This is a genomic window from Streptomyces sp. NPDC006624 (assembly GCF_040611555.1).
Classification (GTDB): domain Bacteria; phylum Actinomycetota; class Actinomycetes; order Streptomycetales; family Streptomycetaceae; genus Streptomyces.
Genome location: NZ_JBEXOM010000008.1, coordinates 181,649 through 239,319, shown reverse-complemented (window position 1 = coordinate 239,319; position 57,671 = coordinate 181,649). Strand labels below are relative to the sequence as shown.

General features: G+C 71.6%; 48 protein-coding genes, 2 tRNA genes and 1 pseudogene (2 of these 51 running past the window's edge). 30 read left to right on the top strand and 21 right to left on the bottom strand.

Annotated elements, in window-relative coordinates; all coding sequences use genetic code 11:
* Both ABZY20_RS17970 and pepN read right to left on the bottom strand, forming a co-directional pair.
* Window positions 1-335, bottom strand: the start of a protein-coding gene (locus ABZY20_RS17970) for a hypothetical protein (protein ID WP_356442485.1). 706 nt of this gene lie to the left of the window's left edge; the window shows 335 of its 1,041 coding nt (coding positions 1-335); its start codon is at window positions 333-335; its stop codon lies beyond the left edge, outside the window.
* Between the two features lie 217 nt (window positions 336-552).
* Window positions 553-3,132, bottom strand: coding sequence for an aminopeptidase N (gene pepN / locus ABZY20_RS17965; RefSeq protein WP_356442484.1), 2,580 nt, complete (start codon window positions 3,130-3,132; stop codon window positions 553-555).
* 141 nt (window positions 3,133-3,273) lie between these two features.
* Between pepN and ABZY20_RS17960 the strand changes: the two genes are divergently transcribed.
* Window positions 3,274-3,912, top strand: a complete 639-nt coding sequence (locus tag ABZY20_RS17960; RefSeq protein ID WP_356442483.1) for a DsbA family protein — start codon at window positions 3,274-3,276, stop codon at window positions 3,910-3,912.
* 3 nt (window positions 3,913-3,915) lie between these two features.
* On the opposite strand, the gene ABZY20_RS17955 is transcribed toward ABZY20_RS17960, so the two are convergent.
* The 10 genes from ABZY20_RS17955 to ABZY20_RS17910 all read right to left on the bottom strand — a co-directional run bounded on the left by ABZY20_RS17955 (window position 3,916) and on the right by ABZY20_RS17910 (window position 13,915).
* On the bottom strand, window positions 3,916-4,149 hold the full coding sequence (locus tag ABZY20_RS17955; protein ID WP_356442482.1) for a hypothetical protein: 234 nt from the start codon (window positions 4,147-4,149) through the stop codon (window positions 3,916-3,918).
* The gene (locus ABZY20_RS17950) at window positions 4,149-5,195 is read right to left on the bottom strand and encodes a glycerophosphodiester phosphodiesterase family protein (RefSeq protein ID WP_356442481.1); all 1,047 of its coding nucleotides are present in this window, start codon (window positions 5,193-5,195) and stop codon (window positions 4,149-4,151) included. Before ABZY20_RS17950 ends, ABZY20_RS17955 begins: the two co-directional genes overlap by 1 nt.
* A 26-nt stretch (window positions 5,196-5,221) precedes the next feature.
* Window positions 5,222-6,655 (bottom strand): FGGY-family carbohydrate kinase, encoded by a 1,434-nt coding sequence (locus ABZY20_RS17945; protein ID WP_356442480.1) that lies wholly within the window; start codon window positions 6,653-6,655, stop codon window positions 5,222-5,224.
* A gap of 19 nt (window positions 6,656-6,674) precedes the next feature.
* A complete protein-coding gene (locus ABZY20_RS17940) occupies window positions 6,675-7,706 on the bottom strand; it encodes a 2-hydroxyacid dehydrogenase (protein WP_356442479.1) in 1,032 nt (343 codons plus the stop codon).
* Window positions 7,703-8,782 carry an ABC transporter ATP-binding protein gene (locus tag ABZY20_RS17935; protein WP_356442478.1) on the bottom strand — a complete coding sequence of 360 codons (1,080 nt, stop codon included), beginning with the start codon at window positions 8,780-8,782 and terminating at the stop codon, window positions 7,703-7,705. The genes ABZY20_RS17940 and ABZY20_RS17935 overlap by 4 nt, the downstream gene beginning before the upstream one ends.
* A 118-nt stretch (window positions 8,783-8,900) precedes the next feature.
* Window positions 8,901-9,710, bottom strand: coding sequence for a DeoR/GlpR family DNA-binding transcription regulator (locus tag ABZY20_RS17930; RefSeq protein WP_356442477.1), 810 nt, complete (start codon window positions 9,708-9,710; stop codon window positions 8,901-8,903).
* The gene (locus ABZY20_RS17925; protein WP_356442476.1) at window positions 9,707-10,795 is read right to left on the bottom strand and encodes an ABC transporter ATP-binding protein; all 1,089 of its coding nucleotides are present in this window, start codon (window positions 10,793-10,795) and stop codon (window positions 9,707-9,709) included. Before ABZY20_RS17925 ends, ABZY20_RS17930 begins: the two co-directional genes overlap by 4 nt.
* Entirely contained in the window at window positions 10,792-11,616 is an 825-nt protein-coding gene (locus ABZY20_RS17920) for a carbohydrate ABC transporter permease (protein WP_356442475.1), read from the bottom strand. The genes ABZY20_RS17925 and ABZY20_RS17920 overlap by 4 nt, the downstream gene beginning before the upstream one ends.
* On the bottom strand, window positions 11,613-12,491 hold the full coding sequence (locus ABZY20_RS17915) for a sugar ABC transporter permease (protein WP_356442474.1): 879 nt from the start codon (window positions 12,489-12,491) through the stop codon (window positions 11,613-11,615). The genes ABZY20_RS17920 and ABZY20_RS17915 overlap by 4 nt, the downstream gene beginning before the upstream one ends.
* 2 nt (window positions 12,492-12,493) lie before the next feature.
* Complete coding sequence (locus tag ABZY20_RS17910; protein ID WP_356442473.1) at window positions 12,494-13,915, bottom strand: extracellular solute-binding protein; 1,422 nt, start codon at window positions 13,913-13,915, stop codon at window positions 12,494-12,496.
* A gap of 156 nt (window positions 13,916-14,071) precedes the next feature.
* Between ABZY20_RS17910 and ABZY20_RS17905 the strand changes: the two genes are divergently transcribed.
* Entirely contained in the window at window positions 14,072-15,541 is a 1,470-nt protein-coding gene (locus tag ABZY20_RS17905; protein ID WP_356442472.1) for an FGGY-family carbohydrate kinase, read from the top strand.
* Window positions 15,538-16,161, top strand: a complete 624-nt coding sequence (locus ABZY20_RS17900; protein ID WP_356442471.1) for a histidine phosphatase family protein — start codon at window positions 15,538-15,540, stop codon at window positions 16,159-16,161. The genes ABZY20_RS17905 and ABZY20_RS17900 overlap by 4 nt, the downstream gene beginning before the upstream one ends.
* Before the next feature lie 204 nt (window positions 16,162-16,365).
* On the opposite strand, the gene ABZY20_RS17895 is transcribed toward ABZY20_RS17900, so the two are convergent.
* Entirely contained in the window at window positions 16,366-17,013 is a 648-nt protein-coding gene (locus ABZY20_RS17895; RefSeq protein ID WP_356442470.1) for a superoxide dismutase, read from the bottom strand.
* Between the two features lie 131 nt (window positions 17,014-17,144).
* Entirely contained in the window at window positions 17,145-18,527 is a 1,383-nt protein-coding gene (locus tag ABZY20_RS17890; protein ID WP_356442469.1) for an amino acid permease, read from the bottom strand.
* A 402-nt stretch (window positions 18,528-18,929) separates the two neighbouring features.
* Between ABZY20_RS17890 and ABZY20_RS17885 the strand changes: the two genes are divergently transcribed.
* Window positions 18,930-19,508 carry a biotin transporter BioY gene (locus ABZY20_RS17885; protein WP_356442468.1) on the top strand — a complete coding sequence of 193 codons (579 nt, stop codon included), beginning with the start codon at window positions 18,930-18,932 and terminating at the stop codon, window positions 19,506-19,508.
* Window positions 19,509-19,721: 213 nt separating this feature from the next.
* Here the strand turns inward: ABZY20_RS17885 and ABZY20_RS17880 are convergent, their stop codons facing one another.
* On the bottom strand, window positions 19,722-20,447 hold the full coding sequence (locus ABZY20_RS17880; RefSeq protein WP_356442467.1) for a hypothetical protein: 726 nt from the start codon (window positions 20,445-20,447) through the stop codon (window positions 19,722-19,724).
* Window positions 20,448-20,662: 215 nt separating this feature from the next.
* On the opposite strand from ABZY20_RS17880, the gene ABZY20_RS17875 reads away from it, so the two are divergent.
* Complete coding sequence (locus ABZY20_RS17875) at window positions 20,663-22,414, top strand: protein kinase (protein ID WP_356442466.1); 1,752 nt, start codon at window positions 20,663-20,665, stop codon at window positions 22,412-22,414.
* An 85-nt stretch (window positions 22,415-22,499) separates the two neighbouring features.
* Here ABZY20_RS17875 and ABZY20_RS17870 read toward each other — a convergent pair whose 3' ends face one another.
* Window positions 22,500-24,017, bottom strand: a complete 1,518-nt coding sequence (locus ABZY20_RS17870) for an amino acid permease (protein ID WP_356442465.1) — start codon at window positions 24,015-24,017, stop codon at window positions 22,500-22,502.
* A 286-nt stretch (window positions 24,018-24,303) separates the two neighbouring features.
* Between ABZY20_RS17870 and ABZY20_RS17865 the strand changes: the two genes are divergently transcribed.
* Window positions 24,304-24,789 (top strand): ribose-5-phosphate isomerase, encoded by a 486-nt coding sequence (locus tag ABZY20_RS17865; RefSeq protein ID WP_356442464.1) that lies wholly within the window; start codon window positions 24,304-24,306, stop codon window positions 24,787-24,789.
* A gap of 105 nt (window positions 24,790-24,894) precedes the next feature.
* A complete protein-coding gene (locus tag ABZY20_RS17860; RefSeq protein WP_356442463.1) occupies window positions 24,895-25,704 on the top strand; it encodes a DNA-formamidopyrimidine glycosylase family protein in 810 nt (269 codons plus the stop codon).
* A gap of 42 nt (window positions 25,705-25,746) precedes the next feature.
* On the opposite strand, the gene ABZY20_RS17855 is transcribed toward ABZY20_RS17860, so the two are convergent.
* Window positions 25,747-27,000, bottom strand: coding sequence for a GNAT family N-acetyltransferase (locus ABZY20_RS17855; protein WP_356442462.1), 1,254 nt, complete (start codon window positions 26,998-27,000; stop codon window positions 25,747-25,749).
* A 163-nt stretch (window positions 27,001-27,163) separates the two neighbouring features.
* Here ABZY20_RS17855 and ABZY20_RS17850 point away from each other — a divergent pair, with 163 nt between their 5' ends.
* On the top strand, window positions 27,164-28,342 hold the full coding sequence (locus ABZY20_RS17850; RefSeq protein ID WP_356442461.1) for a PP2C family protein-serine/threonine phosphatase: 1,179 nt from the start codon (window positions 27,164-27,166) through the stop codon (window positions 28,340-28,342).
* A 14-nt stretch (window positions 28,343-28,356) separates the two neighbouring features.
* Window positions 28,357-28,818 carry an HD domain-containing protein gene (locus tag ABZY20_RS17845; protein ID WP_356442460.1) on the top strand — a complete coding sequence of 154 codons (462 nt, stop codon included), beginning with the start codon at window positions 28,357-28,359 and terminating at the stop codon, window positions 28,816-28,818.
* Window positions 28,819-28,833: 15 nt separating this feature from the next.
* Here the strand turns inward: ABZY20_RS17845 and ABZY20_RS17840 are convergent, their stop codons facing one another.
* Window positions 28,834-30,012: an acyltransferase family protein gene (locus ABZY20_RS17840; RefSeq protein WP_356442459.1), complete on the bottom strand. Its 1,179-nt coding sequence runs from the start codon at window positions 30,010-30,012 to the stop codon at window positions 28,834-28,836.
* 623 nt (window positions 30,013-30,635) lie between these two features.
* Here ABZY20_RS17840 and ABZY20_RS17835 point away from each other — a divergent pair.
* On the top strand, window positions 30,636-30,830 hold the full coding sequence (locus tag ABZY20_RS17835) for a hypothetical protein (RefSeq protein WP_003990237.1): 195 nt from the start codon (window positions 30,636-30,638) through the stop codon (window positions 30,828-30,830).
* A 105-nt stretch (window positions 30,831-30,935) separates the two neighbouring features.
* Window positions 30,936-33,302: a serine/threonine-protein kinase gene (locus tag ABZY20_RS17830; protein ID WP_356442458.1), complete on the top strand. Its 2,367-nt coding sequence runs from the start codon at window positions 30,936-30,938 to the stop codon at window positions 33,300-33,302.
* Window positions 33,303-33,383: 81 nt separating this feature from the next.
* Here the strand turns inward: ABZY20_RS17830 and ABZY20_RS17825 are convergent.
* Window positions 33,384-33,454 (bottom strand) — tRNA-Gly (locus ABZY20_RS17825).
* A gap of 165 nt (window positions 33,455-33,619) precedes the next feature.
* Here ABZY20_RS17825 and ABZY20_RS17820 point away from each other — a divergent pair.
* The 5 genes from ABZY20_RS17820 to clpX all read left to right on the top strand — a co-directional run bounded on the left by ABZY20_RS17820 (window position 33,620) and on the right by clpX (window position 38,500).
* Window positions 33,620-33,696 (top strand) — tRNA-Pro (locus ABZY20_RS17820).
* A gap of 193 nt (window positions 33,697-33,889) precedes the next feature.
* On the top strand, window positions 33,890-35,275 hold the full coding sequence (tig, locus tag ABZY20_RS17815) for a trigger factor (RefSeq protein ID WP_356442457.1): 1,386 nt from the start codon (window positions 33,890-33,892) through the stop codon (window positions 35,273-35,275).
* 334 nt (window positions 35,276-35,609) lie between these two features.
* Window positions 35,610-36,215: an ATP-dependent Clp protease proteolytic subunit gene (locus tag ABZY20_RS17810; protein ID WP_161173871.1), complete on the top strand. Its 606-nt coding sequence runs from the start codon at window positions 35,610-35,612 to the stop codon at window positions 36,213-36,215.
* 109 nt (window positions 36,216-36,324) lie between these two features.
* Window positions 36,325-37,032, top strand: coding sequence for an ATP-dependent Clp protease proteolytic subunit (locus ABZY20_RS17805; protein ID WP_356442456.1), 708 nt, complete (start codon window positions 36,325-36,327; stop codon window positions 37,030-37,032).
* 181 nt (window positions 37,033-37,213) lie between these two features.
* Window positions 37,214-38,500 (top strand): ATP-dependent Clp protease ATP-binding subunit ClpX, encoded by a 1,287-nt coding sequence (gene clpX, locus ABZY20_RS17800; RefSeq protein ID WP_031114127.1) that lies wholly within the window; start codon window positions 37,214-37,216, stop codon window positions 38,498-38,500.
* Between the two features lie 64 nt (window positions 38,501-38,564).
* On the opposite strand, the gene ABZY20_RS17795 is transcribed toward clpX, so the two are convergent.
* Window positions 38,565-39,512 (bottom strand): hypothetical protein, encoded by a 948-nt coding sequence (locus ABZY20_RS17795; RefSeq protein ID WP_356442455.1) that lies wholly within the window; start codon window positions 39,510-39,512, stop codon window positions 38,565-38,567.
* A gap of 138 nt (window positions 39,513-39,650) precedes the next feature.
* Here ABZY20_RS17795 and ABZY20_RS17790 point away from each other — a divergent pair, with 138 nt between their 5' ends.
* The 11 genes from ABZY20_RS17790 to ABZY20_RS17740 all read left to right on the top strand — a co-directional run bounded on the left by ABZY20_RS17790 (window position 39,651) and on the right by ABZY20_RS17740 (window position 55,024).
* The gene (locus ABZY20_RS17790) at window positions 39,651-42,302 is read left to right on the top strand and encodes a valine--tRNA ligase (protein WP_356442454.1); all 2,652 of its coding nucleotides are present in this window, start codon (window positions 39,651-39,653) and stop codon (window positions 42,300-42,302) included.
* 118 nt (window positions 42,303-42,420) lie between these two features.
* The gene (locus ABZY20_RS17785; RefSeq protein WP_356442453.1) at window positions 42,421-43,944 is read left to right on the top strand and encodes a folylpolyglutamate synthase/dihydrofolate synthase family protein; all 1,524 of its coding nucleotides are present in this window, start codon (window positions 42,421-42,423) and stop codon (window positions 43,942-43,944) included.
* A gap of 5 nt (window positions 43,945-43,949) precedes the next feature.
* The gene (locus ABZY20_RS17780) at window positions 43,950-44,306 is read left to right on the top strand and encodes a DUF4233 domain-containing protein (protein ID WP_356442452.1); all 357 of its coding nucleotides are present in this window, start codon (window positions 43,950-43,952) and stop codon (window positions 44,304-44,306) included.
* Window positions 44,307-44,371: 65 nt separating this feature from the next.
* Complete coding sequence (ndk, locus tag ABZY20_RS17775; RefSeq protein WP_356442451.1) at window positions 44,372-44,785, top strand: nucleoside-diphosphate kinase; 414 nt, start codon at window positions 44,372-44,374, stop codon at window positions 44,783-44,785.
* 274 nt (window positions 44,786-45,059) lie between these two features.
* Entirely contained in the window at window positions 45,060-46,079 is a 1,020-nt protein-coding gene (locus tag ABZY20_RS17770; protein ID WP_004001297.1) for a rod shape-determining protein, read from the top strand.
* A 144-nt stretch (window positions 46,080-46,223) separates the two neighbouring features.
* Window positions 46,224-47,171, top strand: coding sequence for a rod shape-determining protein MreC (gene mreC, locus ABZY20_RS17765; protein ID WP_356442450.1), 948 nt, complete (start codon window positions 46,224-46,226; stop codon window positions 47,169-47,171).
* Window positions 47,172-47,183: 12 nt separating this feature from the next.
* Complete coding sequence (gene mreD, locus ABZY20_RS17760; protein WP_356442449.1) at window positions 47,184-47,858, top strand: rod shape-determining protein MreD; 675 nt, start codon at window positions 47,184-47,186, stop codon at window positions 47,856-47,858.
* A 115-nt stretch (window positions 47,859-47,973) separates the two neighbouring features.
* Entirely contained in the window at window positions 47,974-50,220 is a 2,247-nt protein-coding gene (mrdA, locus tag ABZY20_RS17755) for a penicillin-binding protein 2 (RefSeq protein WP_356442448.1), read from the top strand.
* Window positions 50,217-51,419: a rod shape-determining protein RodA gene (rodA, locus tag ABZY20_RS17750; RefSeq protein ID WP_356442447.1), complete on the top strand. Its 1,203-nt coding sequence runs from the start codon at window positions 50,217-50,219 to the stop codon at window positions 51,417-51,419. The genes mrdA and rodA overlap by 4 nt, the downstream gene beginning before the upstream one ends.
* A gap of 56 nt (window positions 51,420-51,475) precedes the next feature.
* The gene (locus ABZY20_RS17745; protein WP_356442446.1) at window positions 51,476-52,981 is read left to right on the top strand and encodes a CYTH and CHAD domain-containing protein; all 1,506 of its coding nucleotides are present in this window, start codon (window positions 51,476-51,478) and stop codon (window positions 52,979-52,981) included.
* Window positions 52,982-53,059: 78 nt separating this feature from the next.
* Window positions 53,060-55,024 (top strand): TIGR03960 family B12-binding radical SAM protein, encoded by a 1,965-nt coding sequence (locus ABZY20_RS17740; protein WP_356442445.1) that lies wholly within the window; start codon window positions 53,060-53,062, stop codon window positions 55,022-55,024.
* Window positions 55,025-55,241: 217 nt separating this feature from the next.
* On the opposite strand, the gene ABZY20_RS17735 is transcribed toward ABZY20_RS17740, so the two are convergent.
* A complete protein-coding gene (locus tag ABZY20_RS17735; protein WP_356442444.1) occupies window positions 55,242-55,931 on the bottom strand; it encodes a GAF and ANTAR domain-containing protein in 690 nt (229 codons plus the stop codon).
* Between the two features lie 126 nt (window positions 55,932-56,057).
* Here ABZY20_RS17735 and ABZY20_RS17730 point away from each other — a divergent pair.
* The 3 genes and pseudogenes from ABZY20_RS17730 to ABZY20_RS17720 form a co-directional block, all read left to right on the top strand.
* Window positions 56,058-56,189: pseudogene (locus tag ABZY20_RS17730) on the top strand (DUF2975 domain-containing protein); the annotation flags it as partial.
* A complete protein-coding gene (locus ABZY20_RS17725) occupies window positions 56,189-56,419 on the top strand; it encodes a helix-turn-helix transcriptional regulator (protein WP_356442443.1) in 231 nt (76 codons plus the stop codon). The pseudogene ABZY20_RS17730 and the gene ABZY20_RS17725, both read left to right, overlap by 1 nt.
* A gap of 198 nt (window positions 56,420-56,617) precedes the next feature.
* Window positions 56,618-57,671, top strand: partial view of a hypothetical protein gene (locus ABZY20_RS17720; protein ID WP_356442442.1) — the 5' portion only. The gene runs 131 nt beyond the window's last position; 1,054 of the gene's 1,185 nt are visible here — the first part of the coding sequence; it begins with the start codon at window positions 56,618-56,620; its stop codon lies beyond the right edge, outside the window.

Below are 57,671 nucleotides of genomic sequence, written 5' to 3'. Positions count from 1 at the left end.
AGCGTCAGCGCCGCCAGGCCCGTGATCATCGCCTCCGGGTAGGCGGCGACGTGCGGTCCCTCCGCGCCGGGCTGGGCCGGGACCGCGGTGGCGCGCTCGCGCGCCGCGTACATCAGCACCGCGTGCAGCCGTTCCTCGCTGGTCGGCGGGCCCGGGTGGAGCAGGACCACGCCCGGCAGGAGCTGCTGCCAGGGGCCGCCGGAGCGGCACTGGCCGTTCGCCTCGGCGGCGGAGACGCCGTGGGAGCGGAGCTGGGCCGTGGTCATCACGCGGGGCCGGCCCGCACCGGCCACCTCGTGCGGGGGACGGGGGGTGAGTGGGGGGTTGTAGGTCATGCCCCGCAATTTCCCGTGTCCGGGCCGTTCTTGAACCGCTGTTACAGGTCCGTCGACAAAGACGGACAACGCGGCACTAAAGGACGCGTGTTCGGATGCCGAAAGCCCCTGGTCCGTTCGGGTGCGGACCAGGGGTTACGGCTGGCAGGGCACTCATCTCGTAACGAAGACGGAACGCCTGAATCTCAGGCCAAAGCTGCCAAATCTCAGGCCAAAGCTAATGGTCAGCGGCCTCGTCGCACGCCTGTCCGCGCAGGGCCCGCGCCAGATCGTCCCGCGCCTCCAGCACCAGCCGGCGCAGGGCCGGGGCCGCCTCCCGGTGGGCGTCCAGCCAGGCGTCCGCGGCGTCCAGGGTCTCCCGGGACTGCTGCAGCGACGGGAACAGCCCGGACACCACGTGCATCCCGATCTGGATCGACCGCTCCGCCCACACCCGCTCGATCGCCGCGAAGTACTTCTGCGCGTACGGCGCGAGCAGGGCGCGCTGGGAGTCCTGGGAGAAGCCCGCGATGGTCGCCTCGACCATGGCGTTGGACAGCGCGTCCGACTCCACGACCTGCGCCCACGCCTGCGCCTTGACCGCCTCGGACGGGCGCGCGGCGAGGCAGCGCACCTGGTGCCGCTTGCCGGAGGCGGTGTCGTCCCGGGCCAGCTCCTCGGCGAGTGCCTTCTCGTCGACGGCCCCGTGCGCGGCCAGCGGCTCCAGGAACGCCCACCGCAGCTCCTGGTCGAGGTCGAGGCCCTCGACCGTCGCCGTGCCGTCCAGCAGCTCGCGCAGCAGCTGGAAGTCGCCCTCGGCGGTGGCCGTCCGGGCGAAGAAACGCGCCCAGGCCAGCTGGTGCTCGCTGCCCGGCCCGGCCGCGTACAGCTCGCGCCGCGCGCCCTCGGCGAGCAGCCGGGCGGCCGTCTCGCGCCGCCCGGGCGCGGTGTAGTGCGTGAGGGCCGACTCGGCCCACGCGTGCAGCATCTGCAGCACGCCGATGCCGGACTCGCGCCCCGCGAACCGCAGCACCAGGTCCACGAACTCCCGCGCCGGGAGCAGCGCGTCGCGCGTCATGTTCCACAGCGCCGACCAGCACAGGGCGCGTGCGAGCGGGTCGGTCATCGAGCCCAGGTGCTCGCGCAGGGCCGCCAGCGAGGTCGCGTCGAAGCGGATCTTGCAGTAGGTGAGGTCGTCGTCGTTGACCAGGACGAGGTCGGGGGCCTCCTGGCCGGCCAGGTCCGCCACCACCGTCCGGGCGCCCTCGACGTCGGTCTCCACGCGCGCGTAGCGCTCCAGCGCCCCGCCGTCCGTCAGCCGGTACAGGCCCACCGCGACCCGGTGCGGGCGCAGTTCGGGATGCGACTCGGCGGCCTCCTGCAGCACCGTCAGCTCCTCGACGCGGCCGTCCGCGCCCAGCAGCACCTGCGGCGTGAGCGCGTTCACCCCGGCGGTCTGCAGCCAGGACCGCGCCCAGGAGCTCATGTCCCGGCCGCTGGTCTCCTCCAGCACCGACAGCAGGTCGCCCAGGCGCGTGTTGCCGTACGCGTGCCGCTTGAAGTAGCGCCGGGCGCCCTCCAGGAACGCGTCCTCACCGACGTACGCCACGAGTTGCTTCAGCACCGACGCGCCCTTGGCGTACGTGATGCCGTCGAAGTTCAGCTTGGCGTCCTGCAGGTCGCGGATGTCCGCCGTGATCGGGTGCGTGGAGGGCAGCTGGTCGGCGCGGTACGCCCAGGCCTTGCGGCGGTTGGCGAAGGTGATCCAGCCGTCCTGGAAGCGGGTCGCGCCGACCAGCGAGAACGTGCCCATGAAGTCCGCGAAGGACTCCTTCAGCCACAGGTCGTCCCACCACTCCATGGTGACCAGGTCGCCGAACCACATGTGCGCCATCTCGTGCAGCACCACGTTGGCCCGGCCCTCGTAGGACGCCCGCGTCACCTTCCCGCGGAAGATGAACTCCTCCCGGAACGTCACCAGCCCCGGGTTCTCCATCGCGCCCAGGTTGTACTCCGGCACGAACGCCTGGTCGTACTTGCCGAACGGATACGGGTAGTCGAAGTGGTCGTGGAGGAAGTCCAGGCCCTGCTTGGTGACCAGGAAGACGTCGTCGGCGTCGAAGTGCGGCGCGAGGCCCTTGCGGCACAGGGCGCCGAGGGGGATCTCCAGCGTGGAGCCGTCCGCGAACGTACGGGAGTAGGAGTCCGTCACGTGGTGGTACGGGCCCGCCACCACGCACGTGATGTACGTCGAGATCGGCTTGGTCTCGGCGAACCGCCACACCCCGTCGGCCCGCTCGCCCGTCCCGTTGCTCCACACCGTCCAGCCCTCCGGGGCCCGCACCTCGAAGCGGAACGGGGCCTTGAGGTCGGGCTGCTCGAAGTTGGCGAAGACCCGGCGGGAGTCGGCCGGCTCGTACTGCGTGTACAGGTACACCTCGCCGTCCTCCGGGTCGACGAAGCGGTGCAGGCCCTCGCCGGTGCGGGAGTAGGCGCACCGGGCGTCGACCACCAGCTCGTTGTCGGCGGCCAGGTCCTCCAGCGTGATGCGGGAGCCGTCGAAGACCTCGCCCGGGTCCAGGTCGCGGCCGTTCAGCGAGACGGACGTCACGCTCGGTGCGACCAGGTCGGCGAAGCTGGCGGCGCCGGGCTCGTTGCAGCGGAAGCGGATCGTCGTCACGGAGCGGAACGTGCGGGGCCCGTCGCCCTGGTCCTCGCCGACCGCGGACCGCAGGTCGAGGGACACCTCGTACCCGTCGACGCTGAGCAGGGCGGCCCGCTCGCGGGCCTCGTCGCGGGACAGATTCTCACCGGGCACGGGCGGAACTCCTCGAGCGTCTCGTGGGATACGGCTGAACAGCACCGATCCTGCCATGTGCCCCTGACACCGGGCAGCCGGGAATGGGGGGCCGGACCGGTGGCGTTTGTCGGGGGAAACGGTTTCCTCGTGAGGAGAGACATGTCGGAGAAGACCCCCGTCGACTTCTGGTTCGACCCGCTGTGCCCCTGGGCGTGGATGACCTCCCGTTGGGTGCTGGAGGTGGAGAAGGTCAGGGACATCGAGGTCCGCTGGCACGTCATGAGCCTCGCCGTCCTGAACGAGGACAAGCTGGACGAGCTGCCCGAGGAGTACCGCGAGATGCTGCGGACCGAGGCGTGGGGTCCCGTCCGGGTCGCCATCGCCGCCCGGCAGGAGCACGGCCCCGAGGTGCTCGGTGACCTCTACACCGCGCTCGGCACCCGCATCCACAACCAGGGCGGGGGCTCCGGCAAGGAGACCGTCGCCGCCGCCCTGAGGGACGCCGGCCTGCCCGAGTCCCTCATGGAGCACTGGGACTCCACCCCCTACGAGCCCGAGCTGCGCGCCTCGCACAAGGAGGGCATCGACATGGTCGGCCAGGAGGTCGGCACGCCGGTCATCGCCGTGCCCGGTTCCGACGGCGAGCAGATCGCCTTCTTCGGCCCGGTCGTCACCCCGGCCCCGCAGGGCGAGGAGGCCGGCCGCCTCTGGGACGGCACCCTCGCCGTGGCCTCGATCCCCGGCTTCTACGAGATCAAGCGCACCCGCACCAAGGGGCCGGACTTCTCCAACCTGTAGGGCTCACTCGCCGGCCGCGGGCTCCTCGCCGAACCGCTCGGGGAGGAGCGCGTGGCCGCCCTTGTGGAACTGGGGGTAGTACGTCCGGCAGCCCGGGGCGGTGCAGCGCCAGAGGTTGTCCACATAGGAGCGCGGATCCTTCCTCTCCGCCCGGACCGCTTCCCGCTCGTCCCGGTTCAGCACCCGGAACACCTGCATCGTGCCGCAGTTCGGGCAGTCCAGCACGCGCGTCGCCATCAGCTTCTCCTCGCCATCACCGCCAGGTCCGGGAAGTCGGTCACGACCGCGTCGACCCCCAGTCGGTAGTACAACGCGTACTCGGCGAAGGCGTCACCGAAATCGTTCGGCCCGCTTCCCCGCCGGAACTCGGCCGGCAGGAACTGGTTCTCCGCGCGGAAGGTGTAGGGCCCGATCCGCAGCCCCGCCGCGTGCGCGTCCGCGACGAGCGACGTGCCGGCGACCGACGCCTTGTCCGGCCCGATCCAGTCCGCGTACCGGGCGATCTCCGCCAGCCCGGCCGGGGTCATCATCTCCTGGTAGGTCACCGCGGGCGTGTCGAACGGCCCGCCCCGCGTCCCCAGCGCCTGCCACAGCGGCACGCCCAGCCGTTCCGCGGCGATCCGCCGCAGGCTCGTCGGCTCGAAGGACTGCACCACGCACTCGCGCCGGCCGAGCCGGTTGCGGCGGATCACGGAGGCCAGCAGGGGCTCCAGCGGCAGGCCGAGGGACCGGAAGTACGTGGGGTGCTTGGTCTCCGGGAAGACGGCGACGGTCCGGCCGTGGATCCGCGACAGGCGCCGCGCCAGGTCCACGACCTCCTGGAAGGTCATGACCCGCTCGCGCCCGTCGAAGACGGTGTTGCGGTCGCGGACCTGCGGCAGCCGCTCCACGGCCCGCAGCGTCTTCAGCTCGGCCAGCGTGAAGTCCTCCGTGAACCAGCCGGTGACGGCCCGGCCGTCGACCGTCTTCGTGGTCCGGCGGCCGGCGAACTCCGGCCGGCCGGCCACGTCGGTCGTCTGGGAGATCTCGTTCTCGTGCCGGACCACCAGCACGTGGTCCTTCGTCGGCACCAGGTCCGGTTCGATCCAGTCCGCGCCCGTCTGCACGGCGAAGGTGTACGAGGCCGCCGTGTGCTCCGGGCGCCAGCCCGCCGCGCCGCGGTGGCCGATGACGACCGGGCCGCCGGCGCGGGGCCCGGCCGCGGCGGGTGCGGGTGAGGGTGTGGCGGCGGCGGTGGTTCCCGCGGCGGCCGCGAGCAGGAGTGATCTCCGTCCGAGCTGCATGCGACTCCCCTGTGGATCGGTCGGGTTCACGTACGGGACCGGGCGGCTCGTGCCCGCGCCCGGGTCAGCCGGTCCAGGTGCTCCTCGTAGCCCTCGGCGTAGAAGGCCGCCCGGCCCGCGTCCGGCTCGACGACGTCCGTCGGGCGCGTCCACCCCGCCGCGTCCAGCGGCACCCCGTACCGCTCGGCCGCCGCCAGCACCGCCCCCCGCGCGCCGACCTCGCCCTCGACGACCCGCAGGGGACGCCCGAGCACATCGGCCAGCAGCCGCATCCAGGCGGGGCTGCGCGTGCCGCCGCCGCACACGGCCAGGCTCCCGGTGAGGCCCGCGGCCTCCAGGCAGTGCCGGGCGGCGTACCCGATGCCCTCGCAGGTGGCGCGGACCAGATCACCCCGGGTCGACTCCAGGGACACGCCGGTGAGTTCGGCGCGCAGCCGCGGCTCCACGAAGGGGGCGCGCTCACCGGAGGGCGCGAAGTACGGGAGCACGCGCACGCCGTGGGCGCCCGGCGGGGTCCGCTCCAGCAGCCCGTCGACCTCCTCGTGCCGTACGCCCGTCGTGGACAGCACCCAGTCCAGGGCCGCCGTGCCGACCATCGCGGGCATCGCGCGCAGCCAGTGCCCGGGCCGGTCGGTCGAGATGTACAGGCCGGCCGGCTCACCGGTCAGGTCCAGCTCGGTCGTGGCGACCAGACTGGCCAGGCAGGTCCCGACGATCAGCAGACCGTCCCCCGGCGACGTCACCCCGGCGCCCAGCGCGCAGGCCGGCAGATCGTACGGGCCGTTCGCGATCCGGGTGCCGGACGGCAGGCCCTCGCCCCGCGCCGGCGCCGTGGCGACCGGGTCGCTGACCGGGGCGAGCAGCCCCCGGCGGTGGGTGAGCCCCAGCAGTTCGACGACCCGGTTGTCGTACGTGCGGGTCCGCGGGTCGAGGAACGGCATCGACGCGTCCGACACGTCCGTCGTCGGGCCCGCGCCGGTCAGCCGCTGGAACACCACGTCCTTGCAGTACAGGGCGGCTCTCGCGGCGTCCAGGGCCTTCGGCTCGTGGCTGTCCAGCCAGGCCAGCAGCGGCCCCGGGCAGCCGGGGAACATCGCGCTGCCGGTCCGCCGGAACACCGTCTCGAAGGTGCCGTCCGCCAGCCACCGGTCGACCAGTTCGTGGGCGCGCCCGTCCATCCAGGAGGCCGCCGCCCGCACGGGCCGCCCCTCCGCGTCGACCAGCCACACCCCGTCGCCCTGCCCGGTCAGCCCGGTGAGCTCCACCGGCTCCGCCACCGCCGAGGTCAGCGCCCGCAGCACCGCGACGACCGCCCCGTACACCTCTTCCATGTCCTGCTCGACGACACCGTCGCGCAGCTCCAGGCCCACCGGGCGGGACTCCACGGCCAGCTGGCGGCCCCCGGGGTCGAAGGCCGCCGCCTTGACCACGGACGTGCCCACATCGATACCGACGTACATGCGGCTCTCCTCCGGGTGTTCAGGTCAGACAGTGCGCGAGCGGCTCTCCCCGGACCCAGCGGCCCACCTCGGCGGCGGCGATCCGCGCCGCCTTCTCCGCGACCGCGCGGGAGGCGCCGCCCAGGTGCGGGGTGAGCACGACGCGTCCGGCCCGTGCGAGCAGCCGTGAGTCCGCCGGCAGCGGCTCGTGCTCATAGGTGTCCAGAGCGGCCGCCGACACCTGACCGCTGTCCAGCGCGTCGCACAGCGCGGCCTCGTCCAGCAGCGGGCCCCGGGCCGCGTTCACCACCACCGCGCCCCGTGGCAGCAGCGCGAGTTCCCGGGCCCCGATCAGTCCCCGCGTCTCGGGGGTGAGCCGGGCGTGCAGGGTGATCACCCGGGAGGAGCGCAGGAGGGCGTCCAGGGAGGTCACCCGCAGGCCGTGGATCTCGCCGTGCACGTACGGGTCGTACACCATGACCCGCGCCCCGAAGGCGCACAGCACCCGCGCGACCCGGCTGCCGACGGCCCCGTAGCCGACCAGCCCGACGGGCAGGTCCTCCAGCTCCAGGCCGCTGTGCTCGTAGGTGTAGTACGTCGCCCCCTCCCAGCTGCCGCGCCGGGCGAGCGGGTCGTGCGCCTGGGGGATGCGGCGCAGGGCGGACAGCATCAGGCCGAGGGTGAACTCGGCGGTGGCGGCGGCGTTGCGGCCGGGCGCGAAGCACACCCGCACGTCCCGCTGCCTCGCCGCGTCCAGGTTGACGTTGACCGGCCCGCCCCGGCAGACCACGACCAGCCTCAGGTCCGGGCACGCGGCCAGCACCCTCCCGGTGACCGGCCCCATCTGCGTGACCAGCACCTGCGCCCCGGCCAGCGCCCCGATCAGCTCGTCCTCGGCGTCACTGGCCTCCTGCACCTCGGCGACCGGCCCGAACGGCTCCAGCGGCCAGCCGAGCGTCAGTTCCCGCACCTCGGCCCGCTCCACCTCGTGCTCCACCGCCCGTGTGATCAGCGACGGCAGGACGAAGTGGTCACCGGCGGCCACCACGCGCACGCTGTTTCCGGCAGTCATCGCAGGGTCTCTCCCGTCTCGGCGTCGAAGACATGGGTGTGTCCGAGGTCGGCGGCGACCCGGACCCGGTCGTCGTGGGCGAGCCGCACCTCGGGATCGGTGAGGACGACCAGGTGCCGTTCGACGCCGTCGAGGGCGAGGGTCGCCAGGCCCGACTCCAGGAGCGGTTCGTGGGCGACGACCCGCGCGGGCAGGCCGTCTTCGGCGGTGAGCCGGACGTCCTCGGGGCGGATGCCGACCACCACCTCGCGGCCCCGCTCCACCGGCACGGGCAGCGCGATGCGCACCGCGTCGGAGAGGCGGGCGTGGCCGTCGCCGTCGGCGACGCCGGGCAGCAGCGTGATCGCGGGTTCGCCGACGAAGTCCGCGACGAAGACGTCGGCGGGGCTGTCGTAGATCTCGTAGGGGGTGCCGAGCTGCCGGATGACGCCGTCCTTCATCACGGCGATCCGGTCGGCGAGGGAGAGGGCCTCCTCCTGGTCGTGGGTGACCAGGATGGTGGTGTGTCCCAGGTCCTTCTGGATGCGCTTCAGCTCGCGGCGGGTGGTGTCGCGCTGGGCCGCGTCCAGGTGCGAGAGCGGCTCGTCGAGGAGCAGCACGTCCGGCTCGCGGATCAGCGCCCGGGCCAGCGACACGCGCTGCTTCTGGCCGCTGGACAGACCGGCCGGGCGGGCGTCCAGGAGGTCGGTCAGGCCGACCCGCTCGGCGATGTCCTGCACCTTGCGGTCGACGTCACCGCGGGCGGACCTGCGCCGGGCCCTCAGCCCGAAGGCCAGGTTCTCGGCGACCGACAGCGGCGGGTACAGCGCGTAGTTCTCGAACGCGACCCCGATGTTGCGCCGCTGCGCGGGCCGTTCGGCCACCGACGCCCCGCCGACCAGGATGTCCCCGCCGGTGACGGACTCCAGCCCGGCGATCATCCGCAACGTGGTCGACTTGCCGCAGCCGGACGGCCCGAGCAGCCCCAGCAGCTCCCCGGAGCGCAGGCTCAGGTCGATCCCGCGGACGGCGTCCACCGGGGGCCGCCCCCGGGACCGGTAGGTCTTCCGCAGTTCACGTAGCTCCAGCCCCGTCATGGCCGTCCCCTTTTCTTGGCTCGTTCGCCTCCAGGGCACTGTCAGCCGGTGTCGTGGCCGCGACCGTGCTCGACCCTTCGGGCCTCCGCGCGCTCGCGGCCACGACACCGGCGCGCCCTTACGGCTCACTCACGGGCGTCGCGCAAACCTCGTAACGGACCTTGTGCTCGTCCAGATCCCGCAGGGCCTCCGGTGCCGCCCCGTCGTCCACGAGGACCGTGTCGAAGCGGGACAGCGGGACGACCCGGTGCAGGGCGACCCGGCCGAGCTTGGTGTGGTCGATCAGCAGCACGTTCCGGGCGGCCGCGTCGAGCATCGCCCGCTTCACGGACACGATGTGCTGCTCCTGGTGGTAGGCGTAGCCCCCGTGCACGGCCGACGTCGACGCGAAGCACACGTCCACCCGCAGCTGCTCGACCGCCTCCACGCACGACACCCCGAGGAACGAGGAGTGCAGCGGGTCGTAGTCGCCGCCGAGGGCCATCAGGTGGATGCCCCGCTGGTCGGCCAGGAGGTTGATCGCCTCCAGGAAGTTGGTGACGACCGTCAGGGGTGTGACCTCGCCCGTGCGCAGCCGTCTGGCTATCTCCAGCGTGGACGTGGAGTCGTCGAGCAGGATCGCCATGCCGGGCTCCACCATCCGCAGCGCGTGCTCGGCGACGGCGGCCTTCTCGGCGCGCATGGTCTTCAGCCGGTACTGCACGTTCGACTCGAAGACCCCCGACGGCTGCGCGGTCACCCCGCCGCGGAACTTCCGTACGATGCCCTGCCGTTCGAGCTCGTCGAGGTCCCGGTGGATGGTCATGAGGCTCACCCCGAACCGCTCGGCGAGCTCCGCCGCCGTCGCCGAGCCGTCGGCCAGCACCTGCTCGGCCATGGCGGCCTGCCGCGCCGCGGGCCCCTGCTGTCCACCGCTGCTGTTGCTCATCGCTGTGTCTCTATCCGTCGTCCCGGTCGTTCCGGCCGGTCGGCCTCGAACAGCAGCAGGTTCTCAGGCCGGACCACGAGCCGTACCGGATCGTCCGGACGGAGGCGCGCCGCGTCCGCCCGGGACGCCACCAGCGACACCCGCCGCTCCCCGGTCCCGAGCCGGACGGTGACCTCGACGGACCGGCCGAGCACCTCGGTGACGTAGACCGTGCCGGTCAGCTCGTGCCCGTCGCCGTGCAGGGCGAGGTCCCGGGGCCGCAGGCCGACCAGGACGTCCGTGCCCGGTGCGGCCCGTGCGCGGACCGGCAGTTCCACCCCGCCGTCCGACCGCACCCCGCTCTCCGTCACCACGCCCGGCAGCAGATTGATCCGGGGCCGGCCGAACGCCCGCGCGACCTCCGTGTCGTGGGGCCGGTACCAGATCTCCTCCCGCGTGCCCGTCTGGACGATCCGCCCCTCGCGGATGACCCCGATGCGGTCGCCGAGCGCGAGCGCCTCGACCGAGTCGTGGGTGACGTACAGCGTGGTGGTGTGCCGTACGGCCCCGATCGCCTTCAGCTCGGCCCGCATCTGCTGGCGGAGCTTGGCGTCCAGGTGGGACAGCGGCTCGTCGAGCAGGAAGGCCCGGGCGGGGCGGACCAGGACCCGGCCGAGGGCGACGCGCTGGCGCTGCCCGTTGGACAGCTGCCCGACCTGCCGGTCCAGCAGGCCGGAGATGCCCAGCAGTTCGGCGATCGCGCCGATGCGCTGCCCGGCCTCGGCGGCGGGCAGCCGGTGCCGGGGCGAGCGCAGCGGCGAGGCCAGGTTGTCGTAGGCCGAGCGGTGCGGGTAGAGGGCGTAGCTCTCGAAGCACATGGCCACGCCCCGGTCGTAGGGCTCCACGCCGCGCATGTCCCTGCCGTCCAGCACGACCGTGCCGGCGTCGGGCTGTTCGAGTCCGGCGACGGTCTTGAGGGTCGTCGTCTTGCCCGCTCCCGAGGGGCCCAGCAGGCAGAAGAACTCGCCCTGGCGCACCTCCAGTTCCAGCCCGTCGAGCGCGACGGTCCTCCCGTACGCCTTGCGTATCCCACTCAGCCGGATCACGACTTCACCGCCCCGAAGGACAGGCCCCGCACCAGATAGCGCTGGATCGTCAGCGCCAGCAGCAGCGGCGGGACGACGGAGACCAGCGCGGCGGCGGCCGTGAGGTGGTACTTGGGCCGGTCGCCGCCGAGGAAGGACAGCGCGCCCACGGTCACCGTCTGGGCCTCGTTGGAGGTGAGGATCAGCGGGAAGACGAAGTTGTTCCAGGCGAAGATGAACGCCAGCAGCGACACGGCCGCGATGCCCGGCTTGACCAGGGGCAGAGCCACCCTGAAGAAGGCCTGCTTGCGGGTGTAGCCGTCCAGCAGGGCCGCCTGCTCCAGCTCGGGGGTGAGGTCGGCGAAGTACGACCGCATGATCCACACGATCAGCGGCAGCGTCACCAGTTGCAGCACCCACACCATGCCGACGTACGTGTCGAACAGGCCGAGCTTCTGGTACAGCACGAACAGCGGGATGATCACGGTCAGTTCGGGCGCGAAGCGGAACGACAGCAGCGTGAACATCAGGTTCTCGGAGCCCTTGAACCGCCACCGGGCCGAGGCGTACGCCGCCGGGAGCCCGACGGCCAGCGACAGGGCGACCGCGCCGACCGACACCACCAGGCTGTTGACGAAGAACCGCACGAACGGGATGCCCTCGCTGTCGCCGAGGACCGTCCGGTAGCCGTCGAGGGTGGGGGAGAAGGAGAAGTAGGTGGAGAACAACTGGTCCGCCGGTTTCAGCGACAGGATCACCATCCAGGCGATCGGGAACAGCGCGAAGACGAAGTAGAGGACCAGGGCGGCGTCCGCCAGCCACCCGAGCGCACGCTTCTTCACGTGGACACCTCCGCGGCCCGGCGCTGGATCTTCCCCAGGTGCTTCACCAGCACCATCGCGGCCAGGTACACCACGGCCCACAGCACGATCGTGTAGGAGATCCCGAAGGAGTAGCGCTGGAAGCGGATCGCCTCCAGGTACGCCCGGATCTGCAGGACGACCGTCGAGTCGCCCGGCCCGCCCTCGGTGAGGGCGTAGATGATGTCGAACACCTTCAGCGAGTCCATGAACCGGAAGATCACCGCGACCAGCACGTACGGCCACAGCATCGGCAGGGTCAGCCGGCGGAAGGTGTACCACCACCCCGCGCCGTCCACGGCCGCCGCCTCGAACGGGGAGGCGGGCAGCGACCGCAGACCGGCCAGGGCGAGGATCGCCACGAACGGGGTGTAGACCCACACGTCCACGGCGATCGACGACAGCAGCGCGCCCGTCGGGGTGTCGGTCCACTGCACCCCGCCCAGACCGAACGGCCTGAGCAGGTGGTTCACCACCCCCACCGAGGGCTGGAGCATCAGCTTCCAGATGATCGCCGCGATCACCGGGGCGATCATCAGCGGCAGGATCAGGATCTTCTCCAGGACCCGGCCGATCAGGGTGGAGCGGTGCAGCAGCAGGGCGACGGCCACGCCGAGCACGGTCTCGGTCAGCGCCGCGCCGACCGCGTACAGCACGGTCACCCACGCCGAGTTCCAGAACGCCTCCTGGGTGAAGACGGCTTCGTAGTTCTCGAACCGCACCATGTCCGGCTGCGGTTTGCCCGCCGAGAAGTCGAACAGCGTGTAGTACAGCCCGAGCCCGAAGGGGTACAGGATCCCGCAGGTCAGCAGCAGGGCCGGGACGATCAGGAGGTACGGGCGCAGCGCGAGCCGCATGGCTAGCCCACCTTGCCGGCGAGGTCGTCCGCCAGCCCGTCCAGCACCGGCTGCGCGCCCTCGCCGCCGTAGATCTCCTGGAGGGCCGCGGCCCAGCTGGTCGTCGCGTCGAAGAACTGCGCCTGCGGGGTGAACTGGATCTTCGTCTGGTCGACGACCGTCTCGAAGGTCTCCAGGAACCCGGGCAGGTGCCGCATCTTGTCCTTGTAGGCGGCGTCCTCGGCCACCGACCTGCGCACCGGGTCGATGTGGTGGTGCCTGACCGCGCTCCTGCGCAGGTGCTGCTTGCCGGTGGCCCACTGCAGGAACAGCCAACTCGCGCTTTTCTTCTTGCTCTTGGCGTTCATGCCGAGCGACCAGATCCACATGTTGGTGGCGAGGGAGCCGTCCGGACCCTTCGGGCCGGGGTGGAAGGCGATCTTCCCGGAGGCGGGGCTGGCGCCCTTCACCGCCTGGAAGTAGGCGGCCGTGTCGGCGTCGAAGAGCATCCCGGCCTTCTTCGCGCCCAGGTCGCTGGAGCACTGGTACCAGGTGTACGAGGTCCAGGACGGCGGCCCGCCCCGCTTGACCATCCGCGCCCAGTCCTCGGTGAAGGCGACGGCCTCGGGGCTGTTCATCGCGGGGGTGAGCCTGCCGCCGTCGACCGTGAAGTCCTTCAGGCCGTTGCGGGCGTACATCGTCATGAAGCCGGGGTGGATGGTGGCCCAGCTCCGCGAGCCGCGCACGGCGATCCCGTACATGCCGTCGAAGCCGGCGCCCGGTGCCTTCCGCTTGATGGTGGCGGCCAGTTCGGTCAGCTCGTCGAAGGACTCCGCCGGTTTCAGGCCGAGTCTGCCGAACACCTCGGTGTTGTAGGCGACGACGTTGGTCTCCCAGCCCCACGGCAGCGCGTACTGCCCGCCCTGTCCCAGCGGCGCCCCCGCCTTCAGCGACCACTGGTCGGCTTGCAGCAGGTTCGGGAAGAAGTCCGCCTGGTCCCATTCGGCGCCCGTGGCCGAGGAGTTGCGCATCCAGGGCCCGAGGTCCTCCAGCCAGCCCGGCGGCCCGTACTGCCACACCATGTACGCCCCGAGCATGAAGACGTCGTAGGAGGCACGCCCGCTGGACAGGTCGACGGTGAGCTTGTCGAAGTAGTTGTCCTCGGGGAAGACGTCGTACTCGACCTCGATGCCGGTCCTCGCGGTGAAGGACTTCAGGTCGGCGATGAGCGCGTCCGTGTACGGGTGCTTGTTGAGCAGGGCCTTGACGGTGGTGCCCTTCTCGCGCTTCCAGTCGAAGGAGCCGGTGACGTCGTCCGCCGCGGACCCGTCGCCCTTGTCGTCGTTCCCGCCGAACCCGGCGCCGCAGGCCGTGAGCAGCGGAGCGGCGGCGGCCCCGGCGGCGAGGGCGAGGAAGCGCCGGCGGTCGTGCACGTGCGTGTTCATCCGTACCTCCGCGTGGAGCCTGGCTAACACGTCGAGTCGACTCGTTAACAGAGGGTGGATCGGCTGAAGTTGGGCGTCAATCCCTCGCGCACGGGAAAGTATCGGGGCACAGTGAGAACTTCACAGTTCAGGCTGCGACGGCGTGGGAGGTTCCGGATGACGGACCAGGATGCGGGCTGGCTGGGGATCGACCTGGGCACCCAGAGCGTCCGCGCGTTGCTCGTCACCGCCGACGGCACGGTCCTCGGCAGCGGCTCGGCCCCGCTGACCGGGCGGCGCGAGGGGGTGCGGCACGAACAGGACCCGGTGCGGTGGTGGGCGGCGCTGTGCTCCGCCTCCCGGGCGGCGCTCGCCGCCGCGCCCGCCGGCGTCCCGGTCGGCGGGCTCGCGGTGTGCGGCACGTCGGGCACGGTCCTGCTGACCGACGACGCCGGCCGGCCGGTCGGTCCCGCCCTGATGTACGACGACGGGCGGGCCGCGGCCCAGGCGGCACGGGCCCGGGAGGCGGGGCTCGCGGTGCAGGACACCTGGGCGCTGCCGAAGGCGCTGTGGCTGCTGGCCGAGTACGGGCCGGGCCTGAGGCTCCGTCACCAGCCGGACCTGGTGGTCACCCGCCTCATCGGCGCGCCGCCCCCGGCCGACTCCAGCCATGCGCTGAAGACGGGCTACGACCTCCGGGGCGACCGCTGGCCCGAGGCCGCCCTGGCCCGTCTGGGCGTGCCCGGGGACCTGCTGCCCGGCGTCGTCCCCCCGGGCACCCGCCTCGGCGAGGTCGCCCCCGCCGCCGCCGAGGCCACCGGCATCCCCGCCGGGACGCCGGTGCTCGCCGGGATGACCGACGGCTGCGCGGCCCAGATCGCCTCGGGCGCGCTGCGGCCGGGCTCCTGGAACTCCGTGCTCGGCACGACCCTCGTCCTGAAGGGAGCCGCCCGCGACCCCGTCCGGGACCCCACCGGCGTGGTCTACAACCACCGCGCGCCGGACGGCACCTGGCTGCCCGGCGGGGCCTCCAGCGTCGGGGCCGGGGTGCTCGCGGCGCACTTCCCGTCCGCCGACGCGGCCGCCATGGACGAGCGGGCCGGAGCGTACGAGCCGTCGGGCGTCCTCGCCTATCCGCTGGTCTCACCGGGGGAGCGGTTCCCGTTCCGGGCGCCGCAGGCCACCTCCCTGCTGCTCGGCGACCCGGCGGACGACGCCGACCTGTGGGCCGCGCTGCTGCAGGGCGTCGGCTTCGCGGAGCGGCTCTGCCTGGACTACCTGCACCACCTCGGCGCGCCCCTCGACGGCCCGCTCGCCTTCACCGGCGGCGGCGCGCGCAGCCCTTACTGGAACCAGCTGCGCGCCGACATCCTCGGCCGCCCGGCCCGCGTCCCCGAGCAGACCGAACCGGCGCTGGGGATGGCGGCGCTGGCCGCGTACGGGGTGGCGCGCACCGGCACCCTGGCCAGGACGGCCGAGCGCATGGTCCGCGTCCGGACCGTGCTGCGGCCCCGCCCCGACCGCACGGCGGCCTTCGCGGAACCGTACGCGCGCCTCGTCGACGCCCTGCGGGACCGCGGCTGGCTGCCCGGCCCGGTCGCCGCCCACGCCCACAGCCGCCTGAACCGGGATACTTCCGCCTCATGAGTACGACCCTGCTGCTGGCCCGCCACGGGCAGACCGTCTGGCACGCCGAGAACCGCTACGCCGGCGTCAGCGACATCGGCCTCACCGGCACCGGGCGGGCCCAGGCCGAGGCGCTCGGGCGCTGGGCCGCCGCCCACCCCGTCGACGCGATCCGGACCTCCCCGCTGTCCCGGGCCGTCGCCACCGCCGACCCCGCCTGCCGCACCCTGGGACTGACCCCGCGGCTCGAACCGGACCTGCGCGAATGTGACTTCGGCGTGGTCGAGGGCCGTACGCTCGCCGAGTTCGAGACCGAGGACCCGGAATGGGCCGCGGCCTACCGCGCCGACCCGGTCGCCCACTCCTTCCCCGGCGCCGAGGACCCGCTCGCGGCAGCGGCCCGCGGAGTCCGCGCCCTGCGCGAGATCGCTGCCGCCCACCCCGGCGGGCGCGTCCTGGTCGTCGCCCACAACACCCTGCTGCGCCTGGTGCTGTGCACGCTGCTGTCGATCCCGGTCCGGGAGTACCGCAGAGTGCTCCCGAGGCTGCGGAACGCGGCGATCAGCGAACTGCGCATGCACCCCGACGGTTCCGCCGCCCTGCTCTCGCTCAACGTGCCGTGCGAACCGGACGTGCCGTAGCGGGCGATCGCTTGCCCTCCCCCGGTCAGGAGCCCGGGGCGAGGAGCACGCGCACGGGAAAGCCCTCGCGCACGGGGAAACCTCCGCGCACGGGAAAGCCCCCGCGAGTCACGTCCTCGCGAGGGCTTCCCTCATTCCGCCTGCCGTGCGTGAAGGGTGAGAAGACGATCACGAGGCAGGACGTCCCGGGAGGTCTCCGGCGGGTCAGGGGGCCAGCAGCAGCACGTCCGCGCGGGACTTGGCGGCCTCGTAACGGCGGGCCACGTCCTGCCAGTTGACGACCTGCCACATGGCCTCGATGAAGTCGACCTTCTGGTTCCGGTACTGCAGGTAGAAGGCGTGCTCCCAGGCGTCGAAGACCAGGATGGGGGTCGAGCCCTGGCCGACGTTGCCCTGGTGGTCGTAGACCTGCTCCACGATCAGGCGGCCGCTGAGCGGCTCGTAGGCCAGCACGCCCCAGCCCGAACCCTGCGTGGTGGCCGCCGCCTTGGACAGCTGCGCCTTGAAACCGGCGAAGGAACCGAAGGACTCGGTGATCGCGTCGGCCAGCTCACCCACGCCGTCCTGGGCCAGGGGCTCGCCGCCGCCGTCCTTCGGGCCGGTCATGTTCTGCCAGTAGATGCTGTGCAGGATGTGGCCCGACAGGTGGAAGGCCAGGTTCTTCTCCAGCCCGTTGACCGCCCCCCACGTCTCCTTGTCCCTCGCCTCCGCGAGCTGCTCCAGCGTGTCGTTGGCGCCCTTGACGTAGGCCGCGTGGTGCTTGTCGTGATGCAGCTCGATGATCTCGGGGCTGATCACGGGGGCGAGCGCGGCGTAGTCGTACGGGAGCTCGGGCAGCGTGTAGACGGGCATGGGGTTCCCCTCCGGACCTCTTATTGCAAGTGTGTTGCAACTGCACGCTAGCAGCAAGTGGGCGGATGCGGTCTCCCGGGCGCACGAAAAGGCCCCCGCGTGTGTCGCGGGGGCCTTTTCGCGTGCGGTGCCTACCGCCGGGCGCGGGCCTGCTGCCAGCCGTAGCCGACGGCTGCGAGGACCAGGGTCATGCCGCCCGTGGAGTACAACTGCACCCGGGTGTCCGGCTCCCGGGCCATCAGGACGAAGACGGCGGCCATGCCGGCCAGCGCCACCCACGTCAGCCACGGGAACGCCCACATCCGCACGGCCAGCTTCTCCGGCGCCTCGCGCTCCAGCCGGCGGCGCAGCCTGAGCTGCGAGACGGCGATGAAGATCCACACGACCAGGATCACCGCGCCGATCATGTTCAGCAGCCAGGCGAAGACGTCGTCCGGCCGCCAGTAGCTCAGCAGCACGCACAGGAAACCGAAGACCGAGGACGCCAGCACGGCGATCCGCGGCACCCCGCCCGAGACCCGGCCCAGCCCCTTGGGGCCCTGGCCGCGCTCCACCAGCGAGTAGGCGATGCGGGAGGCGCCGTAGATGTTGGCGTTCATGGCGGACAGCAGCGCCACCAGCACGACCACGTTCATCAGCTGGCCGGCGCCCGGGATGCCGAGCTCGTCGAGGGCGGCGACGTACGGGCCCTTCTCGACGACCTCCTTCGAGTCCCAGGGGACGAGGGTGACGATGACCGCCATCGAGCCGATGTAGAACAGCGCGATGCGCCACATCGCCGTGCGGACCGCGCTCGCCACGCCCTTGACGGGGTTCTCCGACTCGGCCGCCGCGATGGTGACCGTCTCCAGGCCGCCGTAGGCGAAGACCGAGGCGAGCAGGCCGATGACCAGTCCCTCGGTGCCGTTGGGCAGGAAGTCGGTGAGGTTGCCCGCGCCCGGCGAGTCCGTGCCGGGCAGCACACCGAGGATCGCCAGGACGCCGAGGACCAGGAACAGGCTGATCGCGGCGACCTTCAGGGCCGCGAACCAGAACTCGAACTCGCCGAAGTTCTTCACGGCCGCCAGGTTCGTGGCGCAGAAGACGACCATGAACAGCGCCACCCACGCCCACTCCGGGGTCCCGGGCAGCCAGCCGCTGACGATCTTCGCGGCGCCGATGCCCTCCAGGCCGACGGCCGTGCAGAGCAGGATCCAGAAGGACCAGCCGGCGGTGAATCCGGCCCAGGGGCCGATGGCCCGCTCGGCGTGCGCCGAGAACGAGCCGGAGGAGGGATGGGCGGCCGACATCTCGCCGAGCATCCGCATCACCAGCATCACGAGGAGGCCGGAGAGGGTGTAGGCGACCACGATCGACGGACCGGCGGCGGCGATGCCGGCGCCGGAGCCGACGAACAGGCCGGCTCCGATCACACCGCCGAGGGCGATCATCGACAGATGGCGCTGCTTCAGGCCATGAGAGAGGGAGACGCCGTCCGCGCTGGTCGGCGTCTCCGTGGTGGTGCTGCTGGGCATGGGCGCGGCTCGTCCAATGCGTGAGGGGCGTACGAGGGCAAAAACGCCGCCAGTCTCGGCGGTCGCCCCGGCGGACACCACGACGTGTCCAGGATGCGGACGCGGGCGACGCGCGCAGTGAGCCCGCAGGAACGGAGGGTGGGCGACCGTCGCGGACGGCGCGCGGCGCCCGGCTGGCGGCGGGTTGGCGAAACCCTACAGTCCACCCGACCGCCGCCGGGGTGACCGAGGCCGCTCTGCCTCAGTGACCGGCGTCACGCCCTCCTCGGTGTAGGCGCCACCCTTTGTATGGAGCCGACCAACCGGGCGATCGTGCCTTTGTCGATCGCTGACGGTGATCAGGGCGAGGGCGCTGGGATAGCGTCACCGTGTCCCACCGACCCTCACCCTCGCGGAGTCCCCATGAGCACCGCCGCCGTACCCGCTCGCACCGGACAGGTCCTCGCCGACCTGCTCCCCGCCTCCCGCGTCCGGGACGCGGCCCTCGTGCTCGGCGGCGCCGCGCTCACCGGCCTCGCCGCCCAGCTCTCGGTGCCCGTGCCGGGCTCCCCGGTGCCGGTGACCGGCCAGACCTTCGCCGCGCTGCTCGTCGGCACCTCCCTCGGCGCCGGCCGCGGCTTCCTCGCCCTCGCGCTGTACGCGGTGGCGGGCCTCGCCGGCGTGCCGTGGTTCGCCCAGGGAACCTCCGGTGTCGCGCCGTCCTTCGGCTACATCCTCGGCATGATCCTGGCCGCCACCGTCGTGGGCGCCCTGGCCCGCCGCGGCGCCGACCGCTCCGTGCTGCGCATGGCCGGCACGATGCTCGTGGGCGAGGCGATCATCTACGCCGTCGGCGTGCCGTACCTGGCCCTGGCCACCGGCATGTCCGCCACCGCCGCGATCGCGGCCGGCCTCACTCCGTTCCTCATCGGCGACGCGCTGAAGGCGGCGCTGGCGATGGGGGCGCTGCCGACGGCCTGGAAGTTCGCGAACAAGCGCTGAACGCACCGGCGTTCGGGCGCCGTGGCGCCGTGGCGCCGTGACGCGGCAGAGGCCCGCCGGGGCATGGTTCCCGGCGGGCCTCTGCGGCGTGTACGGGCTTTCTGCCGCGTGCGCGGGCTTCTGCGGCGTGTACGGGCCTCTGCCGCGTGTGCGGGTTTCTCGGCGTGGTGTGCGGCCCCTGGGCGTGTGCGTGCGGACCCCCAGGCGGCCGGATCAGCCCTCCTGCCGCCCCGTCCGCCGCCGCCGGGACCACCACATTCCGGCCACGCCCGCCGCGACCAGCGACGCACCGGCCGCGCCCAGCGGCAGCAGATCGCGGGCCGGACCGGTCCTGGCCAGTTCCCTGCCGCCGGGCCCCGCGGGCTTGTTGTCCGTGCCGAGCAGCAGGGGAGTGGCCGGGGCGTCGGGCGACGGGTTGGCCGTGCCGAACGGCACCGGGCCCTGCTGCCAGAACGTCCTCTTCCCGTCGCCCGACTGCACGGGCAGACAGATCCTGCCGGTCCTGCCCAGGTCGTACGTCGCCTCGACGGCGTACGACTTCGACGCACCCGCGGCGAGATTCCCGACCGGGCAGGCGAATCCGCTGTTCGACCCCTCCGGAAGGTCCTTCTCGGCTATCGCGGAACATCCCTCGACGTTCTTGACGGTGAGTCCGTCGAATCCGACGACCAACAGCCTGACCTTCCCGCTTTCCTTGCTCCCCTCGTTCTTCACCGTGGCGGTTATGGCCGTCTTTTCGGAACCGTTGTCGACCGAGATCCTTTCCGGCAGCAGAGTGGTGAGCCGCACGCCCGCCGGTGCCTCCTCGACCGCCTTTCCGCCCTTGCTGCTCGCAGGCCCCCCGTCCTCCGCTCCGGCGGTGCCGGAAAGGATCAGCACCGCCGAGAATGATGCCGCGACCAGCGGTCCCACGACCACGGCCGTACGACGAGAACTCATGTTCGTCCCCCCTTGCGTCCCCCACGGCTGCATCCGAATTCGCAGCACTGAAAGAGGTACCACAAGATTTCCCGGCCCTATCCTGGTGCGGCGCGAAGTGTGACCGTTGTGTTTCACTGGAGTCGGTCGCGGCGTCGTGGAGGGGGTGCAGCGGATTGCCGGGAAATGCGAACAGCGGCGGTGTTCCAGGGTTATTGGTGACGGGGCGCTATCGGTTGGTCGAGAGTATCGGCCAGGGGGGAATGGGGCGGGTGTGGCGGGCCGCCGACGAAATGCTGGACCGTCAGGTCGCCGTCAAGGAGATGCGGATCGACGGCCTGGACGCGGAGGACAGCAGGACGCGCCGTGAACGCACGCTGCGCGAGGCCAGGGCCACGGCCCGGATCGACCACCCCAACGTCGTACGGGTCTACGACGTCGTCGACGAGGGCGAACGCCTCTGGATCGTCATGGAGCTGGTGGCGGGCCGCTCCCTGGAGCGGATCCTCGCGGAGACCGGCCCGCTGAGCCCCGGCGAGGCGGCCAGGATCGGCCTGGGCCTGGTGGCCGCGCTGCGGCAGGTGCACGCGCGGGGCGTACTGCACCGGGACATCAAGCCCGGGAACGTGCTGGTGGAGCACCCGGACGGGGTGGCCGGATCCGGACCGCCCGCGGGCGACGGACCGGCCACGCACGCCCGTTCGTCAGGCCGCCGGGTCGTCCTCACGGACTTCGGCATCGCGGCGATCCAGGACGCCAAGGCCCTGACGATGGTCGGCATGCTGGTCGGCTCGCCCGACTACATGGCCCCCGAGCGCATCTCCGGCCGCCCGCAGGGACCGCCGTCCGACCTCTGGTCCCTGGGCGCGACCCTCTGCGCGGCCCTGGGCGGCCGCTCCCCGTTCTCCCGCGACACCACACTGGCCACCCTGCACGCGGTCCTCTACGAGGAGCCCCAACTGCCCGCCGGGTGCGGCCCGTTGCGCGCCCTCGTGACGTCCCTCCTGGAGAAGGACCCGTCGGCCCGCCCCGACCTGGACGCACTGGAAGCGGCCCTGCGGCCGGTGGCGTTCCCGGAACCGACCCCGACCGTCGCGGGGGGACGGGTGCCCGGGACGCCACCGGGGCCGGCGCAGACCCGGGCCGGCGGCCCCGGGCGGCCCGACCCCCACCCGCGCCCGGCCGCCCGCCCGGAGCGCCCCGCCACCACCCACCGCCCGGACCCCGTCCCCCTCGCCCACACCCACGCACACGTCCACGCCCGCGCGGAGACCGAGCGCCGCCCCCACCCCGCTCCCGGGCCACCGGACGAACCCGCCCGCCCCGCCGGCCCGTCCACGACCCGCCCGGGCAGCGGCACAGCCGGACCCGCACACCGCCGCCCGCGGCGGCTCGCCACCGCCACTGCGGCCCTCGCCACCGCGGGCACCGTCGTGGCGATCCTGCTGGCGACGTCGTCCGGCTCGCCCGGCGACGACACCCGCGCCGGTCCCCAGGACTCCGCACCGGCCGCGACGGGCTCCGCCCCGTCCCCGACGGTCGGGGGCACGTCCAGGCCGCCGGTCCTGCCGCCCGGCGCGCACCGGGAGGCCGGAGGGTTCGCCTGGGCGACCCCCGAGGGGTGGCGCCGGGACGTGAAGACGGGCGCGGAGGTGCACTACACCTCCCCGGACGGCACACAGGAACTGGTCGGCAGGTCGTCCCTGGCCCGGGGCGACCTGCTGGAGACCTGGCGGACCTCGGAGCGCAACGCCCGGCAGGGCCGGGACTACCGCAAGATCCGCCTGGAGGAGACGACGTTCCGCGGCCACCCGGCGGTGGTCTGGGAGTACACCTTCACGCTGGAGGGGGTGCACTGGCGCGCCCGCCTGCTCGGCTTCGACGCACGCGCCAAGTCGTTCCAGATCAACACCTGGTACGACTCCGGCACCGAGCCGGAGGCCCTGCGCACGTACGAGAAGGTCAAGGACAGCTTCACCGTGCTGTGAGAAGGAAAAGGGCCTGCGGCGCGCGCCGGAAGGCGGCACGCACCGCAGGCCCACCCGAAGACCGGGACGGCGAGCGACCGGGGGGTCAGCCGGCCGAGACCTCGTCCCGAGGACGCTCGGTGTCGGTGTCGGTGTCGGCCCCGGCGGCGGCCCGCCGCCCGCCGGCCACCTTCTCCTTGACGAAGGCGATGACGAGCACCACCGCCGCGACGAGCAGCGACAGCGAGATCGTCGTCCGTCCGTCGTGCTCGGTGTCGGTGAGCATGTAGCCGAGGATGAACACGATCAGCGCGGCCGTCGCCCAGGTCAGGTACGGGTACAGCCACATCTTCACGACGAGCTTCTCCGGCGCCTCGGCCTTGATGATCTTCCGCATGCGCAGCTGCGAGAAGCAGATCACCAGCCACACGAACAGGGCGACCGCGCCGCTGGAGTTCACCAGGAAGAGGAAGACGGAGTCCGGGAACTTGTAGTTGAAGAACACGGCGACGAAGCCGAACGCGACGGACGCGAGGATCGCGGTGCGCGGCACGCCGTTGGAGGTGGTGCGGGCGAAGGACCTCGGCGCGTCACCGCGTCGGCCGAGCGAGAAGGCCATGCGGGAGGCGGTGTACAGGCCCGAGTTGAGGCAGGACAGCACCGAGGTCAGCACGATGAAGTTCATGATCTGCCCGGCGTGCGGGATGCCGAGGGAGTCCAGCGCCGCGACGTAGGAGCCGTCCTCGGTGATGGACTTGCTGTCCCAGGGGAGCAGGGCGACCACGACGAAGATCGAGCCGAGGTAGAAGACGGCGACACGCCAGATGATGCTGTTGGTGGCCTTGGTGACGGCCTGCTGCGGGTTCTCGGACTCACCGGCGGCGAGCGTGGCGATCTCGCTGCCCATGAAGGAGAAGACGACGAGCAGCACACCGGTGAGGATCGCCCCGGCCCCGTTGGGCAGGAAGCCGCCGTGCCCGGTGAGGTTGCCCAGCCCTGCCTGCTCGCTGTCCACGCCGGGCAGCAGGCCGAACACGGCCAGTCCGCCGATGACGATGAACGCGGCGATGGCGACGACCTTGATGCCCGCGAACCAGAACTCGAACTCGCCGTAGGAGCCGACGGAGACGAGGTTGGTGGCGGTCAGCACGACCATCACGATCAGGGCCCAGGCCCACTGCGGCACGGCCGGTATCCAGCCCTCCAGGATCACGGCGCCGGCCGTGGCCTCGACGGCGAGCACCACGACCCAGAAGAACCAGTACAGCCAGCCGATGGAGAAGCCGGCCCAGGGCCCGAGCGCCCGGTCGGCGTGCGCCGAGAAGGAACCCGAGGTCGGGTTGGCGGCCGACATCTCACCGAGCATCCGCATCACCAGCACCACGAGCGTGCCGACGAGGGCGTAGGACAGGAGGATGCCGGGTCCGGCGGTGGCGATACCGGAGCTGGAGCCCACGAAGAGGCCGGCGCCGATGACACCGCCGATGGCGATCATCGACAGGTGCCGGCTCTTCAGTCCGGCCTGCAGTCCGGGGTCGTGCGCCCCGTTGCCGCCGGTGCCGTGGGGGCCGTCCGGCCCGCCACGGGTGTTCTCGGACGTGTTCGTCGTCGGCTGCGAGGTCATGGAGCGGATTTCCTTTGCGCCGGGGAGCTGTTCTCCGTACGACCGCGCACCATGCGAAGGGGGTGTTTCGCGGTACGGCGGTGTACAGGGGACCCGCACGAGCGGTGTACGGGCCGGTCCAGTGAATCGGAGGCGAACGTACAGGAGAACCTTTGAATTCAGATTGTTACTTGAGGTTTTCCTGAGCTTCCGTAATCCGGCTCACATTTTGCCTAGGCTTTCCCGACGGCCACCCGGACCGCCACCCCGGCCGCATGCCCGGAAACGCCCGTGTCACACTCGTCCCATGCGCGTGTACCTCGGCTCGGACCATGCGGGCTACGAACTCAAGAACCACCTCGTCGAGTGGCTGAAGGAGGCGGGTCACGACCCCGTCGACTGCGGCCCGCACATCTACGACGCCCAGGACGACTACCCGCCCTTCTGCCTCCGCGCGGCGGAGCGCACGGCGGCGGACCCCGACGCCCTCGGCGTCGTCATCGGCGGCTCCGGCAACGGCGAGCAGATCGCCGCGAACAAGGTCAAGGGCGTCCGTGCGGCCCTCGCCTGGAGCGAGGAGACGGCCGCCCTGGGCCGCCAGCACAACAACGCCAACGTCGTCGCCGTGGGTGCGCGCATGCACTCCCAGGACGAGGCCACCGCGTTCGTCGAGACGTTCCTCAACACCCCCTTCTCCGGTGACGAACGTCACATCCGCCGGATCGACATGCTCGCGGCGTACGAGACCACCGGCGACCTCCCGCCGATCCCGGCGCACCACCCGCAGCCGTAGCCCCGAGGGCCGGGACGAAGGCCCGGGCGCGCCCCCCCGCGGGCGGCCCCGGGCCCCCGGCTGCTCCCGGGCGTGACGCCCCTGCCGTCAGAGGAGAAGACCCCCGTGCCGGAAGGCCACACGATCCACCGCCTGGCCCAGGACTACGCCACGGCCTTCCTCGGCACCGCACCGCGCGTCACCAGTCCCCAGGGCAAGTTCGACTCCGCCGCCGCGCTTCTCACCGGCACCGAGCTGACCCGCACCGAAGCCCACGGCAAGCACCTCTTCCTCGGCTTCGGCGCGACCGACTGGGTGCACATCCACCTCGGCCTCTTCGGCAAGGTCACCTTCGGGCCGGCCCCCGCGCCCGCCCCCACCGCCACCGTCCGCCTCCGCCTCGCGCACGACACCGCCTACGTCGACCTGCGCGGCCCGGCGGCCTGCGCGCTGATCACACCCCCGGAGAAGCGGGCGATACACGACCGCCTCGGCCCCGACCCGCTCCGCGACGACGCCGACCCGGACACCGCCTACCGCCGCATCGCCCGCAGCCGTACCTCGATCGCCGCCCTCCTCATGGACCAGAAGGTCATCGCCGGCGTGGGGAACGTCTACCGCGCGGAAGTCCTCTTCCGGCACCGGATCGACCCCTACCGCCCGGGCAAGGACATCACCCCCGCCGAATGGCGGGCGGTCTGGGCCGACCTCGTCGCGCTCATGCGCGAGGGCGTGCGCAACAACCGCATCGACACCGTCCGCCCGGAGCACACCCCGGAGGCGATGGGCCGCCCGCCCCGGGTGGACGACCACGGCGGCGAGGTGTACGTCTACCGCAGGGCCGAACTGCCCTGCCACATCTGCGGCGGCGAGATCCGCACCGCCGGCCTCGCCGCCCGCAACCTCTTCTGGTGCCCGGCCTGCCAGCACCCCTGAGCACCGCGCCCCGGCGTCAACGGCCGCACCAGGGCCCCCGGGTCAGAACCCGTGCGGCAGCCACGGCGCGACCGCGCTCCCGAACGCCGACGACGCCTCGGCCAGCGCCCCGCGCCGCAGCTCCCGCACCCGCCCCGCCGCGGCCAGCGCCGTCAGCGACACGCCCCCGAGATAGGCCGCTCCCAACTCCCGTACGGACAGCGCGATGTCGGCCGCGTCCGTCGTCCGCTCGCAGGACGCCCCCGCGGCGTCCCCGCTGAGCCGCCAGCGCCCGGCGTTCCAGGGGCAGAACGCGTCTTCCACCTCGCACACCACGTCCACCGGCGCCTGGTAGGTGCGCGCCTCCAGTGCGGCCCCCACCTCCACCGGACGGACGTACAGCGAGTCCCGCAGTCGCGGCAGGCAGCGCCGTACGTCGGTCACCAGGTACTGCCACGCGTCGTCGACGGGCCGCCCCTTCACCGTCACCTTCGACGTCAGGTCGATCCCGAACAGGAACCGCCACAGGGCCGCGTCCGCCGCGGGCTCCAGGGCGGCCAAGTCCTCGACCACCACCACGCCTTCGGGCCCGGCGGACTCCCACTCCGGCTTGACGCGGTAGCGCGCGTACCCGACCGTCTCGCCGTCCCGCTCGGCGAGCACGCACTGCAGCGGCGACGCCCCGCCCCGCCCGCTCTCCGGGTCGAGCAGCGGGACCCGCTCCCAGCCCGGCTGCCGGGCCGGCATGCCCGGCCGCAGCGGCACCAGCCGGCCGTACACCTCCTCGCACACGCCGAGGGCGTCCTCCGGCGCGGCGTACCGCAGCCGTACGCCGTCCGTACCGGCCGGCAGCGGCGAGAGGCTCACCCGGGTGGTGTCGATCTCCGCCTGCAAGTGGAAGGTGGCCGCGCCGTATCCGAACCGCCCGTAGATCGCCGGCTCCGACGCCGTGAGCAGCGCCAGCGGCTCCTCCCGGGCGCGGACGTCGTCCAGTTGCCGGCGCATCATCCGCGTCAGCACCCCGCGCCGGCGGTGCGTGGCGGCCACGCTCACCATGGTCACGCCCGCGGCCGGCACCGACGCCCCGCCCGGCACGGTGAGCCGGAAGCTGAACGCCCCGGCCGTCCCCACGCAGGCGTCCCCGTCCCACGCGCCGAGTGAACGGTCGAACTCGGTCAGCGAGTTCCACAACTCCCGCTCCTCGGGGGCCTCCGGCACCCCGCCGAAGGCCCGCAGGAGGGTGTCGTACCAGGTGTCCCACTCGTCCTTGTCCAGCGCCCGCAGGTCGATCGAAGAGCCGTTCGCGTCCGTAGCCATGAGCCATGCCTATCAGGGCAATGCGGGACGAGCGAGGGAATTTCTCCCGGCCCCGCGCAGGGCGGCACTCCGTGACGTTCCCCGCGAAGTCGGGCCCTCGGACGGGGGACAAGTGGGACCTCCCGTGCCAAGGGGCTGGTCCGATGGATAGGGTCCCGAACTAATGGCAGCAGGACGACAGCGGCGCGCGGAAGCCGAGACGTTCACGGCCCGGTTGAAGAAGCAGTGGCACCGGGCCCGCGTCGGCATGCGCCGGGCCGCCGTGGACTACTTCCGCGGCGACGGCTCCGACTGGATCGCCCTGGCCGGACTGCTCCTGATGGTGCCGGCGATAGCCGCGGCGACCCTGGCCAACTCGGTGTGGTTCACCCCCGCCGCGCTGGTCCTGCCGGTCGTCGTCGGCGGCCTGCTGCTGCGCCCGGCGAGCCTGCTCGGGCTGTACGCGGCGGCGGCCACGGCGCTGATCGTGGAGTCGGTGCAACTGGGCCCCTACACGGAAGGGCCCTCCCGGGTCACTCCGGGGACCGTGCTCGTGGTCGCGGCGTGCGGCTTCTTCGGGCTGCTGCTGGCCCAGTTCCGCAGCCGGGTCGGCGTGCCCTGGCGGCGCGGCGGCACCATGCTGTTCGACCTGCGCGAACGCATCCGGGTGCAGAGCAAGCTGCCCGACCTGCCGGAGGGCTGGCACCGGGAGATGGCCCTGCGCCCCGCGGGCGGACAGTCGTTCTCGGGCGACTTCGTGGTGGCGGCGCGCACCAACGGCGGCCGCACGCTCGAAGTCGTCCTCACCGACGTCTCCGGCAAGGGCATGGACGCGGGCTCCCGCGCGCTGCTGCTGTCGGGCGCGTTCGGCGGCCTGCTGGGCTCCCTGCCGCCGCACGCCTTCCTCCCGGCCGCGAACGGCTACCTCCTGCGCCAGGACTGGGACGAGGGCTTCGCGACCTCCATCCACCTGGTCCTCGACCTGGACTCCGGCGACTACGAGCTCTACTCCGCCGGCCATCCGCCGGGCCTGCAGCTCAGCGCCGGCAGCGGCCGCTGGGAGGAGAAGGCGGCCGAGGGCCCGCTCCTCGGCGTCTACGACGGTGCCCAGTTCGACCCGGTGAAGGGCTCGCTGCGGCCGGGCGACGTGCTGATGCTGTTCACGGACGGCCTGGTGGAGACCGCCGACCGCGACATCGTCGAGGGCATCGACCGCCTCACCGGCGAGGCCGACCGCTATGTCGCGGGCGGCTTCCACGGCGCCGCCTGGCACCTCATCGAGGCCGTGGCCAAGGACGTCAACGACGACCGGGCGCTGCTGCTGATCTGCCGCGAGGGACCGACCGCAGCGGCACTGCGCTGAGGGACACTGGGGCGGTGACCGAGACGCACAGGACCCCGCTGACCCCGGCCCAGGTGGAGGCCGCCGCCCGTGCCGCGCACGCCGGGCAGACGGACAAGGCGGGACGGCCGTACGCCGAGCACCTCCGGGCCGTCGCCGAGGGCGTGCGGGAGCGGGGCGGCGACGCGGAGCAGATCGCGGCGGCCTGGCTGCACGACGCCGTCGAGGACGGCGCGCTGTCGCCCGACTGGCTGCGCGGGGCGGCGCTGAGCAGCCGGACGAAGGACATCGTCCTGGCGGTCACCAAACGCGCGGGGGAGCCGCCCGAGGCGTACGCGGCGCGGATCCTGGCCGTGCCCGGCGCGCTGCTGGTGAAGGAGGCGGACCTGGCGCACAACGCGGACCCGGACCGCCTCGCGATCCTCGACGCGGCGACCCGTGAACGACTGACCGAGAAGTACGCGCGGATGCGCGCACTTCTCGGTCTCGCCGGCTGAGTCACACCACGGGGGTCAGGCGTTGACCTTCTCCCGCTCGCGCCGCTCGGCGCCCTGGCGTTCGCGGGCGAGTTCGGCCGCGTCCCGCCTGAAGGCCCACTCCATCTTCGGCTCCATCGCGAACCGGAACATCCGCTGCACCGGCTTGGTGCACAGCACGGTCACGACGGCGGACGCGAGGGCGGTCACGAGGACCTGGCCGACCGGGTGGTCCAGCCACGAGGCCTCGAACCAGCCCTGGTAGTCACCGGCCTTCACCAGGAAGCCGTGCAGCAGGTAGCCGTACAGCGTGCCGGCGCCGAGCGCGGTGAACCACATGTGGCGGCGCGGCACCCAGGCGAAGAAGCAGGCGGTCAGCACCAGCGAGCAGCCGAACAGCGCCAGCACCATCACCGGCCCGGTCCACCACGGCGCGCCCAGCTCCTGCGCGGCGTCGCGGTGGTAGAACCACGCGGTGTTCATCCGGGGCACCGCCCACCAGCTGACGGCCAGGGCGGCCGCGAACACCGGCACCGAGGCGATCCGCACCGAGCGGCGGCGCACCATGTGGAAGTGCTCGGGCCGCATCGACAGCCCCAGCACGAAGAACGGCAGGAACTGCAGGACCCGCTGGAGGTCGAGGTCGTCGCCGATCTCCGGGCTGACGCTCGCCACCATGGCGAGTCCCAGCGCGAGCGGCAGCGGCCGGCGCACCATCTTCCAGATGGGCGTGGTCATCCGCCAGACGAACAGCGCGACCAGGAACCAGGTCAGGTACCAGGGGTCGAGGAGACTGATCTCCTGCCCCGGGTCGTCGTCGATCCAGCGCTTGAAGAGCGGGTAGGCGGTCTCGAAGACGATGTACGGCACGGCCACGCCCGTGATCAGGCGCTTCAGCCGGTCGGGCCGCATGTCGAAACTGCGCGAGAAGTAGCCGGAGATGATGATGAACGCCGGCATGTGGAACGCGTAGACGACCTGGTACGCCGCCTCGAGTATCCGGCTGTCGCCCTTGAGCGGCTCCCAGGCGTGGCCCATGGCCACCAGCACGATGGCGAGGTACTTGGCGTTGTCGAAGAAGGCGTCGCGCTGCTTGCCGTGCTGCTTCTTCTGCGGACTGTGCGGCGAGCGCGGGCTCGGCACTCCGTCGGCCGGCGTTCGGACCGGGGGAAGTGGCGCCTTGCGGTCGCCGTTCGGTCGCAGCGAGTTCGTCACAGACCCTCCCACCAGGAGCTCGGGGAGACGATCCGGGACCTCGCTGCGCTTGAGGGGGACGAGGCAGCGTGGAACATCTGAGGCACCCTAGCGTTCCCTGCGGCTATTCGTAAAACGCCGGATGTGAATCCTGGCTATTCGCTGCGGGTACCCCGGATTACGGGTAGTTGACATCACGATCGGCGTGATGACCGACACATCCGCCGATCACGGATCGTCTGCACCGCCTCGGACCTATGTGTCGTGATACGTCCGGACTAAGCGGGGCATAAGACCAGCAGGCGACTCCGGTGGAATGTCCGCTTCCACCCTCGTCCGGGTGTTGCCCGACGAGGTGTTGAGGAGCCGGCGGCGACAATTCGAATTAGCTGCGAACGCGTTGTGTGGAGACGGAAACGATCCGGCTGAATTCCCTGCGCGGGTGGTGCTTCGAATTGCCGTACGAGTGCCCGTGGTTGGGTCCGCCCCCGCAGCCCGCGCGGGCGGGTCCGGACGCCGGGCGGGTGGTCCATGCGTCACCGGCCGCATGACCCGGCCGGGTTGGTGGCACGATGGTTCTGGCGGGGTGCGCGGGGTCGCGTCCCCGGGCCGGGCAAGCGGACCGACCGAGGGTGTGATCAGTTGTGGCCATTTCACTGTCTGTGGTGCTGCTGTTGGCGATCATCCTTGTGGTGTTGCTGAGAGGCGGCTCCATCAAGGCGGGTCCCGCGATCGTGGCGGTCCTCTTCGGCTTCTTCCTCGCCTCGACCGGTATGGCCGACGACATCCAGCGGTTCCTCAACTCGATAGCGGAGACCATCAACTCCATCAGCTTCTGACGGGGCGCCACCGCGCCACCCGAGCCCCGCCCCGCGGGTCCCGCGCCCGTGCGGATACGCTCGCCCCGACCACAGGACGGTGCGTGACGGGGGGAACGTACGGGGATGGCGCTGCGTGACTCCGACCCGGCCGAGGTCGGCGGCTACCGCATCGAGGGCCGCCTGGGCTCCGGCGGCATGGGCGTGGTCTACCTGGCCCGCTCCGCCTCCGGCCGGCGCCTCGCCGTCAAGGTCGTGCACGGCCAGTACGCCGACGACGACGAGTTCCGCACCCGCTTCCGCCGCGAGGTGGCCGCCGCCCGCCGGGTCAGCGGCGCCTTCACGGCCCCCGTCGTGGACGCCGACGCCGACGCGCCGCGCCCCTGGATGGCCACCGTCTACATACCGGGCTCGGACCTCGGCAGCCACGTCCGCGAACACGGCCCGCTCCCGCTGCCCCGCCTGCGCGAACTCGCCGCCGGCCTCGCCGAGGCGCTGCGCGACATCCACCGTGCCGGGGTCGTCCACCGCGACCTGAAGCCGGCCAACGTGATGCTCGCCGAGGACGGCCCCCGCGTGATCGACTTCGGCATCTCCCGCGCCGCCGAGTTCGCCGCCGCCGACGCCCTCACCCAGACCGGGCGCGTCATGGGCACGCCCCCCTTCATGTCCCCCGAGCAGTTCGCGTCCCCGCAGGACGTGGGCCCCGCCGCCGACATCTTCTCCCTCGGCTCGGTCCTCACCTACGCGGCCACCCGCCGCGGACCGTTCGACAGCCCCAGCCCGTACGAGACGGCCGTCCGCGTCGTCGAGGGCGAGCCGGACCTCACCGGCGTACCGGAGGAACTGCTCCCGCTCGTCCGCCGCTGCCTGGAGAAGCACCACAAGACCCGCCCCGCCGCGCACGACCTGTTCGCCCTCCTCCACGAGGGCCGCGCCCCCGGCGGACCTCCCCGCTCCGGCTCCGCCCCGGTGCAGCACGCACGGCCGGAGCCGGGCGCGCGGCCGACCCAGCCCGCCGTGACGGCGTGGCCCGAGGCCGCGGGCACCGAGCGGGGCGCCGCCCTGCTCGACCCGCCCGCGGAAGCCCGCGCCGAGCCGGACGCGGGACCCCACCAGCGGCCCGGCAGAACCCCGGCCGGGCCTCCCGGGCCGGACACCCCGGACGGGACGCCGCCCCCCGGGCCAGAGCGCCGCCGGGGCCGGCGCCGCCTGCTCCTCGTCTCCGCCGCCGTGACCGCCGCCCTCGCCGCGGTCGTCACCACCACCCTCGTCCTGAACCGCTCCGGCGAGCCCGCCGCGAAGTCCACCGCCGCACGCAGCGACCTCCCCGAGGGCTGGAAGCCCTGGGCCACCGCCGCGCAGGCCGCGCCGGGCAGCGAGCGCATCCTGGGCGGCGCCGGCAGCGCCCTCACCGGCTGCGCCGCCGTCGACTCCTCCCTGGTGTGCGCCGGCGCCGAGCTGATGGCGACCCGCTTCGGCCTCGCCGACGGCCGCAACACCTGGTCCCGGCCCGTCGACCGCACGCCCGACGGCACTTCCGGCACGTCCGACGGCGCCCTCATCGGGACCGGCGACGGCCGCGTCTACGGCTACGAGGGCGACGACCAGGACACCGCGAACGGCCCGCTGAGCAGCTACGCCGTCAACGCCCTGGACCCCGGCAGCGGCAAGGTGCTCTGGCGGACCCCCGTCGGCACGGGCGAGTCGGCCGTCGCCCCCGACAGCACGCAGGGCATGGCCACGGCCGTCCCCGAGGGCGTGATCACCTTCTACGGGGGCCAGGGCGACCAGTACGCCCTGCTCGACGCCGAGACCGGCGAGGTCCGCTGGAAGCGCCCCAAGCCGGACACCCAGCCGGACTGCCTGCTGCGCTCGGCGGCGGGCCGCGCCTACCTCCTGTGCTCGACCGTGACCGAGGAGGGGGAGACCGGCCGCACCGAGGTCCGGCAGATCGACCCGGCCACCGGAAAGGCCGGCTGGACCGTCGTGGTGAAGGGCACCGCCGACCTGCTCGGCCGGCACGACGGACGACTGGTCCTCGCGGACGCCCTCCGCCCGGACAGCGGCCTGACCCTGATCGACGTCTCCTCGCACGTGGTCACCGTGCGCCGCCTCGCCGAGCCCCGGCCCGACGACGCGAACGCGTACCTGCTCCGCGGGACGGTCTTCTTCACCCGGGAGAGCGGAGGCGTCCGCGCGGTCTCGGCGCGCACCGGCCGCACGCTGTGGGACTCCAACTCCTCGGTCGAGCAGCAGGGCCCGCCGACCGCCTCCGCCACCCAGGTGTTCTTCGCGTCCCCGAGCGGCCGCCTGGCGGCCCTGAACCTGCGCACCGGAAAGGTCGAGGCCACCCGCGACGGCCGCGACGACGGCGGCCGCACCGACAGCATGCTCGTCACCTCGGGCGCCCCGCTCACCCTCGTCGGCGACGCGCTGTACGTCCCGTACGGAGTGCGCTCCGTCTACACGGTCGACGTACGGGACATGTGACCGGGCGTGCCCGCCGGCACCACCAGGGCCCCGGAAAACACCCCGGGCCCGGTTCCGAGGAACCGGGCCCGGGGCCTGCAGAGCGGGCGACGGGAATCGAACCCGCGTAGCTAGTTTGGAAGACTAGGGCTCTACCATTGAGCTACGCCCGCACAGCGCGCGCCGCAGGTCGGAGCGACCGCGGCACTGAAGGCATCGTAGCGGGTCGCCCCCCTGGACCGCACACCACATTCCCGGCCGGACCGGCGCGGCGCGCACCCCGCGGAAATGCGGCGGCCGCACCGCGTGCGGGCATGTACCCTACGTGTCGCACCAGACGGGGTGTGGCGCAGCTTGGTAGCGCGTCCGCTTTGGGAGCGGAAGGCCGTGGGTTCAAATCCCGCCACCCCGACCAGCCACCCGGTCGTCCCCCGTGATCGTCGCCCGGTCGCCGTCGTGATCGCCTTTTGGGCGGTGTAGTCGCTGCCGTTACTATGCAAGCTGCACGCCCGTGTGTCTCATCGTCTGCAGTCCTCCGGGCGGCGAAATCCGCCGGGCCGCTCTGGCCCCGGCAGAAACCAAGAAGTCAGCCACAAGGAGACCGAACCGTGAAGAGCGCCGTGGAGACCCTGAACCCGACTCGGGTTCGGCTCACTGTCGAGGTGCCCTTCGAGGAGCTCAAGGACAGCCTCGACGCGGCGTACAAGAAGATCAACCAGCAGGTCACGGTGAAGGGCTTCCGCAAGGGCAAGGTCCCGGCCCGGGTCATCGACCAGCGGTTCGGCCGCGGTGCCGTGCTGGAGGAGGCCGTCAACGACGCGCTTCCCAAGTTCTACACCGACGCGGTCAACGAGGCCGAGCTCAGCCCGCTGGGCCAGCCCGAGGTCGACATCACCGAGCTGAAGGACGGCGAGACGCTGAACTTCACCGCCGAGGTCGACATCCGCCCGGCCATCGAGATCCCGGACTACTCCGGCATCGAGGTCGAGGTCGACGCCGTCGAGGTCACCGACGAGGACGTCGACAAGGCCGTCGAGGAGCTGCGCGAGCGCTTCGCCTCCACCGCCCCGGTCGAGCGTGCCGCCGAGGACGGCGACGTCGTGACGATCGACCTGGAGGCCAAGGTCGACGGCGAGGTCCTGGAGGACGGCGTCGCGAGCGGCGTCTCCTACACGATCGGCTCCGGCGAGCTGCTGGACGGCATCGACGACGCCGTGAAGGGCCTGGAGGCCGGTGGCGAGGCCACCTTCACCTCCGAGCTCAAGGGCGGCTCCGCGGCCGGCAAGGAGGCCGAGGTCACCGTCAAGGTCACCCAGGTCGCCAAGCGTGAACTGCCCGAGCTGGACGACGAGTTCGCCCAGCTCGCCTCGGAGTTCGACACCCTCGAGGAGCTGCGCGCGGACAGCCGCAAGCGCCTGGAGAACATGAAGCAGTACGACCAGGCCACGCAGGCCCAGGAGCGCGTCCTGGAGAAGCTGCTGGAGCTCGTCGAGGTGCCCGTCCCCGAGAAGCTGCTCGAGGACGAGATCAACACCCGCAAGCACAACCTGGAGCACCACCAGCTCGGCCAGATGGGCCTCGACCTCGCGAAGTACCTGGAGATCCAGGGCAAGAGCGAGGAGGAGTTCGACACCGAGACCCGTGAGGCCGCGGTCAAGGGCATCAAGACCCAGTTCGTCCTCGACGAGCTGGTCAAGCAGGAGAAGCTCAACGTCAACCAGGAGGAGCTCACCGAGCACCTCATGCGCCGCGCCGCCTCCTCCGGCATGTCCCCCGACCAGTTCGCCCAGGCGGTCGTCGAGGGCGGCCAGGTGCCGCTGCTCGTCGGCGAGGTCGCCCGCGGCAAGGCGCTGGCCGTCGTGGTCGAGAAGGCCACGGTCAAGGACACCAACGGCGAGGTCATCGACCTCGACGACGAAGAGGACGAGACGGAGTCCGCCGAGGCCGAGGCCGAGGCCACGGAGGCCTCCGCCGAGGAGAAGACCGAGGGCTGAGCCCCGGTGGCGGTGAGTCCGTGAGGAAGGCCCTGGGGCACGCCCCAGGGCCTTCTTGCGCCCGGGAGGTCAGCGCGCCTCAGGGACGCGGGGCACTGCGCGACAAGCCCCCACGCGCCCGCAGCCGCCCACGGCCCGAAACCACCCGGCTCCGCCGCGCGGCGCTACGCCCCCGGCGAACACTCCCATCTCCGGGATTCCCCGAAGGGACCCGCGCGTTAGGGTCCATGAATACCAGGGCAGTGGAGTCTCCGATACGGCTCCCGCCCCGCAGGGAAACGTGAGACGGCCCGGCGCCGTCGTAAGACGAGCAGGTGGATACGTGACGAATCTGATGCCTTCAGCCGCCGGCGAGCCTTCCATCGGTGGTGGCCTCGGCGACCAGGTCTACAACCGGCTGCTCAACGAGCGGATCATCTTCCTCGGCCAGCCGGTCGACGACGACATCGCGAACAAGATCACCGCACAGCTGCTGCTCCTTGCCTCGGACCCCGACAAGGACATCTACCTCTACATCAACAGCCCCGGCGGTTCGATCACGGCCGGCATGGCGATCTACGACACCATGCAGTACATCAAGAACGACGTGGTGACCATCGCCATGGGTCTCGCGGCGTCCATGGGCCAGTTCCTGCTCAGCGCGGGCACCCCCGGCAAGCGCTTCGCGCTGCCGAACGCCGAGATCCTGATCCACCAGCCCTCCGCCGGTCTCGCCGGCTCGGCCTCGGACATCAAGATCCACGCCGAGCGTCTGCTGCACACCAAGAAGCGCATGGCCGAGCTCACCGCCCAGCACACGGGCCAGTCGGTCGAGCAGATCACCCGCGACTCGGACCGCGACCGCTGGTTCGACGCCTTCGAGGCCAAGGAGTACGGCCTCATCGACGACGTGATCGCCACGGCCGCCGGTATGCCGGGCGGCGGCGGCACCGGGGCCTGACCGGTCCCACGGGGCTCCACGAGCCCCGCAGGACCCCGCCCGGGCCCGTGAGGGCCCGGGGCGCCCCAGCAGCCCCAGCCGACCGCCTCAGCCCCTTTCAGGAGACACCGTGAACGCATTCCCCGGCAGCGGGATCTACGACCGTATGCAGCCCGTGCAGGACATGAGCGCCTCGCAGGGCCGCTACACCGGCCCGCAGGCCGAGTCCCGCTACGTCATCCCGCGCTTCGTCGAGCGCACCTCCCAGGGCATTCGCGAGTACGACCCGTACGCGAAGCTCTTCGAGGAGCGCGTGATCTTCCTCGGCGTCCAGATCGACGACGCCTCCGCCAACGACGTCATGGCGCAGCTGCTGTGCCTGGAGTCGATGGACCCCGACCGTGACATCTCGGTCTACATCAACAGCCCCGGCGGTTCCTTCACGGCGCTCACCGCGATCTACGACACGATGCAGTACGTGAAGCCGGACATCCAGACGGTCTGCATGGGCCAGGCCGCCTCCGCCGCCGCCGTCCTGCTGGCCGCCGGCACGCCGGGCAAGCGCATGGCCCTGCCGAACGCGCGCGTGCTGATCCACCAGCCCTACAGCGAGACCGGCCGCGGCCAGGTGTCCGACCTGGAGATCGCCGCCAACGAGATCCTCCGGATGCGCTCGCAGCTGGAGGAGATGCTGGCCAAGCACTCCACGCAGGCGATCGAGAAGATCCGCGAGGACATCGAGCGCGACAAGATCCTCACGGCCGAGGACGCGCTGAGCTACGGCCTGATCGACCAGATCATCACCACCCGGAAGATGGACAACTCGAGCCTGCGCTGAGGCGTGAGGCTGTATCGTCTGCCGCCCCTTGGCACGGTTTGGCTCGGTTCACGTCAAAGCGAACCGCGCCAAGGGGGGCCCGAACGGGGGGCCGGGCAAGGTACCGTCGGACATAAGGCAGCACCAGGAGTCAGCTGGACGCAGGCGTCCAGGAGTCTCCCAGGCGAAGGGGAAGCACACCGTGGCACGCATCGGTGACGGCGGCGATCTGCTCAAGTGCTCGTTCTGCGGCAAGAGCCAGAAGCAGGTCAAGAAGCTCATCGCAGGGCCCGGTGTGTACATCTGCGACGAGTGCATCGACCTCTGCAACGAGATCATCGAGGAGGAGCTCGCCGAGACGAGCGAGGTCCGCTGGGAGGAGCTCCCGAAGCCGCGCGAGATCTACGAGTTCCTCGAGGGCTACGTGGTCGGCCAGGAGGCCGCCAAGAAGGCCCTGTCCGTGGCGGTGTACAACCACTACAAGCGGGTCCAGGCCGGCGAGAACGGCGGGGCGAACGGCCGCGACGACGCCATCGAGTTGGCGAAGTCCAACATCCTCCTCCTCGGCCCCACGGGCTCCGGCAAGACCCTCCTCGCCCAGACCCTAGCGCGGATGCTGAACGTCCCCTTCGCGATCGCCGACGCCACGGCGCTCACGGAGGCGGGATACGTCGGCGAGGACGTCGAGAACATCCTGCTCAAGCTGATCCAGGCGGCCGACTACGACGTCAAGAAGGCCGAGACGGGGATCATCTACATCGACGAGATCGACAAGGTCGCGCGGAAGAGTGAAAACCCCTCCATCACGCGTGACGTGTCGGGCGAGGGCGTCCAGCAGGCCCTGCTGAAGATCCTGGAGGGCACCACGGCCTCCGTCCCGCCGCAGGGCGGGCGCAAGCACCCCCACCAGGAGTTCATCCAGATCGACACGACGAACGTGCTGTTCATCGTGGGCGGTGCCTTCGCCGGGCTGGAGAAGATCATCGAGGCCCGGGCCGGCGCCAAGGGCATCGGCTTCGGCGCGCAGATCCGCTCCAAGCGCGAGATGGAGTCCAAGGACCAGTTCCAGGAGGTCATGCCGGAGGACCTGGTCAAGTTCGGCATGATCCCCGAGTTCATCGGCCGCCTCCCCGTCATCACCTCCGTCCACAACCTGGACCGCGAGGCCCTGCTGCAGATCCTCGTCGAGCCGCGCAACGCACTGGTGAAGCAGTACCAGCGCCTCTTCGAACTCGACGGCGTGGAGCTGGACTTCGAGCGCGAGGCCCTGGAGGCCATCGCCGACCAGGCCATCCTCCGCCAGACCGGCGCGCGTGGCCTCAGGGCCATCATGGAGGAGGTCCTGCAGGGCGTGATGTACGAGGTCCCGTCCCGCAAGGACGTGGCCCGGGTCGTCATCACGGCGGACGTCGTGCAGTCGAACGTCAACCCGACGCTGATCCCGCGGGACGCGCGGGGGCGCGGGCCGGGCGAGCAGAAGACGGCGTGACACAGAGACAAGGGAAGGGCCCCGGTCGTCGACCGGGGCCCTTCGTCCGTGTATTGGGCCGGCGTCAGGCCTTGACGCGGATTTCCTCGCGGACCTTGGTCGTGAGGTCGATCGCCACGTCCTTGGTGACGCCCTGCGCGGCGTCGCCCGGCGACACGATGGCGATCGTGCTGTAGTCGGCCCACGCGCAGAACCAGTTGGTCTTCTCCTTCTTGGTCAGCTGGTCCTGACCCTTGACCGACTGGCACTTCATGGCCGCGCCGTCGAGGTCGGCCGCCTCGGGCTCGCCGACCAGCTCGGGCTTGCCGGTCCCGGTGGAGGACTCCTTCTCGGCCGACTTCCTGAAGTTGGCGAAGAACAGGTCAAGGGTCGCCTCCGGGTCGGAGATCTCACCGTAGGCACCGGCCACCGACAGGGTCTTGGCCGTCGCCATCTTCGCCGCGGACGACGGATCGTCGGGGTCGTAGTCGCTCAGGTCCACGGTGGAGTAGAGGCCGGCCGCGGTCTTCGCGTTCTTGACACCGCTCTTCTCCAGCTCCGACGTCGAGTCGCCGCCCGCGGTCTGGCCGTCCTTCGTGGTGCGCTTGTAGTCGGTGAGCACCTTCGCCGGCGTCGCCAGCTTGTGGGGCCCGTCGTCCTCCAGGCCGCCGCCACCCCCGCCGATGACGACGTACGCGCCCACACCGATCGCCGCCACCACCGCGACCGCGCCGATGATGATGCCCGTCTTCTTCTTGCCGCCGCCGGGTGCCGGAGGCTGGGGCACGCCGTACGGGGGCTGGCCGTAGGGCGGCTGCTGGCCGTACGGGGGCTGCTGGCCGTAGCCCGGCTGGGGCGCGCCCTGCGGGGGCTGCTGCGGGTAGCCGTAGCCCGGCTGGGGCGGAGGGGCCTGCTGCGGGTAGCCGTAGCCGGGCTGGGGCGCCTGCGGCTGCTGGCCGTACGGGCCCGGCTGGCCGTACGGTCCGGGCTGCTGGGGCTGCCCGCCGTACGGGCCCGGCTGGTTGTAGCTCATGTTCTGGGTTCCCCTCCAGATGCTCAGGTCTTGCCGACATCCTGGCGCAATGTCGCCGTGTGCATGGCATCGGGGCCCCCACCGTTACAAACGAAACGCGTTTCGGGACGGGGTCGTGACACCTCTAAACTGACCCCCGTGACCGAGAACGCTCAGCAGCAGCCACCAGCGCCCAGCACCGACCTGCCGACCCAGTACGCGCCGGCCGACGTAGAGGGGCCGCTGTACGAGCGCTGGGTAGAGCGGGGTTACTTCGAGGCGGACGCCAAGAGCGACAAGCCGCCGTACACCATCGTCATCCCGCCGCCCAACGTCACGGGCAGCCTGCACCTCGGGCACGCCTTCGAGCACACGCTCATCGACGCCCTGACCCGCCGCAAGCGGATGCAGGGCTACGAGGCGCTGTGGCAGCCCGGCATGGACCACGCCGGCATCGCCACGCAGAACGTCGTCGAGCGCGAGCTCGCCAAGGAGGGCAAGTCCCGCCACGACCTGGGCCGGGAGGCCTTCGTCGAGCGGGTCTGGCAGTGGAAGGGCGAGTCCGGCGGCCAGATCAGCGGCCAGATGCGGCGGTTGGGCGACGGCGTCGCCTGGTCGCGTGAGCGCTTCACGATGGACGAGGGCCTCTCCCAGGCCGTCCAGACCATCTTCAAGCGGCTCTACGACGACGAGCTGATCTACCGCGCCGAGCGCATCATCAACTGGTGCCCGCGCTGTCTGACCGCCATCTCGGACATCGAGGTCGAGTACCAGGACGACGACGGCGAACTCGTCTCCATGAAGTACGGCGACGGGGACGACACCATCGTCGTCGCCACGACCCGCGCCGAGACGATGCTCGGTGACACGGCCGTCGCCGTCCACCCCGAGGACGAGCGCTACAAGCACCTGGTCGGCAAGCTGGTCAAGCTGCCGCTGACCGACCGCTCCATCCCGGTCGTCGCGGACGAGCACGTCGACCCGGAGTTCGGCACGGGCGCCGTCAAGGTCACCCCGGCCCACGACCCGAACGACTTCGAGATCGGCCAGCGCCACGACCTGCCGGCGCTGACGGTCATGGACGAACACGCCGTGATCACCGCCCACGGCCCCTTCCAGGGCCTGGACCGGCTGGAGGCACGCTCCGCGATCGTCGCCGCGCTGCGCGCCGAGGGCCGGATCGTCGCCGAGAAGCGGCCCTACGTCCACTCCGTCGGCCACTGCTCGCGCTGCAAGACCACCATCGAGCCGCGCCTGTCCATGCAGTGGTGGGTCAAGGTCGGCCCGCTCGCCAAGGCGGCCGGTGACGCCGTCCGCGACGGCCGCGTCAAGATCCACCCCCAGGAGATGGAGAAGCGCTACTTCGACTGGGTCGACAACCTCCACGACTGGTGCATCTCGCGGCAGTTGTGGTGGGGCCACCGCATCCCGGTCTGGTACGGCCCGGACGGCGAGGTCGTCTGCGTCGGCCCCGACGAGGAACCGCCCGGCGGCGAGGGCTGGCGCCAGGACACCGACGTCCTCGACACCTGGTTCTCCTCCGGCCTGTGGCCGTTCTCCACGCTCGGCTGGCCCGAGCAGACCGAGTCGCTCGCGAAGTTCTACCCGAACTCCGTCCTGGTCACCGGCTACGACATCCTCTTCTTCTGGGTCGCCCGGATGATGATGTTCGGCCTGTACGCGATGGACGGCACCCCGCCGTTCCACACCATCGCCCTGCACGGCATGGTCCGCGACCAGTTCGGCAAGAAGATGTCGAAGTCCTTCGGCAACGCGGTCAACCCGCTGGACTGGATGGACAAGTACGGCTCCGACGCCCTGCGCTTCACCCTCGCGCGCGGCGCCAACCCGGGCGTCGACGTCCCGATCGGCGAGGACTGGGTCCAGGGCTCGCGCAACTTCGCCAACAAGATCTGGAACGCCACGCGCTTCGCGCTGATGAACGGCGCGACGGTCGAGGGCCCGCTGCCGGACGCGTCCAGGCTGTCCGCCACGGACCGCTGGATCCTCTCCCGGCTCAACTCGGTCGTCGCCGAGGTCGACGCGCTGTACGAGGACTACCAGTTCGCGAAGCTGTCCGACGCGCTGTTCCACTTCGCGTGGGACGAGGTCTTCGACTGGTACGTCGAGCTGTCCAAGACGACGTTCCAGGCGGGCGGCGAGGCGGCCGAGGTCAGCAAGCGCGTCCTCGGCGAGGTCCTCGACGTCACGCTGAAGCTGCTGCACCCGATCGTCCCGTTCGTCACGGAGACGCTGTGGACGACGCTGACCGGCGGCGAGTCGGTCGTCATCGCCGAGTGGCCGACGGCTGTGTCCGTTCCTGGTGCTGACGCACCGGGCGGCTTCCGGGACGCCGACGCCGAGCGCGAGATCGAGTCCCTGCAGTCGGTCGTCACCGAGGTCCGCCGCTTCCGCGCCGACCAGGGCCTGCAGCCCGGCCAGCGGGTCCCGGCCCGCCTCACCCTGGACGGCACGCCCTTCGCGCCGCACGAGGCGGCCATCCGCCAGCTGCTGCGCCTGCAGCCGGAGGGCGACGGCTTCACGGCCACGGCCACCCTCCCGGTCGCCGGTGCCGAGGTCGCCCTCGACCTGTCCGGCACGATCGACGTGGCGGCGGAGCGCAAGCGCCTCGCGAAGGACCTCGCCGCCGCCGAGAAGGAGAAGGCCCAGGCCAACGCCAAGCTCGGCAACGAGGCGTTCCTGGCGAAGGCCCCCGACCACGTCGTCGACAAGATCCGCACCCGCCTCGCCAAGGCGGAGGAGGACATCACCCGCATCCAGGCCCAGCTGGAGCGCCTGCCGCAGGCGTAGGGACGCGTACGTGTGTGAGGCCCCCGGCGCCGTCAGGCCCGGGGGCCTCAGACGCACCTCAGGGGTGAAGGGCCCGGGGGCGCGGGCCGATGTCACCCCCGCTCCGTAGACTGGCCCCGTGAGCGAGCTCCCCCCAGACCACCACGCCGACGACCAGCCCGACCCCCTCGACGACTTCGACGAGATCGTCGCGGCCGAGACCGAGCGCGACCCCGACCTCGCCGTCATCGAAGCCGGCAGCCGCACCCTGCGCACCCAGGGCGGTCCGCCCGACGCCGACGTCCCCGCCCGGCCCGCCGACCCCGAGGTCGACAAGGCCCTGCGCGAGGTCGAGGCGGAGCTCGCCACCCGCTGGGGCGAGACCAAGCTGGAGCCCTCGGTCGCCCGGATCGCCGCCCTGATGGACGTGCTCGGGGATCCGCAGCGCTCGTACCCGTCGATCCACATCACGGGCACCAACGGCAAGACCTCCACGGCCCGCATGATCGAGGCCCTGCTCGGCGCCTTCGACCTGCGCACCGGCCGCTACACCTCGCCGCACGTGCAGTCCGTCACCGAGCGCATCAGCCTGGACGGCTCCCCGATCTCCGCCGAGCGGTTCATCGAGACGTACCAGGACATCAAGCCGTACGTGGAGATGGTCGACGCGTCGCAGGAGTACCGGCTGTCCTTCTTCGAGGTGCTCACCGGCATGGCCTACGCGGCCTTCGCGGACGCCCCCGCGGACGTCGCCGTCGTCGAGGTCGGCATGGGCGGCTCCTGGGACGCCACGAACGTGATCGACGGCGACGTCGCCGTGATCACGCCCATAGACCTCGACCACACCGACCGGCTCGGCACCACGCACGCCGAGATCGCCACGGAGAAGGCCGGCATCGTCAAGCAGGGCGCGACGGTCATCCTGGCCCAGCAGCCGGTCGAGGCGGCGCAGGTGCTGCTGAAGAAGGCCGTCGAGGTGGACGCGACCGTGGCCCGCGAGGGCCTGGAGTTCGGGGTCGTCGACCGGCAGGTGGCCGTCGGCGGGCAGCTGCTCACACTGCGCGGCCTGGGCGGGGAGTACCCGGAGGTCTACCTGCCGCTGCACGGCGCGCACCAGGCGCACAACGCGGCCGTGGCGCTCGCCGCGGTGGAGGCGTTCTTCGGCGTGGGCGCGCAGCGCGCCGAGTCGCTGGACCTGGACACGGTCCGCAAGGCGTTCGCCGCGGTGGCGTCGCCGGGGCGGCTGGAGGTCGTGCGGCGCTCGCCGACCGTCGTGCTGGACGCCGCGCACAACCCGGCGGGTGCCCGGGCGGCGGCGGAGGCGATCGGTGAGGCGTTCCAGTTCAGCCGTCTCATCGGCGTGGTCGGCGCGAGCGGCGACAAGAACGTGCGCGGGCTGCTGGAGGCCTTCGAGCCGGTGTTCGCCGAGATCGTCGTCACGCAGAACTCCAGCCACCGCGCGATGGACGCCGACGAGCTCGCCGGCATCGCCGTGGAGGTGTTCGGCGAGGAGCGCGTCCAGGTCGAGCCGCGGCTGCCCGACGCGCTGGAGGCCGCGATCACCCTGGCCGAGGAGGAGGGCGAGTTCGCCGGCGGCGGTGTGCTCGTGACCGGTTCCGTCATCACCGTCGGCGAGGCCCGACTGCTCCTGGGGAGGGGCTGAGACCCGTGCGCACGCTCTGTTCTTCCACGCTGATCGGCGAGTTCTTCGTCATCGGCTTCGCCGGGCTGGTCGCCATGAAGGACCCGGACCTGTCCATGACGACCGTGTGGACGGTCAGCGGCATCGCGATGTTCCTGTGCCTGGTGCTGTGCGGTCTGGTGACGCGCCCGGGCGGGGTCGCGCTCGGCTGGGCGCTGCAGATCGCGCTCATCGCGTCGGGCTTCATCGTGCCGACGATGTTCTTCCTGGGCGCGGTCTTCGCGGCCCTGTGGTGGGCGTCGGTGCACTACGGCCGGAAGGTGGACGAGGCGAAGGCGAGATTCGCGGCCCAGGCCGGCTCCTCTCCGGCTGACGCTGCGTAACGGGCGCCCCGACACGCCGGGTAATCTCGTTCCACCGCACCACCGTGATCCAGAAGGAGCCCGTCGTGACCCAGCGCACCCTCGTCCTCCTCAAGCCCGACGCCGTACGTCGTGGCCTGACCGGCGAGATCATCAGCCGCATCGAGCGCAAGGCGGGCTGGACGATCACCGCGCTGGAACTGCGCGCCCTGGACCAGGACACGCTGGAGCAGCACTACGGCGAGCACAAGGGCAAGCCCTTCTACGAGCCGCTGGTGCAGTTCATGGCCTCCGGCCCGGTCGTGGCGATGATCGTCGAGGGCGAGCGGGTCATCGAGGGCGTGCGCCGGCTGGCCGGCCCGACCGACCCGATCGCCGCGGCGCCCGGCTCCATCCGCGGCGACTACGGCGTCATCGTCCGGGAGAACCTGATCCACGCCTCCGACTCCGAGGAGTCCGCCGAGCGCGAGGTGAAGATTTTCTTCCCCGGCCGGGCGTAACGTCAGCACCTCACGAACACAAGCGGCGGGTTCGGGGGCCGGGCCCCCGGACTTTGCGGCATATGCGTGACGCGGGAGGGAACGATGGCCCCCGAACGCCCGTCTCCAGAAGCGAACGCCCACGGCATCTGCTGACAATGGCCAAGACCCTCCCGCAGTGTTCGCGAAGGCGCGTCTACGATGGAAGCCTTCACGTCACAGCACCCACCTTTGCCGACCTGAACAGCCCTCAAAAGCTCCTGGGAAGGCCAGACGAATCCTGATGGGGAACTCAATGTCGTTCATCGGCCGTGACATGGCTGTCGACCTCGGGACCGCCAACACGCTGGTGTACGTCAGGGGTCGCGGGATCGTACTCAACGAGCCGTCCGTAGTCGCGATCAACACCAACACCGGTGGCATCCTCGCGGTCGGCGCCGAAGCGAAGAAGATGATCGGGCGCACGCCCGGCAACATCGTTGCCGTGCGTCCGCTGAAGGACGGCGTCATCGCCGACTTCGAGATCACCGAGCGGATGCTCCGCTACTTCATCCTGAAGATCCACAAGCGGCGGTATCTGGCTCGTCCGCGGGTCGTCGTTTGTGTGCCCTCGGGTATCACGGGCGTCGAGCGCCGTGCCGTCATCGAGGCGTCGTCCCAGGCCGGCGCCCGCCAGGTGCACATCATCGAGGAGCCCATGGCCGCGGCCATCGGCTCCGGCCTGCCGGTCCACGAGGCCACGGGCAACATGGTGGTCGACATCGGCGGCGGCACGACGGAGGTCGCGGTCATCTCCCTCGGCGGCATCGTCACCGCACAGTCCATCCGCGTCGCGGGCGACGAGCTGGACAACGCGATCATCCAGCACATCAAGAAGGAGTACTCCCTTCTGCTGGGCGAGCGGACGGCCGAACAGATCAAGATCACGATCGGTTCGGCGTACGACCTCGACTCCGACGAGCACACCGAAATCCGCGGCCGGGACCTCGTCTCCGGGCTGCCGAAGACCGTCGTCATCTCCGCCGCCGAAGTCCGCAAGGCGATCGAGGAGCCCGTCAACGCGATCGTCGACGCCGTCAAGACGACCCTCGACAAGTGCCCGCCGGAGCTGTCCGGCGACATCATGGACCGAGGAATCGTTCTGACCGGCGGCGGAGCGCTGCTGCGGGGTCTGGACGAGCGGCTGCGCCGGGAGACCGGGATGCCGATCCACATCGCCGAGGACCCGCTGGACAGCGTGGCGCTCGGCTCCGGAAAGTGCGTCGAGGAGTTCGAGGCGCTCCAGCAGGTGCTGGACGCCCAGCCGCGCAGATGACGTGACTCTTCGATTCCGCCGTACGGGACGATCTCCTCTCGTACGGCGGATCGTTGATATAGAGGCATAAGCTCCCACAAAAGCAGCCCCTCGGGTTTCCCTGGGGCTTCCCGAATTCCTATGAGGAAGGCACGGCCGCCGCACGTGAGGGACACACGAGAGAGCCGGCTGCTCCTGGTGCTGCTGATCGCCATCGCGTTCGCGTTGATCACGGTGGACATCCGCGGTGGGGAGGACTCGCCCGTCGACGGTGCCCGGCAGGCCGCGGCGACGGTCTTCGGCCCGATCGAGAGCGGCGTGTCGTCCGCCGTCGACCCGGTCGGCAACGCGGTCTCCGCCATCCGTGACTCCGGCGAGCGGCACGACCGGCTCGCCGCGCTGGAGAAGGAGAACGCCGCCCTCAAGGCGCGCCTCGGCAGCGACGACCGCGCCCGCAGCCGCCTCAAGCAGCTCGACAAGATGCTGAAGGTCGCGGGACAGGGCCAGTACGGCATCAAGGGCGCCGAGGTCATCGCCATCGGGGCGGCGCAGGGCTTTTCCTGGACCATCACCATCGACGTCGGCGCCAACGACGGCATCAAGCGCGACATGACGGTCCTGAACGGCGACGGGCTCGTCGGCCGCGTCACCACCGTCGGCCCGAACACCGCCACGGTCCTGCTCGCCAGCGACCCCGACTTCACGGTCGGCACCCGCATGGAGGCCGGCGACGAACTGGGCTTCGCCTCCGGTCAGGGCGACCGCCCGCTGCGCGTGGAACTCCTCAACGGCAAGGCCGAGGTGAAGAAGGGCGACCGTCTGGTCACCTTCGGCTCGCAGGCCGACCGGCCGTTCGTGCCCGGCGTGCCCGTCGGCGTGGTCTCCCGCGTCGACCCGTCGGGCGGCGGCCTGACCCGCACCCTCTACGTCACGCCGTACGCCGCCTTCACCAAGCTCGACATCGTCGGTGTCGTCGTCGAGGCCCCCAAGAAGGACCCGCGCGACACGGTGCTCCCGCCCAAGCCCAAGCCCACCCCCCGGCCGACGGTGACGGTGACCGTGACGCCGTCCGCCGAGGCGCCCGTGGACGGCCAGAACCAGCAAGAGCAGTAGGAGCTGTCACCCATGCGCGTCAACCGGATCCTGCTCTCCTCCGCCCTGGTCGTCGTCGCCCTGGTGATCCAGGTGAGCGTCCTCGCCCGCCTGCACCTGCCGGGCGCGGTGCCCGACCTGATGCTGCTCACCGTCCTGGGGCTGGCCCTGGTGTACGGCCATGTCGGCGGCGCCCTGATCGGCTTCGGCGCGGGCCTGCTCGCCGACCTCGCCCCGCCGGCCGACCACGCGGCCGGGCGGTACGCCCTCGTGCTGTGCGTCATCGGTTATCTCGCCGGCCTGGTCAAGCCCGAGACGGGCCAGCTGAAGTCCGCGACCGGCCCCATGGTCGTGGTCGTCGCCGCCGCCCTCGGCTCCACGATGCTCTACGCCGGGGTCGGCGCCCTCGTCGGCGACACCGCCGCCCGCCATGTCGGCCTCGGCAGCCTGCTGTTCACGGCCGCCCTGTACGACCTGCTGCTCGCCCCGTTCGTGGTGCCCGGGATCATGGCCCTGGCCCGGCGCGCCGAGAACGACCCCCTCGCGGAATCGACCTCCGCCGCAGCCAAGGCCACGGACATCTCCTCCGGCTGGCTCTCGGGCGGCACCGGCCTGCGGATCGGCGGCCAGCGCAACGGGCTGCGGGTGAAGGCGGCCCGGGCCCGGACGGCGCGCGCCGGGCGCATCAAGGGGGTCAAGCGGCTGTGACCTCAGGGAAGTTCACCCGAACGGGTCGGTCCAGTAGGAACGCCGGTTCGGGGACGGGCGTTCATCACTCGTACCCGCACATCCGTACGCGCTTCGAGAGGGGGAGGCAGCAGCAGTGACCAACATTCCCGAGACCGGCCGGAACCCACGGGTCCAGATCCGGCTCGTCGTCATCCAGGTCCTCGTCCTGTCCCTCCTGCTCACCCTCGGCGGGCGCCTGTGGTACCTCCAGATCCGTGAGGGCGCGGCCTACGCCAAGGAGGCCTCCGGCAACCACGTCCAGCAGGTCGTCCAGCCCGCCGTCCGCGGCTCGATCCTGGACGCCCGCGGCGTCGCCCTCGCCGACAACGAGACCCGGCTGGTCGTCTCCGCCTCCCGCACCGACCTGCTGAAGATGAAGGACGACGGCAAGGAAGTCCTCACCAAGCTCGCCGGCGTCCTGGGCATGACGCCCAAGGAGGTCATGGAGAAGGTCCGGCTGTGCGACGCCAAGACGCCGCAGCCCTGCTGGAACGGCTCGCCGTACCAGCCCATCCCCATCACCGACGAGGCAACGGCCAAGCAGGCCCTGCAGATCCGCGAGCGCGCCGAGGACTTCCCCGGCATCACCGCCGAGCCGCAGGCCGTGCGCCGCTACCCGAGCCCGGGCAAGGCCAACACCGCCCAGGTCCTCGGCTACCTCTCCCCGGTCACCGACGAGGAGATCAAGAAGGCGCAGGACACCGACTCGCCGTATCTGCGCTCCGACCAGGTCGGCCGCTCCGGCCTGGAGCGCCAGTACGACAAGCAGCTGCGCGGCAAGGCCGGCGTCACGCGCTACGAGGTCGACAACCTCGGCCGCGTCATCGGCCAGGCCGAGGCCGACCCGGCCCACCCCGGCGACAACCTCGTCACCAGCATCGACGCCCGCGTCCAGCGGATCGCCGAGTACGAGCTGAACGAGGCCATGAAGCAGGCCCGCAAGGAGCACGACCGCAACACGGGCACGAACTACAAGGCCGACTCCGGCGCCGTCGTCGTCATGGAGGCCAAGACCGGCCGCGTCGTCGCCATGGCCTCCAACCCGACGTACGACCCGAACGCCTGGGTGGGCGGCATCTCCGCCAAGGACTACGCCCGCCTCACCGGCAAGAGCTCCAACTACCCGCTGCTCAACCGCGCCATCCAGGGCCAGTCCGCCCCCGGCTCCATCTTCAAGGTCATCCCGACCGCCGCCGCGGTCAACGCGGGCTACTCCTTCAACGGCCCCTACGAGTGCTCCAGTTCGTACTCCATCGGCGGCCAGGTCTTCAAGAACTTCGAGTCCAAGGGGTACGGGGCGATCAGCCTCGGCCGCGCCCTGGAGGTCTCCTGCGACACGGTCTTCTACCGGCTCTCCCACGAGGAGTGGAAGCGCGACGGCGGCACCAAGCCGAAGAAGAACGCCAACGACTGGTTCTACAAGACCGCCCACCAGTTCGGCCTCGGCAAGGAGACCGGCATCGACCTCCCCAACGAGGTCACCGGCCGCGTCCCCGACCGCCAGTGGAAGCTGAACTACTGGAAGGCCAACAAGGACGCCTGGTGCCGCACCGGCAAGCGCAACGGCAGCTACGCCGAGATGATCGCCTACGAGAACTGCCTCGAAGGCAACCGCATGCGCGCCGGTGACTCCGTCAACTACTCCATCGGACAGGGCGACACACTTGTCACGCCCATCCAGATGGCCACCATCTACTCCGCCATCTCCAACGGCGGCACGATGTACACGCCCTCCGTCGGCAAGGCCGTCATCAGCGCCGACGGCAGGACCGTCACCCCGATCAAGCCGCAGGCGCACGGCAAGCTGCCGATGACGCAGAAGACCCGCGACGAGGTGGACGAGGCCCTGGCCGGCGTCGCCACCCGCGGTACGGCCGCCTGGAGGTTCGGCGGCTGGCCGCAGGACAAGATCCCGATGCACGCCAAGACGGGTACGGCGGAGGTCTACGGCAAGCAGACCACCTCCTGGTTCGCCACGTACACCAAGGACTACTCGATCGTCATGACGATCTCCCAGGGTGGTACGGGCTCCGGCGCCTCCGGCCCCGCCGTCCGCAACATCTACAACGCGCTCTACGGCGTCTCCGAGGACGGCGACATCGACACCAAGAAGGCGCTGCTGCCCACGCCGCAGAAGACCCTGCCGAATGTCAAGACGGACGGCACCATCGCCTCGCCGAAGGTCCCCAAGGACCCGGCCAAGGACCGCCAGGCCGACAAGAAGGACCCGAACGCCCCGGCGGACCCGCTCCAGCCGGCCACGTCGGCCCCGCCGTCACCCGAGAACCGCGACACCCGAAGGCGCAGGCGCCGGCGGGGAAGCCGGAGGTTGCCCACATGACCGGCGGTGTGAACAGCTTCCAGGTCTCCGGCTACGGGCCCGAGCGCTCCGGCTGGACCCGGCTGCTGGCCCGTGACTCGGTGGCGCGGCGGCTCGACTGGCCGATCCTGCTGTCGGCGACGGCCCTGTCGCTGCTCGGCACGCTCCTCGTCTACTCGGCGACCCGCAACCGCACCGAGCTCAACCAGGGCGACCCGTACTACTTCCTGGTCCGGCACCTGCTGAACACCGGCATCGGCCTCGCCCTGATGGTCGGCACGATCTGGCTCGGCCACCGCGGCCTGCGCACGGCCGTGCCGGTCCTGTACGGCTTCTCGCTGCTGCTGATCCTGCTGGTGCTCACCCCGCTGGGCTCCACCATCAACGGCGCCCACTCCTGGATCAAGCTGCCCGGCGGCTTCTCGCTGCAGCCCTCGGAGTTCGTGAAGGTCACGATCATCCTGGGCATGGCGATGCTGCTGGCGGCCCGGGTCGACGCGGGCGACCGGCAGTACCCCGACCACCGCACGGTCATGCAGGCCCTGGGCCTGGCCGCCGTGCCCATGCTGATCGTGATGCTCATGCCCGACCTCGGGTCGGTCATGGTGATGGTCATCATCGTGCTCGGAGTGCTGCTCGCCTCCGGCGCCACCAACCGGTGGGTCTTCGGCCTGATCGGCGCGGGAGCCACGGGCGCGATCGCCGTCTGGCAGCTCGGCATCCTCGACGACTACCAGATCAACCGCTTCGCCGCCTTCGCCAACCCCGAGCTGGACCCGGCCGGCGTCGGCTACAACACCAACCAGGCCCGCATCGCCATCGGCTCCGGCGGGCTCACCGGCTCCGGCCTCTTCCACGGTTCGCAGACCACCGGCCAGTTCGTCCCCGAGCAGCAGACCGACTTCGTCTTCACCGTGGCGGGCGAGGAGCTCGGCTTCCTCGGCGGCGGGCTGATCATCCTGCTGCTCGGCATCGTCCTGTGGCGGGCCTGCCGGATCGCCCGCGAGACGAGCGACCTGTACGGCACGGTCGTGGCCGCGGGCATCGTCGCCTGGTTCGCCTTCCAGACGTTCGAGAACATCGGCATGACGCTCGGCATCATGCCGGTCACCGGCCTGCCCCTGCCGTTCGTCTCGTACGGCGGCTCCTCGATGTTCGCCGTGTGGATAGCGGTGGGCCTCCTGCAGTCGATCCGGGTGCAGCGGCCGATGTCCGCCTGAGACACGGGCGGGGCGTCCCCCTGACGTCCCGCCCCGGTGCCGACTAGATTCGGTGCATGGCGGACACCAAGCGCGAGATCGAGCGGAAATACGAGTCCCTGGGCGGCGGCCTTCCCGACCTGACCGGTGTCACCGGGGTCGCGGGCGTCGTCCACCGGGGCGTGGCCCACCTCGACGCCACCTACCACGACACCGCCGACGAGCGCCTGACCGCCTCCAAGGTCACCCTGCGCCGCCGCACCGGCGGTTCCGACGCGGGCTGGCACCTGAAGTTCCCCGTCGCCCCGGGCGTGCGCGACGAGATCCACGCCCCGCTCTCCGACACCCTCCCGGACGTCCTCGCCTCCCTCGTCCGCTCCCGCGTCCGCGACGCCGCACTGCTGCCCGTGGTCCGGCTGCGCTCCGACCGCGACGTGACGCACCTCGTCGACGCCGAGGGCAGGCTGCTCGCCGAGGTCAGCGTCGACGCCGTGCACGCCGAGCGGCTCACGGGCGGCGGTGGCGAGGCACGGTGGACCGAGATCGAGGTGGAGCTCGCCGACGGGGGAGACCCGGCCTTTCTCGACAAGGTGGAGAAGAAGCTGCGCAAGGCGGGCGTACGGCCGTCGGCGTCGGCGTCGAAGCTGGCCAGGGCCCTGGAGGAGACCGCACCCCGGCGGGAACGCCCCTCCGCCCCCGCCGGTGACCCGGTGACCGCGGGGGACCACGTCCTGGCGTACGTGCGCGCCCAGCGGGACGTGATCGTCGAACTCGACCCGGCCGTGCGCCGGGACACCGAGGACGCCGTGCACCGCATGCGCGTCGCCACCCGCCGGCTGCGCAGCACCTTCAAGTCGTTCGGCGAGATCCTCGACCCGGCCGTCACCGGCCCGATCGCCGACGAGCTGAAATGGCTGGCCGGGGAGCTGGGCCTGGAACGCGACCGCGAGGTGCTGGCCGCGCGGCTGACGGCGTCCCTCGCCGAGGTGCCCGCCGACCTGGTCCGCGGCCCGGTCGGCGAGCGGCTGGATTCCTGGGCGCGAGCCGAGCACAGCGGGGCCCACGGCCGGATCCTCGGCATCCTGGACTCCCGCCGCCACCTGGCCCTGCTCGACACCCTGGACGCCCTGATCGCCTCCCCGCCGCTGACGAAGGCGGCCGCGAAGAAGCCCCGCAAGATCCTCGCCAAGGCGGTGAAGAAGGACTTCCGCAAGGTCGCCGCCCTGGTCGAGGAGGCCGTGGAGCTGGAACCCGGCACCGACCGCGACGTCGCCCTGCACAACGCCCGCAAGAAGACCAAGCGCACCCGCTACGCGGCGGAGGCGGCCGAGCCGGCCCTCGGCAAGCCGGCCAAGACCATGATCAGGTCCATGAAGTCGCTGCAGAGCCTGCTCGGCGAGCACCAGGACAGCGTGATGGCCCGGCAGACCCTCCGCGAGCTGTCGGCGGTCGCCCACGCGGCGGGGGAGAGCGCCTTCACCTACGGCCTGCTCCACGAGCGCGAGGCGCAGCGGGCCCGGCGCGTGGAGGACGAACTGCCCGCGGTCTGGAAGAAGGTCAAGGGGGCGGCGGCGGACCTGTGATCGCCGGGGCGTACGGAGGGGTGCCACGGTCGCGTTAGTCTGGATGGTCACCCCTGTCCGACAACGAAGGTTCCCGAGATGCCTGCCGAAGCCGCCGAGTCTGTGTTCCCGCAGCTCGAAGCTCTGCTCCCGCATGTGCAGAAGCCGATCCAGTACGTCGGCGGAGAGCTCAACTCCACGGTCAAGGACTGGGACTCCTGCGACGTCCGCTGGGCGCTCATGTACCCGGACGCCTACGAGGTCGGTCTGCCCAACCAGGGCGTCATGATCCTCTACGAGGTGCTCAACGAGCAGCAGGGCGTGCTCGCCGAGCGCACCTACAGCGTGTGGCCGGACCTGGAGGAGCTGATGCGGGAGCACGGCGTCCCCCAGTTCACGGTCGACAGCCACCGGCCGGTGAAGGCGTTCGACGTGTTCGGGCTGTCCTTCTCCACCGAGCTCGGCTACACGAACATGCTGGCGGCCCTGGACCTGGCGGGCATTCCGCTGGAGTCCCGGGACCGGACGGTCGACGACCCGATCGTCCTGGCCGGCGGCCACGCCGCGTTCAACCCCGAGCCCATCGCGGACTTCATCGACGCCGCCGTGATCGGCGACGGCGAGCAGGCCGTGCTCGACATGACGCGGATCATCCGCGAGTGGAAGACGGAGGGCCGCCCCGGCGGCCGCGAGGAGGTCCTGTTCCGCCTGGCGAAGACGGGCGGCGTGTACATCCCGGCGTTCTACGACGTGGAGTACCTCCCCGACGGCCGCATCGCCCGCGTCGTCCCGAACCGGTCGGGCGTCCCGTGGCGCGTGTCCAAGCACACCGTGATGGACCTCGACGAGTGGCCCTACCCCAAGCAGCCCCTGGTGCCGCTGGCGGAGACGGTCCACGAGCGCATGTCCGTGGAGATCTTCCGCGGCTGCACCCGCGGCTGCCGCTTCTGCCAGGCCGGCATGATCACCCGCCCGGTCCGCGAGCGCTCCATCACCGGCATCGGTGACATGGTCGAGCAGGGCCTGAAGGCGACGGGCTTCGAGGAGGTCGGCCTGCTGTCGCTCTCCTCGGCTGACCACAGCGAGATCGGCGACATCGCCAAGGGCCTCGCGGACCGCTACGAGGACGACAAGATCGGCCTGTCGCTGCCCTCCACCCGCGTCGACGCCTTCAACATCGACCTGGCCAACGAGCTGACGCGCAACGGCCGCCGCTCCGGCCTGACCTTCGCCCCCGAGGGCGGCTCGGAGCGCATCCGCAAGGTCATCAACAAGATGGTCTCCGAGGACGACCTGATCCGCACGGTCGCCACCGCCTACGGCAACGGCTGGCGCCAGGTGAAGCTGTACTTCATGTGCGGCCTGCCGACCGAGACCGACGAGGACGTCCTGCAGATCGCCGACATGGCGACGAAGGTCATCGCCAAGGGCCGCGAGGTGTCCAAGTCCAACGACATCCGCTGCACGGTGTCCATCGGCGGCTTCGTCCCCAAGCCCCACACCCCCTTCCAGTGGGCGCCGCAGCTCTCCGCCGAGGAGACGGACGAGCGCCTGGCCAAGCTCCGCGACAAGATCCGCGGCGACAAGAGGTACGGCCGCTCGATCGGCTTCCGCTACCACGACGGCAAGCCCGGCATCGTCGAGGGCCTGCTCTCCCGCGGCGACCGCCGCATCGGCGCGGTCATCCGCGCGGTCTACGACGACGGCGGCCGCTTCGACGGCTGGCGCGAGCACTTCTCCTACGACCGCTGGATGCGCTGCGCCGACAAGGCGCTGGCCCCCTTCGGCGTGGACGTCGACTGGTACACCACCCGCGAGCGCACCTACGAGGAGGTCCTCCCCTGGGACCACCTCGACTCGGGCCTGGACAAGGACTGGCTCTGGGAGGACTGGCAGGACGCCCTCGACGAGACGGAGGTCGAGGACTGCCGCTGGACGCCGTGCTTCGACTGCGGGGTCTGTCCGCAGATGGACACCCACATCCAGATCGGCCCCACGGGCAAGAAGCTGCTGCCCCTGAGCGTGAAGAACGCGGCACCGGCGCCCGGCGGCCACTCTCACTGACGCCTCGGCGAAGCCTGCGGCCGACCATGCTGGGCCCCCTCCTGAGCGGAGGGGGCCCAGTGGTGTCTCCATCGGGGTGAGGCCGGGAGGTGAGTCGGCGGCCCTGCGGGGGACCCGCTCACCAGGCAGGGTCGGTGACGCTTCCCGCGGGGACCGGCCCGGCCAGGTTCCCTCGGTTCGGAATGTGTGCTGGGGGAGCCGTCCGGGAGGGGCGGTCTCAGTCGAGGCCGCCCTTCTCGCAGACTTGCCGGGCGACCTCCCGGAGTTTGACGTTGTTCTCCTGGGAGTACCGGCGCAGCACGTCGAAGGCCTGGTCCTCGGCGAGGTGGTGGCGGCCCATGAGGATGCCCATGGCCTCGCCGATGAGGTGCCGGGTGGCCATGGCCTGTTCCAGCTGGGAGTGGCTGCGGGCGCAGGAGAAGGCGACGGCCGCGTGCGAGGCCAGCAGCCAGCCGGCGGTCTCGCTCTCGTCGGTGAAGGCGCCGGGGCGGCGTGAGTAGAGGTTGAGCGCGCCGAGTTCCTCGTCCTCGGTGTACAGCAGGAATCCCATCATGCTGCCCACGCCGAGACCGTGGGCCCGGACCGCGTACATGGGCCAGCGGGCCTGCTCGTCGGTGAAGTCGGCGATGCGGAACACGCGCTCGTCGGTGCTGGGCCGGGCCGCGTCGAAGCAGGGGCCCTCACCGAGGTCCTCCTGGAGCCGGTCGCTGTCGACGACCAGGTCGTGGGTCGGGGCGAGCGTCTCCACGCGGGTGCCGTGCAGCAGGAGGATTCCGGCGGCGTCGCAGCCCGGCACCCGTTCGACGGCCGAGCGGGTGATGCGCGCCAGGGTGGATCCGACCGAGTCCTGGGCGAGCAGATCACGGGCCACGGAGGCCATCTGCTGTGCGAACGAGCGCCAGTCCACTGTCTTCCCTTCGGGTCGGTTCCCGGTCCGTGTTCCGAGCTCTTACCCCGCCGTGCCGCTCACGTGGCCGCACCTTGCGCCATCTATCGTTTCTCGATAGTTTTCCATCGTGGGTCGATCGAGGGAGTGGTGATGGGGAAACTCGCCGTGCTGGGCGTCGCGCTGGTGGTGCTCGTCCTGCGGATGCTGCTCGCGCAGGCCGTCGCACGGGACGTCGAGGCGAGCCGGATGCGGGCCGAGCTGGAAGAGGTCATCTGATGCCGATCGTCGTCGACATCGACGTGATGCTCGCCAGGCGCAAGATGTCCGTGGGCGAGCTCGCGGAACGCGTCGGCATCACCCCGGCCAACCTCGCGGTCCTCAAGAACGGCCGCGCCAAGGCGGTCCGCTTCTCCACCCTCGCCGCGCTCTGCGAGGCCCTGGAGTGCCAGCCGGGGGACCTGCTGCGCTGGGAGGCGGACGTTCCCGCCGAGCGGGTGGGCCCGTGACCGGGGACATCGGCATCCGTCCCGCCCGGCCCGGCGGCGACCTGGCGGCACTCCGGCCCCCGGGCGATCCCCGCGTACGCCCGCTGCGGCTTCCAGGAGCCGCACCGGCTGCTCCGGGCGCGCACCGCGCCGCGCCCTGACCCGAAAGGGATCGTCCGGTCCGGGATCCGGACGGCGTGCTCAGGCGTCTTCGACGGTATGGACCTGCAGAAACCGCCGCCCGCTGCCCCTGAGCCCCGGCCCGAGCCCCGGCCCGAGCCGCGGCAGCGCCCGGCTGGGCCGACCGTCCGGCGTGAGCCGGAAGCTCCCGAGGGATGCCTTGCCGTCGCGATCCGCCTGCCCGTGCGGATCGTCGTGCTCGTCCTGGTCGTCCCCGTGCGGATGGTGTGGGACGCGCTGGTCGTGGCCGGGCGGTTCCTGAACGACACGCTGCTGCGGCCGCTCGGCCGGGCGCTGCTGTGGCTCGGGCGCGCGGTGTTCGTCTGGCCGTTCGTCGGCTTGTGGCGGTACGTCCTCGTGCCGGCCGGCAGGGCCCTCGGATGGCTGGGCCACGTGCTCCTCGTGGTGCCCCTGGTCTGGCTGTACCGGCAGGTGCTGACACCGGCCGGACACGCGGTCATCCGGGCGGCGCGGGCCGTGGGCACCGCCCTGGCCTGGGTGTACGCGCGGCTGCTCACCCCCGTGGGCCACGCCCTGATGTGGGTCCTGAAGGGCCTGGGGGCCGTGCTCGCCGCGATCGGCACGGGCGTCTGGGCGGTCGCGGCCTGGCTCGTGACCCACCTGGTCGTCGTCCCCGCGGTGTGGCTGTACACCTGGGTGCTCGCCCCCGTCGGGCGCGCTCTCCTGTGGTGCGGCAAGGGGCTGCTGTGGCTGCTGCGCATGATCGTGACCGGCATCGGCACCGCTCTGTACTGGATCACCAGGATCCTGTTCGTGCTGCCCGCGCTCGCCCTGTGGCGCTGGGTCCTCGCACCGGCAGGACGTGTCCTGGCCGTCGTCGGCAGGGAGCTTTGGGACGCCTTCCGTCACGCCTGGCGGGTCGCCGGGCACCTCTCGCTCGCCGTCGGCCGCTTCCTCGGCACCCTCCTGCGGTGGATGTTCGTCGAACCGGTGCGGTGGGTCTACCGCAGGGTGCTCACCCCCGTCGGACACGCCGTGCGCGACAGCGTTCTGCGGCCCGCCGCCGAGGCCGCCCGCAGCGTCGGACGCGCCACCCGGCAGGCGCTCGCCGCGGCCCGGGAGTCCGCACGGC

What these genes read in the sequence shown, in the direction of transcription:
- ABZY20_RS17960 (WP_356442483.1), top strand. Translation starts at nt 3,274, where the DNA reads ATGTCGGAGAAGACCCCCGTCGACTTCTGGTTCGACCCGCTGTGCCCC.
- ABZY20_RS17955 (WP_356442482.1), bottom strand. Translation starts at nt 4,149, where the DNA reads ATGGCGACGCGCGTGCTGGACTGCCCGAACTGCGGCACGATGCAGGTG.
- ABZY20_RS17950 (WP_356442481.1), bottom strand. Translation starts at nt 5,195, where the DNA reads ATGCAGCTCGGACGGAGATCACTCCTGCTCGCGGCCGCCGCGGGAACC.
- ABZY20_RS17945 (WP_356442480.1), bottom strand. Translation starts at nt 6,655, where the DNA reads ATGTACGTCGGTATCGATGTGGGCACGTCCGTGGTCAAGGCGGCGGCC.
- ABZY20_RS17940 (WP_356442479.1), bottom strand. Translation starts at nt 7,706, where the DNA reads ATGACTGCCGGAAACAGCGTGCGCGTGGTGGCCGCCGGTGACCACTTC.
- ABZY20_RS17935 (WP_356442478.1), bottom strand. Translation starts at nt 8,782, where the DNA reads ATGACGGGGCTGGAGCTACGTGAACTGCGGAAGACCTACCGGTCCCGG.
- ABZY20_RS17930 (WP_356442477.1), bottom strand. Translation starts at nt 9,710, where the DNA reads ATGAGCAACAGCAGCGGTGGACAGCAGGGGCCCGCGGCGCGGCAGGCC.
- ABZY20_RS17915 (WP_356442474.1), bottom strand. Translation starts at nt 12,491, where the DNA reads ATGCGGCTCGCGCTGCGCCCGTACCTCCTGATCGTCCCGGCCCTGCTG.
- ABZY20_RS17910 (WP_356442473.1), bottom strand. Translation starts at nt 13,915, where the DNA reads ATGAACACGCACGTGCACGACCGCCGGCGCTTCCTCGCCCTCGCCGCC.
- ABZY20_RS17905 (WP_356442472.1), top strand. Translation starts at nt 14,072, where the DNA reads ATGACGGACCAGGATGCGGGCTGGCTGGGGATCGACCTGGGCACCCAG.
- ABZY20_RS17900 (WP_356442471.1), top strand. Translation starts at nt 15,538, where the DNA reads ATGAGTACGACCCTGCTGCTGGCCCGCCACGGGCAGACCGTCTGGCAC.
- ABZY20_RS17895 (WP_356442470.1), bottom strand. Translation starts at nt 17,013, where the DNA reads ATGCCCGTCTACACGCTGCCCGAGCTCCCGTACGACTACGCCGCGCTC.
- ABZY20_RS17890 (WP_356442469.1), bottom strand. Translation starts at nt 18,527, where the DNA reads ATGCCCAGCAGCACCACCACGGAGACGCCGACCAGCGCGGACGGCGTC.
- ABZY20_RS17885 (WP_356442468.1), top strand. Translation starts at nt 18,930, where the DNA reads ATGAGCACCGCCGCCGTACCCGCTCGCACCGGACAGGTCCTCGCCGAC.
- ABZY20_RS17880 (WP_356442467.1), bottom strand. Translation starts at nt 20,447, where the DNA reads ATGAGTTCTCGTCGTACGGCCGTGGTCGTGGGACCGCTGGTCGCGGCA.
- ABZY20_RS17870 (WP_356442465.1), bottom strand. Translation starts at nt 24,017, where the DNA reads ATGACCTCGCAGCCGACGACGAACACGTCCGAGAACACCCGTGGCGGG.
- ABZY20_RS17865 (WP_356442464.1), top strand. Translation starts at nt 24,304, where the DNA reads ATGCGCGTGTACCTCGGCTCGGACCATGCGGGCTACGAACTCAAGAAC.
- ABZY20_RS17855 (WP_356442462.1), bottom strand. Translation starts at nt 27,000, where the DNA reads ATGGCTACGGACGCGAACGGCTCTTCGATCGACCTGCGGGCGCTGGAC.
- ABZY20_RS17850 (WP_356442461.1), top strand. Translation starts at nt 27,164, where the DNA reads ATGGCAGCAGGACGACAGCGGCGCGCGGAAGCCGAGACGTTCACGGCC.
- ABZY20_RS17830 (WP_356442458.1), top strand. Translation starts at nt 30,936, where the DNA reads ATGGCGCTGCGTGACTCCGACCCGGCCGAGGTCGGCGGCTACCGCATC.
- ABZY20_RS17810 (WP_161173871.1), top strand. Translation starts at nt 35,610, where the DNA reads ATGCCTTCAGCCGCCGGCGAGCCTTCCATCGGTGGTGGCCTCGGCGAC.
- ABZY20_RS17795 (WP_356442455.1), bottom strand. Translation starts at nt 39,512, where the DNA reads ATGAGCTACAACCAGCCGGGCCCGTACGGCGGGCAGCCCCAGCAGCCC.
- ABZY20_RS17770 (WP_004001297.1), top strand. Translation starts at nt 45,060, where the DNA reads ATGTCGTTCATCGGCCGTGACATGGCTGTCGACCTCGGGACCGCCAAC.
- mreD (WP_356442449.1), top strand. Translation starts at nt 47,184, where the DNA reads ATGCGCGTCAACCGGATCCTGCTCTCCTCCGCCCTGGTCGTCGTCGCC.
- rodA (WP_356442447.1), top strand. Translation starts at nt 50,217, where the DNA reads ATGACCGGCGGTGTGAACAGCTTCCAGGTCTCCGGCTACGGGCCCGAG.
- ABZY20_RS17745 (WP_356442446.1), top strand. Translation starts at nt 51,476, where the DNA reads ATGGCGGACACCAAGCGCGAGATCGAGCGGAAATACGAGTCCCTGGGC.
- ABZY20_RS17740 (WP_356442445.1), top strand. Translation starts at nt 53,060, where the DNA reads ATGCCTGCCGAAGCCGCCGAGTCTGTGTTCCCGCAGCTCGAAGCTCTG.
- ABZY20_RS17725 (WP_356442443.1), top strand. Translation starts at nt 56,189, where the DNA reads ATGCCGATCGTCGTCGACATCGACGTGATGCTCGCCAGGCGCAAGATG.